The organism is Geodermatophilus sp. SYSU D00710 (assembly GCF_054050195.1).
Genome location: NZ_JBJGYX010000031.1, coordinates 1 through 53,577, shown reverse-complemented (window position 1 = coordinate 53,577; position 53,577 = coordinate 1). Strand labels below are relative to the sequence as shown.

Genomic DNA, 53,577 nt, shown 5'->3' with positions numbered 1-53,577 from the left:
CGCCCCCCCCGCGGCCCGCCGCCGCCCCCCCCCCCCCCCCCCCCCCCCCCCCCCCCCCCCCCCCCCCCCCCCCCCCCCCCCGCCCCCCCCCCCCCGCTGGTGGCGCTGGTGGAGGCCACGCCCGGGCCGCTGCGCGGGTGGACCACGTACGACGTCCCCCGCGTGGAGCACTGGCACCGGGGGCGCACGGTGCTGGTCGGGGACGCCGCGCACGCGACGTCGCCGGCGGCCGGGCAGGGCTCGTCGCTGGCGGTCGAGGACGCCGTCGTGCTCGCCCGCTGCCTGCGCGACCTGCCGGTCGACGAGGCGCTGCGGACCTTCGTCGGCCTGCGCCGGGCGCGCGCGGAGCGGGTCGTCGCGCAGGGCTTCGCCACCAGCAGCGCCAAGTCGCCCCCGGCCGTGGGCCGTCTCGTCCGCGACCTGGTGATGCCGCTGGTGCTGCGCCACCGCGACCCGACGGCCTGGATGCGGGCCCACTCGGTCGACTGGGACGCACCCGCCGTGCCCGCGCCGGTCCCGGCGGGCTGACGTCCGCGGCGGCGCGTGTGGCGGCGGCCCCGGGCGGGCACCGGGGAGCCGTCGGCACGGCCCGCCGGACGGGCGGGTCGGAGAGACGAGGAGGCGGTCGTGGGCGGCACCGATCCGGGCGAACAGCCGGGGACCCAGCCGGGCACCGAGGACGAGGGCTCGCACGCCAGCGTGGGCCAGGACCCCGCGCGGGAGGGCGGCGGCCGCACCGGCGGGGAGACGTCGGTCGACGAGGCGATGGGCCAGGAGGCCGAGCCGCAGGGCTGAGGGGAGCCCGGCCGGGTCAGCGCCCGGCGGGCGGCGCCGACCGCGGGATGGCCAGGGCCGCGACCAGCCCCGCCGCCACCACCGCCGTGCTGACCGCGAAGGCCACCTGGTAGGAGGCGACGTCGGTGAGCCAGCCCGCCACCAGCGGGCCCGCGACCGCGCCGAGGTCGGCCGACATCTGGAACACCGCCACGACCCGGCCGCCGCGGGCCGGGCTCACGTCGCCGACCAGGGCCGCCGGCACGCTGGCCAGCAGCGAGGCGGCCAGCCCGTACGTGGCCATCGACAGCAGGAACGCCCCGGTCGCGGGCGGCAGCACCAGGACCGCCATCGCCGCGGTCCCGACCGCCGCGCCCAGCACCAGGCTCGGCCGGCGGCCCCAGGTGTCGGCCAGCCGGCCCGAGCGCAGCAGACCCAGCGCCTGCGCCGCCGACCCGGCCAGCAGCCCGGCCCCGGCCCAGGCCGCGGTCCGCCCGAGCTCCTCGGTCACGTAGAGGGGGACCAGCGAGTTGCGGACGCCGAAGAGCACCCAGCCGATGCCCAGGTTCGCCACCAGCGCCGCGACGTAGGCCCGGGAGCGCAGCGCGGCCCGCAGCGGCAGCGGCCGGTCGGACAGGTCGGGCGCCGCGGCCGCCACGCCGACGCCGTCGTCGTCGGGGGACCGCAGCAGCACCATCGCCACCGCGCCGGCCACCAGCAGGAACCCGGCGTAGAGGAGGAACGGCAGCCGCGGGGACAGGGTGGTGAGCAGGCCGCCGGCCGCGGGCCCGGCGATGCCGCCGAGGATGAACCCGCCCTGGTAGGTGGCCGCCGCGCGGCCCCGGTGCGTCGGCGGCGACACCCGCAGCAGCAGCGCCAGCGCGGCCACGGTGAACATGGCGCTGCCGATGCCGCCCGCGGCGCGCAGCGTCAGGAAGACGGGGAACGACGTCGCCAGCCCGGCCAGGCCGGTGGTCAGCGCGACCAGCACCAGCCCGGCGGCGAGGACCAGCCGTTCCCCGAGCCGCTCGACCAGCGAGCCCCCGCCGAAGGCGGAGACGAAGCGGAAGAAGGCGAACGCGCTCACGGCCAGGCCGACGGCGGTCGTCCCCACGCCGAAGGAGCGGGCGAACAGGGGGATGGCCGGCGCGACGATGCCGAAGCCCAGCGCGACGACGAAGGCGACGACGGCCAGGACGCCGACCTCGCGGGGGAGCTCGCCCGCCCCCCGTCGCCGCACGCGCCCGATGCTGTCAGGTCGCCCGGCGTGCCTGCCCGCCGGACCCCGGGTACCGGGGGACTGTGCCCACCCGCCGCCAGGTGCTGGGGGCCGCCGGCGCCGGGCTGCTGGCCGGGTGCGGCGTGCGGTCGCCCACCGCGACGCCGGAGGCCGGGGACCCGGCCGTCCTGACCGCCCGCCCGACCGCCCGGCCCACCGGGCCGCCGCCGCTCCCGGGCACCCGCCCGCTCGGGCTGGAGGAGACCCGCGACCCCCTGCTGCACGTCCCGGCGGCCGGGGTCCCCGGGCCCGCCCCGCTGGTCGTCGTCCTGCACGGGGCGGGCGGCGACGCCGAGGCAGGGCTCGGGCTGCTGCGCGGGCCGGCCGACGAGCGGGGGCTGCTGCTCCTCGCGCCGGCCTCCCGCGGCGCGACCTGGGACGCCGTCTCCCGGGGCTACGGGCCCGACGTGGCCGTGCTCGACCGGGCGCTGGCCGCCGTCCTCGGGACCGTCCCGGTCGATCCCGGGCGGATCGCCGTCGCCGGGTTCTCCGACGGCGGGTCCTACGCGCTGGGCCTCGGGCTGGCCAACGGCCGGCTGTTCCGGCGGGTGCTGGCGTTCTCGCCGGGGTTCGTGCCCCCGGGGCCGCGCACCGGCCGGCCGGCGGTGTTCGTGTCCCATGGGACCGCCGACGACGTGCTGCCCATCGACCGCACCGGCCGGGAGGTCGTCCCCGCCCTCCGCGACGACGGGTACGACGTCACCTACCGGGAGTTCGACGGTGGCCACGGCGTCCCGCCCGAGGTCGCCGAGGAGGCCGTCGCGGGGCTGGTGTGACCCCGGGGTGCGTGCAGCGCCCGCGGCTGGTTGGCTCCCGGCCCGTGACCACGACCGGCGGGACCACGACCGGCGGGGCCACGACCGGCGGGGACGCGACCGGCGGGGACACCGGCGCGGACCCGGCGCCGCCCGGCAAGCCGCTGCCCGACGTCGTCGCGCCGGACCTCGACGTCCTGTTCTGCGGGATCAACCCGTCGCTGACGTCGGCCGCCCGCGGGCACCACTTCGCGCGGCCGGGCAACCGGTTCTGGCCGGCGCTGCACCTGGCCGGGCTCACCCCCCGGCGGCTGGCGCCGGAGGAGGACCGGGAGCTGCTGCGCTACGGGCTCGGGGTGACCAACCTGGTCGACCGGCCCACCCGGACGGCGGCCGAGCTCACGCCCGCGGAGCTGGGGGCGGGTGCGGCGGCGCTGGGCGACCTGGTGGCGCGGTACCGCCCGCGCGTCGTGGCGGTGCTGGGCATCACGGCCTGGCGGCTGGCCACCGGCCGGCCCCGCGACGGGTGGGGCCGCCAGGACGCCGCGATCGCCGGCGCGCAGACGTGGGTGCTGCCCAACCCCAGCGGGCTCAACGCCCACTTCCAGCTGGCCGACCTGGCCCGCCTGTACGCGGGCCTGCGGCCGTGACTCAGCCGGCGGCCGCCGCGGTGCGGGCCTGCTCCGCCAGCCGGCCGACCAGGGCCACCGCGCCACCGAGGTCGAGACCGGCACCCTCGGCCTGCGCGGCGACCAGCTCGTCGGCCGGCAGCGCCGCCCGGGTGGCCGCCACGTAGCGCTGCCCGTCCACCGGGTCCATCCGCAGCGGGTCGTAACCGACCAGCCGGGCGTTGGCCTGCACCGCGCCGAGCAGCACCCCGGCGGCACGCGGCTCCCCGGCCGCGGTGGCCGTGCCGACGGCGGCCAGCAGCCCGGCGAGGGTGCCGGTGAGGTCGCCCTCGCGGTGGGTGAGGTCGAGCATCTGCCACAGGTCCGCCAGCGCCTCGGCCGGCCGGCCCACGTCGGTGAGCACCTTGGCGCGGATCCACAGCACCGACGAGTGCGCCCACGAGTGGCCCAGGTCGACCGCGAGCCGCTCGGCGCGGGCGAGGTGGTCCAGCGCGCCGTCGACGTCGCCGGCGACCCGGGAGAACTGGCCGAGCGTCATCGCGATCTCGACCTGCACCCACTCGATGCCCGACGCCTGCGCCAGCTCCAGGCCGCGGGCGATGTCGTGCGGCGTCTGCCCCTCGGGGTCGGGCTGGCCGGTCAGCGCCCGCACGAAGCCGCGCAGGACCAGCGCGAGGGCGAGCACGCCGTCGGACTCGTCGGTGGCCGCGGTGACGATCTCGTTGGTCCGCGCCCAGATCGAGGGGACGTCGCCGGAGAGGTAGGCGAGCAGTGCGTCGCCGAGCAGGGCGCCGCTGCGCACCCGCGGCGGCGCGTCCAGCGTCGCCTCCAGCGCCGCGGCCAGCCAGCGGCGGCCCTCGGCGACGTGCCCGCGGCGGTACCACCACCACGACAGCGCCGAGCCGATCCGCAGCGCGAGCTCGCCCTGGCCGGTGGCCAGCGCGTGCCCGAGCGCGGCGCGCAGCGCGGGCTGCTCGGTGTCGAGCCGGCGCGCGCTGGCGGTCCACTCCGGACGGCGCAGCGTGGGCTCGAGCCGCTCGCCGAGCTCGACGGCGAAGCCGGTCAGCCGGTCGCGCAGCCGCCGCGACTGCGCCTCGTCGAGGCCCTGCTCGGCGTACTGCCGCAGCGTCTCGAGCATCCGGTAGCGGCCGGCGCCGTGGTCGAGCTCGACCAGGGACTTGGCCACCAGCACGCGCAGCAGTTCGAGCGCGCCGCCGTCGACCTCCGGCCCGGCGACGGCCTCCACCAGGTCGGGGCCGAAGGTGCCCGGCAGCACCGCCACGGCGCGGTAGACCGCCAGCTCCGGCGGCGAGAGCAGGTCCACGCTCCACTGCACCGTCGCCGCCAGCGTGCGCTGGTGCGGCACCGCGGTCCGCCAGCCGCCCGAGAGCAGGGCGAACCGGTCGTCGACCCGGCCGGCCACCTCCGCCAGCGGCAGCGTGGTCAGGCACGCGGCGGCCAGCTCGACGGCCAGCGGCAGCCCGTCGAGGGCCGCCACCAGCTCGCGGACCTGCGCCAGGTCCTCCTCCGACGGGTCGGCCAGGTGCGGGGCGACCAGCCGGGCGCGGTCGAGGAACAGCCGCTCGGCGTCGCTGCCGGGGGCGCCGGCCGGCATCGGCCCGCAGGGCAGCACCGCCTCGCCGGGCAGGCCCAGCGGCTCGCGCGAGGTGGCCAGCACGCGCAGCTCCGGGCAGCGCGGCAGCAGCTCGGCGCAGACGGTCGCGGCCGCCTCGACCACGTGCTCGCAGTTGTCCAGGACCAGCAGCAGCGGCCGGTCCTGCACGGCGGTGGCGACGGCGCCCAGCGGGTCGCCGCCGGCGAGGGTGACGCCCAGGACGGTGGCCACCTGCGCGGCGACCAGGTCGGGGTCGGTGACGCCGGCCAGCTCGACCAGCGCGGCCGGCGGGGCGTCGGCCGGCCGCCGCCGGGCGGCCTCCAGCGCCAGCCGGGTCTTGCCGCTGCCGCCGGGGCCGACCAGCGTGACCAGCCGCTGCCCGGCCAGCGCCGCGGCCACCTGGGCCAGCTCGCGCTCGCGGCCGACGAACGCGGTCAGCGGCACCGGCAGCGGGCCCAGCGGCCGGACCGCGGGCCGCTCGGGGGCGGGCGGCGCCGGGGCCGCGGCGGGCGCGGCCGGCGTGGGGCGGGTCCGGCCGGCGCCGGCCAGGGCGGGGTCCTGGCGCAGGATCTGGCCGTGCAGGGTCTGCAGCGCCCGGCCGGGGTCGACGCCGAGGCCGTCGGCGAGCAGCCGCCGGCCCTCCTCGTAGACCTCCAGCGCCTCGGCCTGCCGGCCGCACCGGTACAGCGCCAGCATCAGCGAGGCGCGCAGGCCCTCGCGCAGCGGCTCGGCCCGCAGCAGCTCCCGGACGTCGTCGACGATCTCGGCGTGCCGGCCCAGGCGCAGGTCCAGCTCGGCGGCGAGCTCGCGGGCGGCCAGCCGCAGCTGCTCGAGCCGCTCGGACTCCTCGACGGCGAAGGTGGCCGACACGTCGGCGTAGGCGGGACCGCGCCACAGCGCCAGGCCCTCGGTGACCGCCTCCCGCGCCTGCTGCACCTCGTCGCGCGCGGCCCGGTCGCGGGCGGTGCGCAGCAGCTGCACGAACCGGACGGCGTCGACGTCCTCCGGGGCGACCTCGAGCCGGTAGCCGGGCTCCCGGGTGACCAGCAGCGTCCAGCGGCCGCCGGTGACGTCGGGCTCGAGCTCGCGGCGCAGCCGGGACACGATCGACTGCAGCGTCGCCGACACCGCCGCGGGGGGCTGGCCGCTCCACACGCGGTCGACGAGCAGGTCGACCGGCACGGTGCGGCCCGGGTCGACCAGCAGCGCGGCGAGGACCGCGCGGTGCTTGGGGGACTGGGGGGCGAGGAGGGAGCCGTCGCGCCGGACCTCCACGGGTCCCAGCACGCGGAACGAGGTGCCGGTCATCGCGCGGGAGCCTAGGATCCGGAACCCCGCCGTGGTGCTGTAGCCACTCCATCGAGTCGGTTCCGTGACCTGCTGACCTGGCGCCCAAGCGCCCGGCAAGGGGACAGCAAGGACGGCGGACGACCCTCCTGGGGCACCGTCGCCCCGCACCCTGGAGACCTCCCGTGACGTCCGGAACCGTCCTGCCCGCCGTCCTCCCGCCCGACCTGTCGGCCGCCCTGCGGTCCCGGCTCACGCCCGGGGCCGGGCTGAGCGAGGGGTCGGTGGTGCAGGTGGCCGAGGCCGCCGACGTCGTCGCGGCCGTGCGGCTGGCCGGCCGGCACGGCGTCGCGCTCGCCGTCGAGGGCCCGGGGCGCGGCACCGCCCCGGCGCGCCGGCTGGTGGTCGACCCCGCGGGCCTGGCGGAGGTGACCGTGTCGCCCGCCGGGTGGGCGCGGGTGGGTGCCGGCGTGCGCTGGCGCGACCTGGCGGGGGAGGCGGGCCGGCGAGGCCTGACCCCGCTGACCGGCGCGTCGGCGGCCGAGCGGGTGGCCGACACGGTGACCGGGGGCGGCGTCGGGCCGCTGGCGCGCACCTACGGCCTGGCCTGCGACCGGGTCCGCGCGGTGGAGCTGGTCACCGGCGACGGCGCGCTGCGGCGGGTCACCCCCACCGAGGAGCCCGAGCTGTTCTGGGGCGTGCGCGGCGGCGGCGCGGCGCTGGGCGTGGTGACCGCCGTCGAGCTGGACCTGCTGGCCGCCGGCCCGCGCTACGGCGGGCAGCTGCGCTGGGCCGCGTCCGACGCCGCGCGGGTGTTCGACGCCTGGCGCGCGTGGACGGCGACGCTGCCGTCGCAGGCGGGCACCTCGCTGCTGCTGACCCACCCGCGGCACGGCGAGTGCGGGGTGACGGTCCGGTTCGCGTGGGCCGGGGACACCGAGGACGGCGTCGAGGTGCTCGACGGGCTGCTGCGCCCGCTGGCGGCCACCGTCCGCCCCCTGGACTCCGAGATCGCGCCGCGCGGGCCGGCCGGGCTGGCCACGCGGGACCAGGAGCCGGGCACCGGCTCCTCGCTGCTGCCCACCCGGATCTCCGACAGGGCGGCCGCGGCGCTGCTGCGGGCCGTCCGCGGTGCCCGGCCGCGCACGGTGGAGGTGCGGCTGCTCGGCGGGGCGCTGGGCTGGGTGCCCGAGCGGCCCAGCGCCGTCTGCCACCGCGACGCCCGGCTGGCGGTCCGGCTCGTCGGGGGCACCGGCGCCGAGGACCGGGCGGCCACCCGGGCCTGCGCCGAGGAGCTGGCGGCCGCGTTCGGTGCCGACCTCGCCGGCCGGCCGCCGGCCCACGGCTTCGCCGCGGTGCCCGACGTGCTGGCCCGCACGCCCACCGGGCCGGTCCGCGAGCGGCTGGCCGCGCTGGCGGCCGGCGCCGACCCGCACCGCATCCTCGAGGGCGCCGTCCCGGGGGACCGGCGCGGCGCCTGAGCCCCGGCCGGGCGGGCGCGCCGACCCCGTCCCGCGGTGCCCGACCTCACCCCGCAGCGCGGGGCCGGGCACCGCGCGGTGCGGCCGGGGTGCCGGCCGGTCAGCCGGCGTGCACGGCGTCGGGGGCCGGCTCGGTCTGGAAGTCGGCCTGCCACAGGTCGGGGCCGAAGACCTCGTACTGGACGTCCCGCGCGGCCACGCCCCGGTCGAGCAGCGCGCTGCGCACGGCCCGCATGAACGGCAGCGGACCGCACAGGTAGTAGACGGCGTCGGGCGGGAGGTCGACCGCGTCGAGGTCCATGACCCCGGCGTGGACCCCGTCGACCGGCAGCGTCCCGGTCGCCCCGCGCTCGTACCAGGTGTGGATCCGCGCGCCGGACAGCTGCCGGATGTCACTGAGCACCTGCTCGCGCAGGGCGAAGGACTCCTCGTCGACGTCGGCGTGCAGCAGCGTGATGGGCAGGTGGGAGCCCGCGGCGGTCAGGTGGGAGAGCATCCCGGCCATCGGCGTGATGCCGATGCCGGCGCTGGCGAACACCACCGGGCGGCCGGAGTCGTCGAGGACGACGTCGCCGAACGGCAGCGACATCGTCAGCCGGTCGCCGACCCCGACCCGGTCGCAGAGGTGGTTGGACACCTCGCCGTCGGGCTTGCCGCCGCCGCGGACCCGCTTGACCGAGAACTGGCGGTGCTCGCCGTCGTCGGCCCGGGTCAGGCTGTACTGCCGCGGCTGGCGGACCCCGTCGGGCATCGGCACCTGCACCGTCACGTACTGGCCCGGCAGCGAGGTCTTGACCAGCCGGTCGTCGACCCGCCGGACCCGGAAGGTGACGACCTCGGGGGTCTCCTGGACCTTCTCGGCCACCTCCCACTCGCGCCACACCGTCTCCGGGCGCACGCCGCGGGCGCTGTAGAGGCCGCGCTCCTGGTTGATCAGCGCGTAGGCCATCAGCCAGTAGACCTCGTCCCACGCGGCGGCGACCTCGGGGGTGACCGCGTCGCCGAGGACGTCGGCGATGGCCCAGAACAGGTGCTCGTGCACGACGTCGTACTGCGCCGGCGTGACGCCCAGCGAGGCGTGTTTGTGCGCGATCCGCGACAGCAGGCGCTCGGGCACCTGCTCGGGCGTCTGCACCAGCGTGCTCGCGAAGACCGCGACCGACCCGGCGAGGGCGACCTGCTGCTCACCGGTGACCTGGTTGCCGCGGTTGAAGACCCCGTCGAACAGTTCCGGGTGGGCGCCGAACAGGTGCCCGTAGAACCGCTCGGCGATCTCGCCGATGTGGTCGGCGACCACCGGCAGCGTCGCCTCGATGACGGGTCGTGATCGGTCGGACAGCATCGGTCCTCCTCGGACGGTCGACGGACGCGGCCACCGACCCTGCCAGCAGGAACTGCGGTCGGCGACTGCGGCCGTACCGGTACGGCCCTGGCCGGTAGTCGTGATCGTCGTTACAGTGCCCCGGACGGCGGTCCGGCCACCCGGTCGGCCGACGGGACCGGCGCACGGGGGGCTTGCGTGGACATTCCTGCGATGCGCGCCAACTTCGCCAAGGCGGCCGCGGCGGGGGACGAGGCGCCGCTGTGGTTCTACGCGCACCTGTTCCTCACCCATCCCGAGACCCGGCAGCTGTTCCCGGTCTCGATGGCGCACCAGCGCGACCGGCTGTTCGCCGCGCTCGGTGAGGTGGTGGCCCGGGTCGACGACCTCGACGCCCTGGTGCCGATCCTGCAGCAGCTCGGGCGCGACCACCGCAAGTTCGGCACCGTGGCCGAGCACTACCCCGCCGTGGGCGCGAGCCTGCTCGCCACCCTCGAGCACTTCGACGACGAGTGGAACGAGGCGCTGGCCGCGGACTGGACGGCGGCCTACGAGCTGGTCGCCTCGGTGATGGTGCAGGCCGCCGACGAGATGTCCGACCAGCCGCCCTGGTGGGACGCCGAGGTCGTCGCGCACGAGCGGCGCACCGTCGACACCGCCGTCCTGCGGCTGCGCTCGAAGGTCCCGCTGCCCTACCGCCCGGGGGAGTCGATCTCGCTGGAGACCGAGCTGCGGCCCCGGCTGTGGCGCTACTACTCCCCGGCCACCGCCTTCCGGCCCGACGGCGAGCTGGAGATCCACGCGCGGGCCCAGCCGGGCGGGCCGGTCAGCACCGCGCTGGTCCGGCAGGTCCACGTCGGCGACGTGCTGCGCCTCGGGCCCCCGGTCGACCACATGCGCTTCGACCCCGACTCCGACCGCGACCTGCTGCTGGTGGCGGGCGGGACGGGCCTGGCGCCGCTCAAGGCGATCGTCGACCACGTGGCCCGCAACGGCCCGCCGCGGCGGGTGGACCTCTTCGTCGGCGTCCGCCTCGAGGAGGACCTCTACGACCGCGCGGACCTGACGCGGCTGACGCAGGACAACCCCTGGCTCACCGTCACCGTCGCCGTCTCCGAGGACGGGCACTCGCAGTTCGCCCACGGCGACGTCGGTGAGGTGGTGGCCCGCTCGGGGCCGTGGGGGAGCAGGGAGGCCTACGTCGCCGGTCCGCCGGCGATGGTCGACGACACCGTCGAGAGGCTGCGGCAGCAGGGGGTGCCCGAGGAGCGCATCCGCACCGAGGTGTTCGCCCCCAGCCGCCCGGGACCCGATGTGCACGGAGAGGTGACGACATGAGCACGACCACCGAGCCCGCCGGCTGGAGCGGCAGGCGGCTGAGCCCGGCGGACGTCCGCGACGTGCGGTTCGGCCGGTCCTCGGTCTTCCGCCCGGGCTACGACGACGTCGAGGTCGATCGCTTCCTCGAGCGCGTGGGCGAGGAGCTGGCCCGGCTGCACGCGGAGAAGGCGGAGCTGCGCGACCGGGTGCACGACCTGCAGGCCCGCCTCGACCACGACCCGCGGCCCGAGGCCCCCTCCTCGCAGGCCGTGGGCATCCTCGCGGCCGCCCAGCAGACCGCCGACCAGTACGTCGCCGAGGCCGAGGCGATCAGCCGGGTGATGACCGCCGAGGCGCGCGAGCACTACGAGGAGCAGGTGCGCGAGGCGCGCGAGAAGGTCGGCGCGATGATCCAGGCGGCGCACGAGACCGCCTCCCGGATCGCGGCCGCGCAGGGTGCCGCGGCGCCCGTGGGGGACGCGGTCGGCGTCGACACCCGGACCGAGGAGGAGCTGCAGGAGCAGGTGCGGTACCTGCAGGCCTTCGGGCAGGCGTGCCGCGCGCAGCTGCGCGCCTACCTGGAGGCGCTGCTCGCCGACGTCGAGCGCGAGTGGGGCGCCGCGCACCCCGAGGGCGTGCCGGGAGCGCTCCGCGCCCAGGCCGAGCCGCTCCGGGCCGGCCGGGCCGCGACACCGGCCGCGCCCGTCGCGGTGCCCCAGCGCGCGGCGTCCGACCCGGCGCCGGCCGCGGCGATCGCGGCGCCCGAGGCGAAGGCCGGCCCGGAGGCGTCCGGCCAGGCCGGGCCGAGGACGGTGGAGGCGGCCGCGGTGCTGCTCAGCGACGAGTCGCTGCGCGCGGAGGAGACCACCCGCCGGCAGTGACCGGCGGTGGCCTCCCGCTGGCCCCGCGCCACGGTGCCCGACCTCACCCTGCAGCGGGAGGTCGGGCACCGCGCGCGGATGCCTGCGCCGGTCCCGGTCGGGCACCGCGCGCGTCAGCCCGGCCGGCGCAGCCGGGCCGCGACGACGTCCGCGGGCAGCACCGCCTGACCGGTCGTCCCGCGGCCGAGCAGCGTGCCGTCGGCGCCGGTCGCGGTGAGCGCGCAGGTCAGCCGGTTGCCGCGCACGTCGACGCAGCTCGCGGTGACCCGGACCCGGTCGCCCGGCCACGCCGGGGCCAGGTGCTCGACCGCCACCGCGGTCCCGATGCCGGCCTCGCCGGGCTCGAGGTGGGCCAGCAGCAGCTTGCGCCCGGCCTCCTCGAAGTGCTTGGCCATCGCGTAGGTGGCGTAGACCGGGTGCACCGGGCCCAGCTCGTCGAAGTCGACGGTCATCGCCTCGGTGACGACGACGTCGAGGACGGCGGCCTCGCCGGCGGGGATCGGGGTCACGCGTCGAAGTCGACGGTGACCGCGTCCGACAGCGGGAGCGTCTGGCAGGTCAGCACGTAGCCGGCCTCGACCTCGGCCGCCTCCAGCGCGTAGTTGCGCCGCATCTCCACCTCGCCGTCGGTGACCCGCGCGCGGCAGGTGCCGCAGACGCCGCCCTTGCAGGCGAAGGGCAGGTCGGAGCGGACCCGCTGGGCGGAGTCGAGCACGGGCACGTCGCGAGGGAGGGCGAGGGTGGTCGAGCGGCCGTCGAGGACCACGGTGACCTGGCTGCTGGGCCCCTCGACGAGCTGGTCGTCGCCGCGCACCGGCTGCGGCGGGACGTCGTCGACGTAGAACAGCTCCTGGTGCACCCGCTCGGGCGGGACGCCCAGCTCGGCGAGCAGCTCCCGGGCGTCGGTGACCATCCCGTGCGGGCCGCACAGCCACCAGTGGTCGACGTGCCCGGCGTCGACGAAGGTCCCGACCAGCGTGCGCAGCCGCTCGCCGTCGAGCCGGCCGGTGGTCAGCTCGGCGTCGCGCGGCTCGCGGGAGAGGACGTGCACCAGCTGCAGCCGGGTGCCGTAGCGGTCCTTCAGGTCGGCCAGCTCGTCGGCGAACATCACCGTGTTGGTGCGCCGGTTGCCGTAGAAGACGGTGACGGTCGACTCGCCGTCGCGGAGCACGGTGCTCGCCAGGCTCAGCGCCGGGGTGACGCCCGAGCCCGCGACGACGAACACGTGGTCGGCCGGGGTGGACAGGTCGGCGGTGAACGTCCCCGACGGCGGCAGCACCTCGATCTCGTCGCCCGGTCGCACCTCGTGCACCAGGTAGGAGGAGAAGAAGCCGCCGGGGACCTCGCGGACGCCCACCCGGGGCGGGGCGCCGACGGGCGCGCAGATCGAGTAGGACCGCCGCTCGTCGCGGTCGCCGTCGACCCGGCGGAGGGTGAGCGCCTGGCCGGGCCGGAAGGCGTAGTCCTCGGCCAGCTCCTCGGGCACGTCGAAGGTGACCGCGACGGCGTCGTCGGTGAGCTGCTCGACGCGGGCGACCCGCAGCGGGTGGAACTGCGGCCGGCGGCGGGTCGGTGCGCTCAACTCAGATCTCCTTGACGTGCTCGAACGGTTCGCGGCAGCTGCGGCAGCGGCGCAGCGCCTTGCAGGCCGTGGACCCGAACTCGCTGAGCTCCTCGGTGTCGGGGGAGCCGCACAGCGGGCAGGCCGCCGTGCGCCGGGTCGGGCCGAGCTGCAGCGGGACCGGGCCGGCGGGGCGGACCGGCGCCCGGCCGGGCGGCGCGATGCCGGCCGCGGCGAGCTTGCGGCGGCCCTCCTCGCTGATCCAGTCGGTGCTCCACGCGGGGGAGAGGACGGTGCGCACCTCGACGTCGTCGTACCCGGCCGAGTGCAGCGCGTGCAGGAGGTCGGCGCGCATGACGCCCATCGCCGGGCAGCCGCTGTAGGTGGGGGTGATGTCGACGACGACGGTGCCGTCGTGCACGCGGACGTCGCGCAGCACCCCGAGGTCGGCGAGGGTGAGCGTGGGCAGCTCCGGGTCGGTGACGGTCTCGGCGACCGCCCGCGGGTCGGTGGTGGCAGGGCCGGTCATCGCCGTCACCAGGTGGCCGCCGGGTGCCGGCGGGCCAGGCCCTGCAGCGTCTCCAGCAGTGCGGCCAGCTCCGGGCCGTGCTCGCCGGCCCGGCCGCGCGGCGGGACGTCGGCAGGCCACGGCGGCGTGCGCAGGGTGGCCCGGTCGAGCACCGCGGTGAGCACCTCGCGCACCTCGTCGCGGACGTCGGCGGGGTCGACCGCGACCCCGGCGCCGGCCAGCCGCCGCTCGACGTCGGTGGCGGTGAACAGGTCGGCCAGCAGCGGCCACACCTCGTCGGCGCCGGCCTGCACCCGCCGGTGGGACTCCGGCGTCCCGTCGCCCAGGCGCAGCACCCAGCGGGCGGCGTGGTCGCGGTGGTAGCTGAGCTCGTGGACGCCCTTGGCGGCGATGGCGGCGAGCACCGGGTCGCGGGACTCCCGCAGCCGGGCGAACACCGCCAGCCGGACGGTGGCGGCCACCAGCAGCCGGACCATCGTCTGGCCGAAGTCGCCGTTCTCCGCCGTGGTCAGCGCCGTGCAGCGGAACTCGTCGGCGTCGCGGAAGTAGGCCAGTGCGTCCTCGTCGGGGATGCTCTCGGTGGCCTTCTCGCGGGAGCGGCCGAGCACGCCCACCGAGCCGGCGCGGGCCAGCAGCAGCCGGGCCTGGCCGAGCAGGTCGAGGGCGACGTTGGCGATCGCCATCTCCTCCTCGAGCTCGGGCGCGGCGGTCACCCACTGGGTGAGGCGCTGGGCGAGCACGAGGGCGTCGTCGCCGAGCATCAGGCAGTAGGCGCCGAGGTCGGCGTGGTCGACCCCGTCGGGGACGGTGGTGTCGACGCCGGCCAGCGGCTCGTCGAAGCCGGTGCCGAAGGCCCAGTGCCCCTCGCCCCCGTGGGCGTGGTCCAGCGCCTCGTACACGGTCTCCTCGTGCCCCATGTCAACCGTTCCTTCCGTGGTGGACGTGCCCAGCCGGTCGGCCCCCTCTCAGGGCCCCGCCGCCCGAGGTACGAGGGCGGTGGGGGGAGAGGGGGTCCTTCTCACATGTGGGGGACGTCCTCGGGGACCTCGTAGAACGTCGGGTGCCGGTAGACCTTGTCGCCGCTCGGGGCGAACATCGGGTCCTTCTCGTCGGGGCTCGAGGCGGTGATGTCGGCGGCCTTCACCACCCAGATGCTCACGCCCTCGTTGCGCCGGGTGTAGACGTCGCGGGCGGCGTGCACCGCCATCTCGTCGTCGGGGGCGTGCAGCGAGCCCACGTGCACGTGGTTGAGGCCCCGCTTGCCGCGCACGAACACCTCGTACAGCGGCCAGTCCCGCCGCGCGGTCGACGACTTCGGCTCGACGGGGACCTCGGGCCCGGTGGGGATCGCGCCGTGCCCGCCCTCGGCGGTGACGTCGGTGCTCACGCCGCGCCCTCCGCGTGCTCGGCGTGCTTGGCCGCGTAGGCGGCCGCGGCCTCGGTCACCCACGCGTTGTCGTCGCGGGCGGCCCGGCGGCGGGCGATGCGGACGGCGTTCATCGGCCCGCCACCGCTGACCACCCGCTTGAACTCCGCCCAGTCGATCGCGCCGAACCGGTGCCGGCCGGCCGCCTCGTCCCACACCAGGTCCGGGTCGGGCAGCGTCACGCCGAGGAACCGCGCCTGCGGCACGGTCATGTCCACGAAGCGCTGGCGCAGCTCGTCGTTGCTGTGCCGCTTGATGCCCCAGGCCATCGACTGCGCCGAGTTGGGGCTGTCGTCGTCGGGCGGGCCGAACATCATCAGCGAGGGCCACCACCACCGGTCGACGGCGTCCTGCACCATCGCCCGCTGCTCGGGGGTGCCGCGCATCATCGTCATCAGCAGCTCGTAGCCCTGCCGCTGGTGGAACGACTCCTCCTTGCAGACCCGGATCATCGCCCGGGCGTAGGGCCCGTAGGAGGAGCGGCACAGCGGCACCTGGTTGCAGATCGCCGCGCCGTCGACCAGCCAGCCGATGACGCCGACGTCGGCGTAGGTGAGCGTCGGGTAGTTGAAGATCGAGCTGTACTTCTGCTTCTGCTCGATGAGCTTGTCGGTGAGGTCGGCGCGGTCGGCGCCGAGGGTCTCGGCGGCCGAGTACAGGTACATCCCGTGCCCGGCCTCGTCCTGCACCTTGGCCAGCAGGATCGCCTTGCGCCGCAGGCTGGGCGCCGCGAGCAGCCAGTCGCCCTCGGGCTGCATCCCGATGATCTCCGAGTGTGCGTGCTGGGCGATCTGGCGGACCAGCGTCCTGCGGTACCCCTCGGGCATCCAGTCGCGCGGCTCGATCCGGTGCTCGGCGGCGATGGTCGCGTCGAACTGCTGCTGCAGCGCGGCCTCGTCGGGGCGGTCGGCAGCGGGCCGTTCCAGGGTGGGCGCGGACATCTCGCACTCCTCGTGGGCGACGTCGGGGGTCAATTACTGACCGGACGGTCGGTTTCAGTGTGCCCGACGCCGGGAGCCCGCACAAGCGCGGCCGGGGAGGACTTGACAGCGGGCGAGGGAGGGGAGTCCGATACCTGACCATCCGGTCGGTAATGGCGTACCCAGGCGGCCGCCGCCGGCCGTCCGGCGACGACGCCTGCCCACCTCCGGAGGCCTCCCGAGATGACGGTCCTGTCCAGTGAGACCCCACGGCGCCTCGGGGACGCCCCCGACCCCGCGACGCTCGACGCCGCCGAGCGGATGTCGGTCGACGAGCTGCGCGCGCTGCAGCTCGAGCGGCTGCGGTGGTCGCTGCGGCACGCCTACGACAACGTGCCCCACCACCGGGCCGCCTTCGACGCCGCGGGCGTGCACCCCGACGACTGCCGCGAGCTCGCCGACCTCGCCCGGTTCCCGACGACGAGCAAGGCCGACCTGCGGGACACCTACCCGTTCGGCATGTTCGCCGTCCCCCAGGAGCAGGTGCGCCGGATCCACGCCTCCTCGGGCACGACCGGCCGCCCGACCGTCGTCGGGTACACCGAGCGCGACATCGACACCTGGGCCACCGTGATGGCCCGCTCCATCCGCGCCGCCGGCGGCCGCCCCGGCGACCGGCTGCACAACGCCTACGGCTACGGCCTGTTCACCGGCGGGCTCGGCGCGCACTACGGCGCCGAGAAGCTCGGCTGCACGGTCATCCCGGTCTCCGGGGGCATGACGCCGCGCCAGGTCCAGCTGATCACCGACTTCGAGCCCCGCGTGATCATGGTGACCCCGAGCTACATGCTCACGCTGCTCGACGAGTTCGAGAAGCAGGGCCTCGACCCCCGGCGGTCCAGCCTCGAGATCGGCGTCTTCGGCGCCGAGCCCTGGACCGAGCAGATGCGCGTGGAGATGGAGGAGCGCGCCGGCATCCAGGCGGTCGACATCTACGGCCTGTCGGAGGTGATGGGCCCCGGCGTCGCGCAGGAGTGCGTGGAGACCAAGGACGGGCTGCACGTCTGGGAGGACCACTTCTACCCGGAGGTCATCGACCCGATCACCGGCGAGGTGCTGCCCGAGGGCGAGGTCGGCGAGCTGGTGTTCACCTCGCTGACCAAGGAGGCCATGCCGGTCGTGCGCTACCGCACCCGCGACCTGACCCGGCTGCTTCCCGGGACGGCCCGGCCGGGGATGCGGCGGATGGAGAAGGTCACCGGCCGCACCGACGACATGATCATCCTGCGCGGGGTGAACCTCTTCCCGACCCAGATCGAGGAGGTCGTGCTGCGCACGCCGGGGCTGGCCCCGCACTTCGCCCTCGAGCTGCTGACCCGCGGCCGGATGGACCACCTCGTCGTCCGGGTCGAGGCGCGTCCCGACTGCCCGCCCGAGCGGCGCGAGGAGGCCGCCCGCGAGGTCGCCACGGGCGTCAAGGACACCGTCGGCACCACCATCGAGGTGCTCGTCGTCGACCCGGAGACCCTGCCCCGGTCGATGGGCAAGCTGCAGCGGCTGACCGACCGGCGGGAGCGGGCGTGACGGAGCTCCGGGTCCGCCGGGGCCGGCCGGGGCACTCCCTCGACAGCCTGCTCGAGGTCGCCGTCGCCGTGTTCAACGAGCGCGGCTACGACGCCACGAGCATGGAGGAGCTCGCCGCCCGGCTGGGCATCACCAAGTCGGCGATCTACCACCACGTGCCCAGCAAGGTCGAGCTGCTGCGCATGGCGCTCGACCGGGCGCTGGACGCCCTGTTCGCCGTCACCCGGGAACCGGCGGCGGTCACCGGCCGCGCGATCGACCGGCTCGAGCACGTCGTCCGCGGGTCGGTGCGGGTGCTGGCCGCCGAGCTGCCCTTCGTCACCCTGCTGCTGCGGGTGCGCGGCAACTCCCCGGTCGAGGAGGCCGCGCTCGCCCGTCGGCGGGAGTTCGACCGCATCGTCACCGACCTGGTGCGCGCCGCCGAGGAGGAGGGCGACGTGCGCCCCGACGTCGACCCCGCCGTCACCAGCCGGCTGCTGTTCGGCACCGTCAACTCGCTCACCGAGTGGTTCCGCCCCGGCGGCAGCCTGTCGGCCGACGCCCTGGCCGACGCGCTCGTCGCCACCACCTTCGAGGGCCTGCGGGCCCGCTCGACCCCGGGAGACCTGCGATGACCGCCCCCCTGCTCGAGAGCTACGCCGCCGGCCGGTGGTACGCCGCGCCCGACGAGGGCACGCCGCTGCCCGACGCCGTGACCGGCGAGACCGTCGCCCGGATCAGCAGCACCGGCCTCGACGTCGCCGCGATGCTCGGCCACGCCCGCACGGTGGGCGGGCCGGCGCTGCGGGAGCTGACCTTCCACCAGCGCGCCGGGCTGCTCAAGCAGCTGGGCCTGCGGCTGATGGCCGACAAGGACGCCTTCTCCGCGCTGTCCCACCGCACCGGCGCCACCGACCGGGACAACGCCGTCGACGTCGACGGCGGCTTCGGCACGCTGCTGTCCTACGCGAGCAAGGGGCGCCGCGAGCTGCCCGACGACACCGTCGTGCTCGACGGCGCGGTCGAGCCCCTGGGCCGGCGGGGCACCTTCGCCGGCCAGCACCTGTACACCCCGCTGCGCGGCGTGGCGGTGCAGGTCAACGCGTTCAACTTCCCGGTGTGGGGCTTCCTGGAGAAGCTCGCGCCGGCGTTCCTCGCGGGCGTCCCGACCATCGTCAAGCCGGCCAGCCAGACGGCGTACCTGACCGAGGCCGTGGTCCGCGCGATCGTCGAGTCCGGGCTCCTGCCCGAGGGGTCGGTGCAGCTGCTGGCCGGCAGCCCCGCCGGGCTCCTCGACGGGCTCGCCGGGCAGGACCTCGTCTTCTTCACCGGCTCGGCGGCCACCGCCCGCAAGCTGCGCAGCCATCCCGCGGTCGTGGCCAACTCGGTGCGGTTCAACGCCGAGGCCGACTCGCTCAACTGCTCGGTGCTCGGACCCGACGCGACGCCGGACACCCCCGAGTTCGGCCTGTTCGTCGACCAGCTGGTCACCGAGATGACGGTCAAGGCCGGCCAGAAGTGCACCGCGATCCGCCGCGCCTTCGTGCCGCGGGAGCTGGTCGACGACGTGGTGGAGGCCACCCGCGAGCGGCTGGCGCAGGTCGTCGTCGGCGCGCCGGGCGCCGAGGGCGTGACCATGGGCGCGCTGGCCAGCCTCGACCAGCGCGAGGAGGTGCTGCGCGCGGTCAAGGCGCTGCGCGGCGTCGCCGAGCTCGTGGCCGGAGACCCCGAGCACGTCGACGTCGTCGGCGCCGACCGCGACCGCGGCGCGTTCCTGCCGCCGCTGCTGCTGCGCTGCGACGACCTGTCCGCCGCCGAGCCGCACGACGTCGAGGCGTTCGGCCCGGTCAGCACCGTGCTGCCCTACGACTCGGTGGCGCAGGCCGTGGAGCTGGCCGCCCGCGGGCAGGGCAGCCTGGTCGGCTCCCTGGTCACCCACGACCCGGCGGTGGCGCGGGAGTTCGTGCTCGGCGCCGCGCACGCCCACGGCCGGATCCTGGTCCTGGACCGTGACGACGCGGGGGAGAACACCGGCCACGGTTCCCCGCTGCCGGTCCTCGTGCACGGCGGTCCGGGCCGCGCCGGCGGCGGCGAGGAGCTCGGCGGCATCCGCGGCGTGCTGCACCACATGCAGCGCACCGCCGTGCAGGGCTCGCCGGACGTGCTGACCGCGGTCGGCGGCCGCTGGGTGACCGGCGCCCGTCGCACCGACGACGGCGTGCACCCGTTCCGCAAGTCCCTGGCCGAGCTGCGCATCGGCGACTCCGTGACCGCCGGCCCGCGCCCGGTGACGCTGGCCGACATCGAGCACTTCGCCGAGTTCACCGGCGACACCTTCTACGCGCACACGGACGAGGAGGCCGCCCGCGCCAACCCGCTCTTCGGCGGCCGGGTGGCGCACGGCTACCTGATCGTGTCCTGGGCGGCGGGGCTGTTCGTCGACCCCGACCCGGGCCCGGTGCTGGCCAACTACGGCGTCGACAACCTGCGCTTCCTCACGCCGGTCGAGCCGGGGGAGGAGCTGACCGTGACGCTCACGGCCAAGCAGATCACCCCGCGCGGCGGCGCCGACCACGGCGAGGTGCGCTGGGACGCCGTCGTCGTCAACGGCGAGGGCACGCCGGTGGCCACCTACGACGTCCTCACGATGGTCGCGAAGACCTGGCCGCCGGCGGCCGCCGGCAGCTGAGGCGTTCCGGGGTCAGGCGGCTGCCCAGCGGACGGGCAGCCGCTTGACCCCGCGCTGGAAGTTCGACCGCAGCAGCGCGGGCGGGCCGTCGAGCTCCACGGCGCGCGTCCGGCGCAGCAGCTCGGCGAACAGCGCGCGCATCTGCACCCGCGCCAGCTGCGCGCCGAGGCAGAAGTGCGGTCCGTGGCCGAAGGACAGGTGCGGGTTGGGGGCCCGGCGGACGTCGAAGGCGTCGGGGTCGGCGAACACCGCCGGGTCGCGGTTGGCCGCGGTGAAGGAGACGACGACCTTGTCGCCGGCCCGCACGCGGATGCCGGCGAGGTCGACGTCGGTGGTGGCGGTGCGGCGGAACACCATGACCGGCGTCCACCAGCGCAGCATCTCCTCGACCGCGCCGGGCAGCAGCGACGGGTCCGCGCGCACCGCGGCCAACTGCGCGGGGTGCTGCAGCAGCGCGATCAGTCCGCCGGGCAGGCCGTTGCGCAGCGTCTCGTTCCCGGCGACGGCGAACAGCCAGAACAGGTTCTCGAACTCCTCGGTGCTCACCTGCCCGCCCTCGTCGTCGACCTGCGCCAGCAGGATCGACATGACGTCGTCGCCCGGCGCCCGCCGCTTCTCCTCGGCCAGCAGCCCGGCGTAGGCGTAGAGGTCGGGCATGCCGGCGCGGGTGCGCGGGTCGGGCATCCGCCCGTCGGCGTCGGGGACCGGCCGCAGCGCGAGCGCCGCGCGGGCCATCGCCGTCCCGCCGGTGCCGTCGAAGGCGGCCGAGGTGGCGTAGTCGGGGTCCTGCCAGCCGATCACCCGGTTGGACCAGTCGAACATCAGCCACCGGTCCTCGGCGGGCACCCCGAGCACGTCGGCGAGGGTGAGCAGCGGGAGGTCGGCGGCGACGTCCTTCGCGAAGTCGCACCGGCCCTCGGCGCCGTCGACCATGCGGTCGACCAGGCCGGCCGCCGCGGCCCCGATCGCCTCGGTGAGCGCGGCGACCGCCCGCGGGGTGAACGACCGGGACAGCAGCCGCCGCAGCCGGGAGTGGTCGGGCGGGTCGGTGTTGAGCATCATCCGGCGCACCCACACCAGATCGGCGGCGTCGCGGACCTGGGTGGCGCCCAGCCACGAGGAGAAGGTCGCCGGGTCGCGCAGCACCCGCTCGACGTCGGCGTGCCGCAGCACCAGCCAGAAGCCCGGACCGGCCGGCTGGCCGTGCAGCGCGGGCTCCTCGACCCATGTCACCGGCGCCTGCTCGCGCAGCCGGCGCAGCAGCGCCAGGGGCGGGCCCTGCTCGTAGGTCGCCGGGTCGACGAGGGCGACGGTGTCCCCGGGCGCCGGCCCGCCGGCGGTCACGACGGGGTCGGTGCTCACGACCGGAGTCTCGTGGCGGTGCAGGGGCCGGACAAGGGCGGCGGGGGTGAGCGGCCGCGACGGGGAGCCTGGTCCGGGCGCCGGGGGCGCGGGAGGATGGCGCCCGCGCGGGGGCCGGCAGCGTGGGACGTGGTGGCCGTGCAGGAGTTCGACGAGCTGCAGCGGCGACTGGCGGCGGCGTGCGCGCTCAACGCGCCGGGCTCCTCCCGGCCGCACGTGCTGGTGGCGCTGCCCTCGTTCAGCATCGGCGAGTCGCTGCTGTCGCACTACGCCGACCGCATCCCGGCCCTGGAGCACCGGTACCTCGTCGCCGTGCTGGTGCTGCCGCGCGTCCCGGGCTGCGAGCTGGTCTTCGTCGGCAGCGCCGCGCCGCCGGTGGCGCTGCTGGACCACTACCTCGCCCTGATGCCCCCCACCGCCCGGGCGTCGGCGCGCCGCCGGTTGCAGCTCCTGGTCGTCCCCGACGCCTCGCACCGGTCGGTGGCCCGCAAGCTGCTCGACCGGCCCGACCTGCTCGACGGGCTGCGGCGGCACATCGGCGGCCGGCCGGCGTTCGTCGAGCCGTGGAACGTGACCGCCGACGAGGTCGCCGTCGCCCTGCGCCTGGGCGTGCCGGTCAACGGCACCGCACCCGAGCTCTGGCCGCTCGGGTTCAAGAGCGCCGGACGCCGGCTGCTCGCCGGGGCGGGCGTACCGGTGCCGGTGGGCTGCGAGGACGTGCGCACGGTGGAGGACGTGGACCGGGCGATCGAGGAGGTCCTGCGGCAGCGGCCGGACGCCGCGGGGGTGGTGCTGAAGCTCGACGACAGCGGCGCCGGCGACGGCAACGTGGTGCTGCGCTGCGAGGGCCTGCCCGGCACCGGGGGCGGCCTGCGCGACCGCGTTCGCCGGCTGCCGGCCTGGTTCCTCGCGGCGCTGCGCCTCGGCGGCGTCGTCGAGGAGCTGGTCAGCAGGGACGGGCTGGCCAGCCCCAGCGTCACGGGCGACATCTCGCCCGACGGCGGGGTGACCGTGCTGGCCACCCACGAGCAGCTGCTCGGCGGCCCGAGCGGGCAGGTCTACCTCGGGTGCCGCTTCCCGGCCGACCCGGCCTACGCCGCCGACCTCGGCCGGTACGGCCTGGCCGCCGGGCGGGCCCTGGCGCGCCGCGGCGCGCGCGGGCGGTACGGCGTCGACTTCGTCGCCACCCGCGGTCCGGACGGGTGGCGGCTGCAGGCCCTGGAGATCAACCTCCGCAAGGGCGGCACCACCCACCCGTACGCGGTGCTGCGCAACCTCGTCCCCGGTCGCTACGACGTGGCCGAGGCCCGCTGGACCGCCGACGACGGCGCCGTCCGGTGCTACGCGGCGACCGACAACCTGGTCGACCCCGACTGGACGGGCCTGCCGCCCGCGCGCGTGGTCGACGCGGTGACCCGAGCCGGGCTGACCTTCGACCGCCGGACCCGGTCCGGGGTGGTCCTGCACATGCTCTCGGGGCTGGCGATCGACGGCCGGTTCGGCCTGACCGCCCTCGCGCCCTCGACCGGCGCGGCGGACGAGCTGCTCGAGCGCACCCACGCCGCCGTCGACCGGGCGGCCCGCCGGCTGGTTCAGCCCAGGCCGTCGACGAACCGTTCGACGCAGGTCAGCAGCGCCACCGGCGTCTCGAACGGCGCGTAGTGGCCGGCGTTGGCCAGCACCTCGAGGGTCGCCTCGGGGTGGTGCCGCAGGAGGGTCTGCTCCATCACCGCGGCCGACAGCGCCGGGTCGTGCTCGCCGACGACGACCAGGACCGGCACCCGCCGGCCGCGCACCTCGTCGGCGAAGTCGGTCCCCGACCAGGCGTCGAGGTAGGCCCGGAAGGCGACCGGGTCGGAGGTGTCGAGCGAGGCCTGCACCATGCGGTCGAGCCAGGTGCGGCTGAGCCGGCCGCCGGTCGTGAGGTCGATGATCGCCCGGCGGTTGCCCGGCTCCTCCGCGGCGCCGCTGAACAGCGCCCAGGACTGCTCGTCGAACGGCACGCCCGAGGCCGGGACGGGGCTGACGCCGACCAGGCCGGTCACCCGGTCGCCGGCGTCGAGCGCGACCCGCTGCATCACGCTGCCGCCCATGGAGTGCCCCAGCACGGCGAAGTCGCTCCAGCCCAGCTCGTCGGCCGCGGCCACGGCGTCGTCGGCCATCTCGGCGATCGTGTACTCGCCGGGCTCGCCGCGCCGGGCGCCGTAGCCGCGGAAGTCGGGGAAGGCGAACGTGTAGCGGTCGCCGTCGACCAGGTCGGCGAACGGCCCCCAGCCCGTCGCGGAGCCGAACCAGCCGTGCAGGGCCAGGACGCGTCGGGGGCCGGAACCGATCACCACGGGGTCGATGCTCATGGCGGGAGTCTCGGGTCGGCCCCGGAGCCGGACAAGGCGACGCCCCGGGCGATGACGCCGCGATCCCCCGGGGTCAGGGCGCGGGGGCCTGCTCGACCCGGCCGGTGACCTCGCCGAGCGAGATCCGGCCGCCGCCGGTGCCCGGCGCGGTGGCGGTGAGGGTGACGACGTCGCCGTCCTCGAGGAAGGTCCGGGTGGAGCCGTCGGCGAGGGTCAGCGGCTCCTTCCCGCCCCAGGAGAGCTCGATGAACGAGCCGCGCTGGTCCGGCGCCGGGCCGGAGACGGTGCCCGAGGCGAACAGGTCGCCGGTGCGCAGGCACGCGCCGTTGACGGTCGTGTGCGCCAGCTGCTGGGCGGCGGTCCAGTACATGAGGTCGAACGGAGGGCAGGACACGAGCTCCCCGTTGAGGCGTACCTCGATGGCGATGTCGAGGCCCCACGGGTCGGCGCCGGTGTCGTCGAGGTAGGGCAGCAGCGGGACGTCGCGGGGCGGCGGCGTGACGCGGGCGGCATCGAGCGCGGCCAGCGGCACGACCCAGGGGGAGACCGAGGTGAGGAAGCTCTTGCCGAGGAACGGGCCCAGCGGCACGTACTCCCACGCCTGGACGTCGCGGGCGGACCAGTCGTTGACCAGGCAGACGCCGAACACGTGCTCGGCGAAGTCCGCGAGCGGCACCGGGGTGCCCAGGTCGGACCCGACGCCGACGACGAAGCCGACCTCGGCCTCGATGTCGAGCCGCTGGGACGGGCCGAAGGTGGGGGCGTCGTCGGCAGGCGCCTTGCGCTGCCCGCTCGGCCGCACCACGGGCGTCCCCGAGACCGCCACCGTGCCGGAGCGGCCGTGGTAGCCGATCGGCAGGTGCTGCCAGTTCGGGGTCAACGGCGGGGAGTCGGGACGGAACATCCGCCCGAGGTTCTCCGCGTGGTGCCTCGAGCTGTAGAAGTCGACGTAGTCGGCGACCTCGACCGGCAGGTGCAGGGTCACCGCCGACCGCGGCACCAGGTGCGGCTCCACCCGGTCGCGGTGGCGCTCGTCGGTGACCCACTCGGTGAGCTGCGCCCGCAGGTCGGCCCAGGCCCGCGGGCCGCGGGCCATGAAGGCGTTGAGCGAGCCGGTGGCGTGCCCGTCGTCGCCGGTGACGGCGGCGAGGTCGAGCACGGCGTCGCCGATCGCGACGCCGGTGCGCGGCGCGGTACCGGGGGTGGAGAAGACGCCGTAGGGCAGGTTGTCGACGCCGAAGCCGGTGCCGGCAGGGAGGTCGAGCCAGCTCATGCAGGGGTCCTGTCGAGGGTCGGGAGCAGGCCCAGGCGCACGAGGTCGTCGACCGGCTCCAGCACGCTGCACGTGCCGAAGGAGGTGAACACGGCGCGGGCGCGGGCGGCGCGGTCGGCCGGCCAGGCCCGCACGGCCGCGGCCACGTCGGCGGCGTCGGTGCGGGCCAGCTCCGCCGCGGCCGCCTCGGGCGGCGAGCCGGAGGCCAGCGCGTCCGCGGCGAGCAGCACGTTCAGGAAGCCGTGGTGGGCGAAGCCGGTGGCCGGGTCGGTGTGCGCCACGGCGGAGTGCAGGCCGGCGGTGCACTTGACCGCGATGCCCCGGGCGACGCAGGCGGCCAGCGTCCCGGCCAGCTCGGCCGCGGACGGGAACAGGTCGGCCCGCAGTCCGCCGGTGCGCAGCTTGGCCCGGTACCGGGTGCCGGCGAGCACGTCGAGCACGGCGTCGCGGGCACCGGTGCGCGGCACCTCGACCGCGGCGGGCACCCCGGGCGGCAGGGCGCCGTCGAGCACCCGCACCGCCTCGGCCGCGGCCCCGGCGTCGGCGACGACCGGCACCTCGACGGCCGCCGGCCGCAGCCGCGGGTCGGCGCCGGCCCGGGCCGCGGCAGCGGGCAGGTCGCCGGCCGCGACGATCAGCGAGACGCCCAGCGGGTCGCCGTCCCCGAGGTGCGCGGCCAGCTCGCCGAGCCGGGCGGCGGGGACGACGAAGGGCCCGACCAGGTCGCCCAGCCGCGCCCGCAGCTCCCGGTGGGCGGGCACCGCCGCGGCCATCGGCGCGTCGCCGGGCGGGAAGAGCGCGGCGTCGTCGAAGAGCCCGGCGAACAACTCCCTCACGCCGAGGGACCCCGGCCCGACCAGGTCCAGGCGTACTTCCCGTCGTCGGCGGCCAGGCCGGCCTCGCCGAGGTCGAGCGGGCGGAAGGTGTCGACCATGACGGCGGTCTCGTCGAAGTACTCCACGCCCAGCGACCGCTCGACGGCGCCCGGCTGCGGGCCGTGGCTGTGCCCGCCGGGGTGCACCGAGATCGACCCCTTGCCGATGCCCGAGCCCTTGCGGGCCTCGTAGTCGCCGTCGACGTAGAACATGATCTCGTCGGAGTCGACGTTGGAGTGGTAGTAGGGCACCGGCACCGCGAGCGGGTGGTAGTCGACCTTCCGCGGCACGAAGTTGCAGATGACGAAGTTGCCGCCCTCGAACACCTGGTGCACCGGCGGCGGCTGGTGCACGCGGCCGGTGATCGGCTCGAAGTCGGCGATGTTGAAGGCGTAGGGGTAGAGGTGCCCGTCCCAGCCGACGACGTCGAAGGGGTGCTCCGGGACGACGTGGACCGTGCCGGCCAGCCCGCCGGGGCCGGGACCGCGGTGCTTGACGTGGACCTCGACGTCGGTGCCCTCGGCGAGCAGCGGCTCGGCCGGGCCGCGCAGGTCGCGCTCGCAGTACGGGGCGTGCTCGAGGAACTGCCCGTACCGCGACAGGTAGCGCCTGGGCGGGGCGATGTGGCTGTTGGCCTCGATCGCGTAGGTGCGCAGCGGCTCGCTGCCGGTGGGGATCCAGCGGTGGGTGGTGGTGCGCGGGATGACCACGTAGTCGCCCTGGCCGACCTCCAGCGCGCCGAAGGTCGTCTCGACGGTGGCGGCGCCGCGCTCGACGTAGACGCACTCGTCGCCGGTGGCGTTGCGGTAGTACGGGCTGGTCAGCGACGAGACGGCGTAGGAGATGCGGACGTCGGCGTTGCCCAGCACCAGCCGCCGCCCGGTGACCGGGTCGGTGGCCTTGTGCTCCTCGCCGGGGAACAGGTCGTGCAGCCTCAGGTGCCGCGGCACCAGCGGCGCGTTCGGCCTGAGCGTCTGGTCGGGCAGCTCCCAGGGGCGGGCGTCGACGATCGCCGACGGCACGCCGCGGTGGTAGAGCAGCGAGGAGTCCGAGGAGAAGCCCTCCTCGCCGACCAGCTCCTCGGAGTAGAGGCCGCCGTCGGGACGGCGGAACTGCGTGTGCCGCTTGGGCGGGACCTCGCCCACCTGCCGGTAGAACGCCATCGGGTGCCTCCCTGTTCAGGCCGGGACGGTAGCGGGGAGCGGACGGGCGAGCGCGCGGGCCACCGCGGGGGCGACGTCGGCGGCGCGGGTCAGCACGGCGGCGACGTGCGCGTCCGGGCGCAGCACCCAGGCCTCCCCGGGCCGGGCGCCCAGAGCCTCGCCGAGCAGACCGGCGGTGTCCAGGTCGCGCATCCGGTGGACGGCCACCGGCAGGCCGCCGAGGTCGGGCAGCTCGGGGGCGGGCGCGTCGTCGCCGAGCAGGACGGTGACGCCCTCGCGGGCCAGCTGCCGCAACCGGACGACGTCGGGCCGGCCGGACACGGTCACCGGCCAGTCGGGGACGAGGACGCCGGGGGCCGGCACCGGGACGTCGCCGCGGGCCGGCCGGCCGGGGAACGGCCGCGCCGGGTCGGGGGTGGTGAGTGGGGAGTCGACGTACCAGAAGGGCTCGGCGAGCCGGCCGGAGTCGACCTGGGCGCGGGCCGCGGGGTCACCGGCGGCCCGCTCGAGGACGTCGAGCCGGTGGCGGGCCTCCTCGGCGGTGCGCGGGACGAGGAAGCGCATGGTCGCGGTGGTGACGTCGATGTTCTCCTGCGCCGCCGCGTGCCGTTCGGCGTGGTAGCTCTCCAGCAGCTCCTCGGGCGCCCAGCCGCGGCGGACGAAGGCGACCTTCCAGGCGGCGTTCTCGGCGTCGAGGACGCCGGAGTTCAGCCCGCGGGCGCCGAACGGGCTGACCAGGTGCGCGGCGTCGCCGGCGACCAGCACCCGGCCGACCCGCATCCGGTCGACCAGCCGCGAGTGGAAGCGGTAGACCGACTTCCACACGACCTCGTAGGGCCGCTCGCCGACGACCTGGCGGATGCGCCGGTCCAGCCCGCCGGAGGTCTCCTCGGCGGCCAGGTCGAAGTCCGGCGGCACCTGCCAGTCGATGCGGAAGGTGGAGTCCGGGCACGGGTGGATGAGGACCTGCCGGCCGGGGTTCCACGCCGGGTCGAAGTAGAACCGCCGCTCGGTCTGCCACCCGGGCAGGTCGGTGCGGATGTCGCAGATGAGGAAGGAGTCGTCGAAGGACTCGCCGGGGAAGGTCAGCCCGAGCATCGAGCGGATCGCGTCGCTGCGCGGGCCGGGGCAGGCGACGGCGTGCGAGCCGGCCAGCCGCACCTCGCCGCCGGGGGTCTCGCAGGTGACGGTGACGCCGGCGTCGTCCTGCTCGATGCCGGTCACCCGGTGCCCCCAGCGGACGTCGACCAGCGGCGAGGCGGCGATCCGCTCGTCGAGCAGCGCCTCGGTCTCGCACTGGGAGACGTTGACGAACGGAGGGAAGGGCGAGCGGCCGCGGTCGGCGAAGGTGAAGCTGAACAGCTCGGCGTCGCGGTGGAAGGTCCGCGCGGTGGTCCAGGTGACCCCGCGGCGGGCGACCGCGGCGCCGACGCCGACGGAGTCCCACACGTCGAGGACGTCGCGCTGCTGGCAGATCGCCTTGGAGCCGACCGGGTCGCGTTCGGCCCGGGCGTCGAGGACGACGGCCGGCAGGCCCCACCGGGCCAGCAGCAGGGCGGCGGTCTGCCCGACCGGGCCCGCACCCAGGACCAGCACCGGCACGTCCGGCGGGGTGGTCATCGCCGTCAGCCCTGCAGCTGGTCCCAGACGGCGCGGTCGCGCTCGGCGGTCCAGACGACGGGGCGCTCGATGCCCGAGAACTCGTCCCACAGCCGGGAGACGTCGAAGGGCAGGCAGTGCTCGAAGATCGGCCACCGCCCGTACGTCGGGGCCAACGCGGCGTGGGTGGCCTCGAAGGCCTGCTGGAGGGTGCCGCCGGCGCGGTGGACGTCGCCGACGGTGCGCTGCATGGTCAGCAGGAAGTCGCGGGTCTGCTCGATCGCGGCGCCGACCTCCTCGCGGCCGCGGGCGATCCGCCCGCGCCCGCCGACCAGCTGCCGCGCCCCGAGGGCCGCGACCCGGTCGAGGGTGCCGGCGGCCCAGTCGAAGTGGAACGCGTCGCCGGTGTAGAGCGCGGCCTGCGACTCCACGAGGTCGCCGGCGAAGAGGACCCCCTGCTTCGGCAGCCAGGCCACGATGTCGCCCTCGGTGTGGCCGCGGCCGAGGAACTCGAGCACCAGCTCGCCGCGGTCGCCGCCGAGCTCGATGGTCAGCCGGTCGCGGAAGGTCATCGTGGGCCAGGTCAGACCGGGGATCGACTCGGGCTCCTCGAACAGCCGCGGCATCCGGCCGTACTCGCTCTCCCAGTCCTGCTGCCCGCGCTCGGCGATCAGGTGCCTGGTCTGCTCGGAGCTGACGACGACCTGCGCGTCGAACGCGCTGGCGCCCAGCACCCGGACGGCGTGGTAGTGGCTGAGCACCAGGTAGCGGACCGGCTTGTCGGTGTGCTCGCGGAGCCTGGCCAGCCAGCGGCGGGCGGCGACCGGGGTGGCCAGGGCCTCGAAGCAGACGAGGAAGTCCTCGCCCTCGATCGCCCCCACGTTCGGGTCGCCCTCGGCGGTGAGCGCGTAGACGCCGTCGGCGAGCACCTCGAGGGTCTGCTCCTTGACGCCGAGGTCCGCGGAGGAGGCGAAGGGCTTGGCGGCCATGGGGTCTCCCGGACTGTTCGATAAACGGACGGACCGTTCACGTTGTGGTCCGACCGTAGATCGCCGCCGTCGCCGGCACAAGGACGGGCGGCTCAGCGCAGCGCGGCAGCGACCTCCGCGGCAGCGGCGGCCACGCGGCGGCCCACCCGGTCGACGTCGGCGCCGTCGTCGACGTAGACGACGGCGATCGCGGCGCGCGCCCCGCCGTCGGGGCCGAGGACCGGTGCCGCGACCGACCAGAGGCCCGGGACGACCTCGCCGTGCGAGGCGGCCCAGCCCACGCGCCGCGCCTCGACGAGCGCGGCGCGGTCGTCCGGCGCGGGCGGCTGCGGCACGAGCAGCGCCAGCCCGGGGGCGCCGCGGCCGACGGGGTGCCGGGTGCCGGGCCGGTAGGCCACGTGGGCGGCGGTGTCGTGCGGCTCCACGCTGACCACGGTCACCGCCTCGTCGCCGGCGCGGACGACGAGGAACGCCGTCATGCCCAGCTCGGCGGCCAGCGCGTCCAGCCGGGGGAGCGCCGCGGTCTGCAGGTCGGCGCGCACCCCGCGGGCGAGCGCGGCCATGCCGAGGCCGAGGCGGTAGTGGCCCGCGGCGTCGCGCTCGACGAGCTGGTGGTCCTCCAGCGTGCGCAGCAGGCGGTAGGCGATGGAACGGTGCAGCCCCACGGCCGCGGCGACCTCGGCGACCGGCCGGGGCGAGCCCGCGGTCGCCAGGTGCTCGAGGATGCGCAGCCCGCGGTCGAGCGTCTGGGACTGGGGCGCGCTCGCGCCGTCGTCGGCCGCCATCCCCGGGTGCCTCCTCCGTCGGGTCCGGTCCAGCCTACGGGGGCCGCGCGGGGCCGCGGGGCGGGGGCGGGGGGGGCGGCGGCGGGGGGGGGGCGCGCGGGGGGCGGGGGCGGCGACGGGGACGGTCCCCCGGTGGGGTCAGCCCCGGTCGGGGCGCGGGCGGTAGGGCATCCCGGGGTTGAAGACCTCGAGGGTGTAGGCGTCCAGGCGGCGCAGCCACGTGCGGGTGCGGCCGGTGGACGCGGTGGTCCGGCGGGCGGGGGTCATGGCGTCTCCAGGGGATCTCGAACGGGGACGTCGTCGTCCGGCCAGGCCCCACGGTCCTCGCGGGGCGTTGCCGTGCGGTGTCGCCACGCCCACGGGCGGGTGAACCGGGACCGTGTCGTCGGCCACGTCCGCGAGGCGGGCGCAACTCCGGTGACAGGGCCCCGCCGCGGTGCTGCAATGGGCCGCGCACGGGGGAGGCAACCGAGTACGGAGGTCCCCGGTGGACCCTGCCACCACGGCCGTGCGCCCCGCGGCCGACCGTCGTCGCGAGCTCCTGCCGGCCATGCGGGGGTTGCTGCTCGTCTTCAGCGTGCTCACCGCGCTCGGCTTCGGCGCGCTGTTCGTCCTGTCGAGCCGCACCGCCGAGAGCTTCGCGTGGACCATCCAGCCGCCGGCGACCGCCGCCTTCCTCGGCGCGGGCTACGCCGCCGGCTTCACCCTCGTCGTCCTGTCGCTGCGCGACCCGGTCTGGGCGCACACGCGGGTGCCGGTGCTCACCGTGCTGGTGTTCACCCTGCTCACGCTGGTCGCCACGCTGGTGCACGCCGACCGCATGCACTTCGCGGCCGAGTTCGCCGACGCCCCGGCCCTGGCGCGCGGCGCGGCCTGGTTCTGGACCGCCGTCTACGTGCTCATCCCGGTGGGCATCCTCGTCGTCCTGGCCTTCCAGGAGCGGGCGCCGGGCACCGACCCGCCCCGGCGGTTCCCGGTCCCGGTGGTGCTGCGGGCGGCGCTGGCCGTCGAGTCGGTGGTGCTCCTGGCCGTCGGCGCCGCGATCTCGGTGTCGCCGACGACGTCGGAGACGCTGTGGCCCTGGACGCTGACCCCGCTCACCGCGCGGGTGGTGGGTGCCTGGCTGATCGCGTTCGGCATCGCCACGGCGCTGGCCGCGCTGGCCGGCGACCTGGAGCGGCTGCGCACCGCGACGATCGCCTACACCGTCTTCGGGGCCCTCGAGCTGCTCGTCGTGCTGCTGCACCGGGAGCACGTGGCCTGGGACCGCCCGGCCGCCTGGCTCTACGTCGCCTTCGCCGTCGCGATCGTGCTCACCGGGGCGGCCGGCTGGCGGCTGGCGCCGGTGCCCGACCGCGCCGCGCACGCCGCCCGCCACCGGTCCTGAGCCGGGCACGTCCCCGCGGGGACGTGTCCGGCCCCGCCGGTCAGGACGCCGGCCGCTCGAGCGCCGCGAGCATGGCCGGGGTGTCGAGGTAGGCCTCGAACCGTCGCACCCGCCCGTCGGCGACGGTCCACACGTGCACCTCCGGGACGTCGAAGGTGGCACCGGTCGCCCGCACCGTGCCGCGGGTGCGGCCGACCTGCACCACCCGGCCCGCGCCGTCGGCGAACAGCCGCTCGGTCACCGGGGCGGAGTCCAGGTGCGCGGTGAGCGTGCCGAGGAAGGTCGCCAGTCCCTCGGGACCGCTGTGCGTGCCGCCCCAGGGCAGCGCGGGGGACTGGGTGATGACGCCGTCGGCGGCGAACAGCGCGGCGATGCGGGCGAGGTCGCGGCGCGCGAACGCGGCGTACGCCTCCGCCACGACGTCGGTGTCGGCCTGCGGGTCGGTGGTCGTGGTCTGCACGGCTGGGTCTCCGTCCTCTCGGGTGTCGGTGCAGCGAGCCTGGCCGGGCGCGCCGGGCGTGCGCGTGGACGTCCCTGCCGTCCGGTCGTCGGTTCCTGCTCAGCGGCCGCGGGCCGCGGCCCGCAGCGCCCCGGGGGCGGCGCCGAGCTCCCGGCGGGTGTGCCGGGTGAGGTGGCTCTGGTCGGCGAACCCGCAGCGGACGGCGACCTGGGCGAGCGGGAGGTCGGAGCGGGTGAGCAGCTCGTGGGCGCGCTCCACCCGGCGCCGCACCACGTACCGGTGCGGGCTGGTGCCGGTGGCCGCGCGGAACTGCCGGCTGAAGTGGAACTCGCTCACGTGCGCGCGGGCGGCGAGGTCGGCGACGCCGATCGGCCCGGCCAGGTGTTCCTCGACGTGCCGCAGCACGCGGTCGAGCTGGGCCGGCGACAGCCCGCCGGGGCGCGGCGCGGCCGGGGGCGCGGTGGTGTGGTCGCGGGCCAGCGCCGCGACCAGCGCCTGCGCCAGCGTCCCGAGGGCCAGCCGGCCGACGTCGGTGCGGTCGTCGAGGCCGGCCGACAGCAGCCCCGCGAGGGCGGCGACCGCCGGCGACCGGGCGCCGACCACCGGCAGCGGCTCGGCGGCCCGCCGCACCCCGCCCTCGGCGAGCAGCTCGCCCAGCAGCTCCGGCGTCACCGCGACGACGAGCGCGGCGACCTGCTGCGGCGTCCCGTCCCGGCTGCGGACGGCGAACGGCGCGCCCGCGGGGACCACCGCGACGTCGCCGGGCAGGCCGGGCGTGCGGTGCTCGGTCCCGGCGAGGGTCTCCACCAGCCGGTAGGGGCGGCCGACGTTGACCAGCACCCGGTGCTCGGGAGCCGGCGGGCGGGCGCGCTCGCCGACCGGCCCGCGCACCGACGACACGGTCAGGCCGGGGCGCAGCTGCAGCGGTGCGGTCACCGGGACCTCCTCGCGGCGGGGGTGCCGCCGATCGTGGCGGCTCCGCTCCGCGACGTCGACGGGTCCGTCAGCGGGGACCCGGCACGGCGGGGGAGGAGCGCAGTGCCACGGGCCGGCCGGACCGCTCGGCACACTCGAGCGTGCCGGCCAGCAGCTCCCGGCCCGGGGGCGACAGCGCGGTGACCGAGCGGGCGTCGACGACGTCGACCCGCACCGGCTCGCGGCCGTAGCAGCGCCAGAACGCCTCCGCCGCCGCCGCGTCGACCTCCCCGGCCAGGACCAGCACCCGCCCGCCGGAGGTGTTCAGCAGGCGCACCACGCCCCGGCGGGTGACGGCGGAGGCGGGCACGCCGCCAGTCTGCGCGCCCGGCGTCCCGGGCGCTGTCGCACCGGTCGGCGAGACTGCGCGGGTGGACCGGGTGCTGCTGCGCCGCGACGGCGCGGCGGTGACGGCCACCGCGTGCGCCGAGGACGGCACGCCGGGCGCGGTCACCGTCCTGTCCGCCGGCGAGCTGCCCGGCTGGGTCGCCGCGCGGGAGCGGGCGGCCCCGGTGCGCTGGGTGTGGGACGACACCACCCGCTGGTACCCGGCGCTGCTCGACGCCGGCGTGCGGGTGGAGCGGTGCACCGACCTGCGGCTGTGCGCCGCCGTCCTGCGCGGGTCGCCCTTCGCCGCTCCCGGCCCGGCGGAGGACCCGGGCTGGGCGGCGCTGGAACCGGTGACCGCGGACGACCCGGCGCTGTTCGACCTCGCCGACCCCGCCGACCGGCTCGACCCGGTCGCCGAGCACCGGCGCCAGCAGGCCGCCGTCGCGGCGTCGGCGCACCGGGGCCAGCTCGGGCTGCTGCTGGCCGCGGAGTCCTCCGGGGCGCTGGCGGCCGCGGAGATGACCTGGGCCGGGCTGCCCTGGCGCGCCGACGAGCACGGCCAGCTGCTCACCGCGCTGCTCGGCGACCGGCCACCGCCCGGGATGCGCCCGCCGGTGCTGGAGCGGCTGGCCGGCGAGGTGCGCGCGGTCCTGCGCGCGCCCGACCTCAACCCCGACTCGCCCGCCGCGCTGCTGCGCGCGCTGCAGACCGCCGGGCTGCCGGTCGAGGACACCCGGTCGTGGACGCTGGAGCGGTTGGAGCACCCGGTGGTGCCGCCGCTGCTGGAGTACAAGCGGCTGGCCCGGCTGCTGGCGGCCAACGGCTGGAGCTGGCTGGACGCCTGGGTGCGCGAGGGCCGGTTCCGGCCGGTGTTCCTCCCCGGCGGCGTGGTCACCGGGCGCTGGGCCTCCTCCGGCGGTGGCGCGCTGTCGGTGCCCGTGCAGGTGCGGCCGGCGGCGGTCGCCGACGAGGGGTGGCGGCTGGTCGTCGCCGACGTCGCCCAGCTCGAGCCGCGGGTGCTCGCCGGCATGAGCCGCGACGGCGCGCTGGCCGAGGCGGCGCGGGCGGCCGACCTCTACGCCGGGATGGTCGCCGCCGGGGTGGTGGGCACGCGGGCGGAGGCGAAGGTCGGCGTGCTGGGCGCGCTCTACGGCGGCACCCGCGGCGAGAGCGGGCGGGTGATGCCGCGCCTGGCCCGCCGCTACCCGCGGGCCATCGGCCTGGTCGAGGACGCCGCGCGGGCCGGCGAGCGGGGCGCGGTGGTGCACACCCTGCTCGGCCGCGGCTCCCCGGCCCCCGGCGGCGCGTGGGCGCAGCGGGACGCCGACCTCGGCGAGGCACCCGAGCCCGGCGGCCGCGACACCGACCGCGCCCGCCGCTCCTGGGGCCGGTTCACCCGCAACTTCGTCGTCCAGGGCACCGGCGCGGAGTGGGCGCTGTGCTGGCTCGCCGACCTGCGCAACCGGCTGTGGTCGCTGGGCGAGGACCGGCTCGACCGGCGCCGGCACCTGGTGTTCTTCCTCCACGACGAGGTCGTCGTCCACACCCCGGCGCACCTGGCCGACGCGGTCGGCGAGCAGGTGCGGGCGGCCGCGGGCACGGCCGGGCGGCTGCTGTTCGGCGACTTCCCGGTCGACTTCCCCCTCGACGTCGCCGTCGTCCGGTCCTGGGCCGACGCCGGATGACCTCCCCGCGGCCGGTGCGGGGGCCCACCGTCGTCCCGTGCTCCGCCGAGCCGCCCTGGCGGCCGCGGTCGCGGTCCTCGGGGCGTGAACCTCGTCCACCGGGACCTCCGGGGAGGAGGCCGCGGCGACGGTGGCGTCCGGCCTGGAGCAGCGGATCGCCCGCAGCGAGGCGCTCGTCGACGAGGTGCTGGCCGACGACGAGCCCGGGTGCTCCCTGGCGGTCGGCGTCGACGGGGAGGTGGTGTGGGCGGCCGCCCGGGGCGTCGCCGACGTGCGCACGGGGCGCCCGCTCACCCCGGAGACCAGGTTCGACGTCGCGTCGGTGAGCAAGCAGTTCACCGCCACGGCCCTGCTCCTGCTCGCGCAGGCCGGCGTCCTGACCCTCGGCGACCCGGTGTCCCGGTGGCTGCCGGGCCTGCCCGCCTGGGCGCAGGAGGTGACGCTCGACCAGCTCGTGCACCACACCAGCGGCATCCCCGACTACGTCGCCGACCTCGAGGCCGCCGGGTCCGCGGCCACCGACGTGGCCACGCAGGAGCAGGCGGTGCAGGCGATCGCCGCTCATCCGGAGCTGCCGGAGGCGGACGGCTTCACCTACTCGAACTCGAACCACGTGCTGCCGGCCGAGGTCGTGCGGGCGGCGACCGGGCAGCCGCTCGGGGACTTCCTCCGCATCCGGGTCTTCGAGCCCCTCGGCCTCGCCGTGGAGCTCGATCCCACGGTCGCCGATCCCGACTCGCCCGACGACTCCTCCGCGCGCGGCCACCTCAGGGACTCGGCCACGGCACCGTGGCAGGTCGCCGGCTCGCGGGTCGAGGACCTCGGCCCCGGGTCGGTCGTGACGACGCCGTCAGAGCTGGTGCGCTGGGCCGACGAGTACCGCGCGCCCCGGCTCGGGGGCGAGGCGCTGCTCGCCGCCCGGCTGGCCGACCCGGCGCCGGTCAACGGCACCGTCGACTACGGCGCGGGCATCGGGCTCGCCCGGGGCGGCGCGCTCGAGCACGCTGGCGACTGGGCCGGCTCCCTCAGCACCATGCGGGTCTCGGCCGACCGGCACACGGCGGTGGCGGTCAGTTGCAACGGCGACGAGCCGGGCGTGGCCGACATCGAGCGCATCCGGCGGGTCCTGCCCGGCGTGTGGGCGGTCTGAGTCCACGCCGCCGCGGGGGATGCGGACGGCGCCGATCCGGTGGATGCTGTGACGCGGGTCACAGCGGATTCGCGGACGGGGGCGGTGCGATGAGCGTCCTCCGCCGGGCCGCCACGGCCCGGCGCGCCCTGCGCGCGACGGCCCGCCTCGCGGTCGCCGGCGCGCAGGTGGCCGCCGCCCCGGCCCTGCTCACCACCGGGCTGCTCGTCGGCTCGTCGCGGGCCGCGGTCAAGACCGCCGCCGGGCTGACCTCCCGGGTGGCCGGCCGGCCGGTCGACCTCGCCCAGGCGGCCGCCTCCGGCGTGCGGGCGGTCGGCACGCTGGTGACCGGTGCCGACCCGCTGCCCACCGGCCGGCTGCGCGAGCTGGCCGAGGTCGCCTCGGGCATGTTCGAGCCGGTGGGCGGGCGGCACACGCCGCGCGTCTGGGCCGACCGGGGGCTGGTGCAGGTCGAGGTCCCCGCCCCGCCCCCGGACGCCCCGCCCGACGCCCGCCGCGCGATGCGCCGGCAGCTCGAGCGCCTCGAGGGCGTGCAGTGGGCGACGGTCAACGACGTCCTGGGCCGGGTGCTGGTCGCCGTCGACGAGCGGCGGGTCGACGTGGAGGACGTCGTCGAGAGCGTCCGGGCGGTGCAGACCGCCGGGCGCCGGAGCGGGGTCCTCCACGAGCCGGCCGACCACCCCGCCGACCTCGAGCCGCTGCTGGCCGCGGCGGCCGCCGCGGCGGTGGACGCGCTGGGCGTCGCGGCCGCGCTCACGGGCCGGGCGCTGCCCGTCCCCGCCCTCAGCCGGCACGCCACGCTGGCGGTCACGCTGCTCGACTCGCAGGACTGGTTCACCGACCTCCTCGTCCGGCGGGTCGGCCGGTTCGGCGCCCGGCTGGTCCTCGAGGGGCTCTCGGCGGTGCTGCACTCGGCCACCCAGAGCCCCACGGTGCCCGCGATCAACGCCGTCGCCTCCGCCCAGCAGGTGCTGGAGGTGCGCGCCCGGCGCCAGGTGTGGCAACGGCGCGAGGACGAGCTGTGCCGTCCCGAGCCGGACGCGGCCGACCCCGACCCCGGCCCCGCCGACGCCGGGAAGCGGCCGGTGCCGCTGGCCCCGGGCCTCGTCGGCCGCTACCAGTCCCGGCTGGGGCCGACGACGACCGCCGCCGTGCTCACCGTGCTGGCCCTCACCGGCCGGCCGGGCCGGTCGGCCGACCTGGTCAAGGCGCTCTCGCCGAAGGCCGCGCTGCAGGGCCGGGAGTGCTTCGCCGCCACGCTGGACCTGCTGATGTGCCGCGCCGGCGTCCTGCCGCTGGACGGCATGGCCTACCGCCGCCTCGACCGTGTCGGCGTCGTGGTCGTCGACGGCGGCACGCTGTGCACCGGCCCGCCGGTCGTCCTCGAGGCGACCGCCGAGGCGGAGGGGTGGGACGACGCCGCCGTCTGGACCGCCGCCGCCCGGCTGCTCGCCACCGGCGGGGGCGGGGACGGGGCGGGCCGGCGCGGGACCCGGCTCGGTGACCCGCGGGAGGCCCCGGACGCCCCCGGCGCGTCGCTGCGGACCCTCTACGACGGGCGCCGCCGGGTCGGCTCCGTGCTGGTCGCCCCCGAGCTCGACCCGCACGCCGAGGCGCTGCTGACCACCGCGGCCGCGACCGGGTGCCGCCTGGTGCTCACCCCCCACGCCGGAGCGCGCGAGGTCGCCGGGCTCGCCGACGAGGTGGCCCCGGCGGACGAGTCGCTGCTGCACGTGGTCCGCCGCCTGCAGGCCGACGGGCCCGGCGTGCTGCTCGTCGCCGCCGCCGACACCGCCGCCCTGCTCGCCGCCGACGTCGCCGTGGCCCCCGTCCGGCCCGGCCGGTCGCCCGCCTGGGGCGCGGACCTGGTCACCGGGTCCGGCCTGGCCGACGCCTGCCGGGTGGTGCGGGCGGTGACCGACGCGCGGGCGGTGGCCCGGCGGGCGGTGCAGAGCGCGGTGACCGGCAACGTCCTGGGGAGCCTGCTGGCCGCCGTCGGCTCGGCCCGCGGCGGGCAGAGGCGGGCGACGACGCCGGGCAAGACCGCGACCGTGTGGACCATGCTCGACGGCACGGTGACGGGGGTCCGCGCCGCGCGCCGCCCGCCGCCCGCGCCGTCGGTGCACACGCCGTGGCACGCCCTCGACCCCGACGACGTCCTGCGCCGGCTCGCCGAGCTGCCCCGGGCCGACGACGCGCCGCCCGGGCCGCTGGCGCGGGCGTGGCGGCGGGGGACCGGCGTGGCGGTCGTCCGGGTGCCGGTCCGGTTCGGGCGCACGGTCGCCGCCGAGCTCGCCGACCCGCTCACCCCCGTCCTCGGCGCCGGCGCCGGGGCCACGGCCGTGCTCGGCGAGACCGCGGACGCGTTCCTGGTCGGCGGGGTCACCGTCGGCAACGCCCTGCTCGGGGCCGCCCAGCGGATGCGCGCCGAGACGGCCCTGGAGTCGCTGCTGCTGGAGCAGGACGCCTGCGTGCGGCGGGAGACCGACGGCGGCTCCGAGGAGGTGCCCGCGGGCGCGCTGCGGGTCGGGGACGTGCTCCTCGTGGGCTCCGGCGACGTCGTCACCGCCGACGCGCGGCTGCTCGCCGTCGAGGACCTCGAGGTCGACGAGTCCAGCCTGACCGGTGAGTCGCTGGCGGTGGCCAAGGCCGTGGCCGCGACGCCGGGCGCCGAGGTGGCCGACCGGCGCTGCATGCTCTTCGACGGGACGACCGTGGTCGCCGGCAGCGGCCGCGCCGTCGTCGTCGCCGTCGGGCCGGCCACCCAGGCCGGGCGGGCCGCGCGGGCGGCCGGGGGGACGGCGCCGCCGGCGGGCGTGCAGGCCCGCCTGGCCGAGCTCACCCGGTCGGTGCTCCCGCTGACCCTGGCCGGCGGCGGCGCGGTGACCGCGCTCGGCGTGCTGTGGCGGCGGCCGCTGCGCGAGGCGGTCAGCGCGGGGGTCGCCGTCGCGGTCGCCGCGGTCCCGGAGGGCCTCCCGCTGGTCGCCACGGTGGCGCAGCAGGCCGCGGCCCGGCGGCTGTCCCGGCGCGGCGCCGTGGTCCGCAGCGCCCGCGTCCTCGAGGCCCTGGGGCGGGTGGACACCGTCTGCTTCGACAAGACCGGCACCCTCACCGAGAACCGGCTGCAGGTGGTGCGGCTGCTGCCGCTGGCCGACGGCGGGGACGGCGAGGACGGCCTGCTCCGCCTCGCCGCGGCCGGGGTCGGCACCGGCGACACCGACGCGCACGAGACCGACCGCGCCGTCGTGGCCGCCGCCGACGACCGCGGCGTGGCCTGCGACGGGGAGCCGGAGGCCTCGGTGCCCTTCGCCACCGGGCGCGGCTTCTCCGCCGCGCTGCGCTCGGGCCGGCTGGTGGTCAAGGGCGCGCCCGAGGTCGTGCTCCGGCTGTGCACCGACGCCGGCGACGCCGCCGACCGGGTGCAGGAGCTGGCCTGCGACGGGCTGCGGGTGCTCGCCGTCGCCGACCGGGCGGTCGAGGGGCAGCCGGAGGACCTCGAGGCGGCGGCGACCGGGCTCACCCTGCGCGGCCTGGTGGGGCTGGCCGACACGGTGCGCGACTCGTCGGCGGCGGCGGTCGAGCAGCTGGGCGCGGCGGGCATCCGGGTGCTGGTGGCCACCGGCGACCACCCCGAGACCGCGGCCGCGATCGCGGCGCAGGCCGGCGTGCCCGACGCCGACCGGGTGGTCACCGGCGCGCAGCTGGCCCGGGCCTCGGAGGGGGAGCGGGCCCGCCTGGTGCGGGAGTCGGCGGTGTTCGCCCGGCTCACCCCCGAGCACAAGGTGACGCTGGTGGCCGCGCTGCGCCGCGCCGGGGCAACGCTGGCGATGACCGGCGACGGGGTCAACGACGCCGCCGCGATCCGCCTGGCCGACGTCGGGGTCGGCGTGGCCGGCGCCGAGTCGCCCGCCGCGCGCAGCGCCGCCGACCTGGTGATCACCGACCTGGACCTGACCCGGCTGGTCGACGCGGTCGCCGAGGGGCGGGCGCTGTGGTCCCGCGTCCGCGACGCCGTCGCCATCCTCGTCGGGGGCAACGCCGGCGAGGTCACCTTCACCGTGCTCGGCACCGCGCTGGGCGGGCGCGCGCCGATCGGCACCCGCCAGCTGCTGCTGGTCAACCTGCTCACCGACATGTTCCCGGCACTGGCCGTCGCGGTCGCCCAGCCGCGGGCGGCCGCCGCGGGCGCGGACGACGGGCCGCTGGCCGCCCACCCGCTGGCGCCGGTGCTGCGCGCCGGGCCCTACCGCGGCTTCACCGAGGCGGTGCGGCGCCAGGTCGCCGTCCGCGGCGCGGCCACCGCGGCGGGCGCGGTGGGCGCGTGGGCCACCGGCTGGCCGCTGCTGCTGCGCCGGCGCGCGAGCACCATGGGCCTGGCCGCGCTGATCGCCACCCAGCTGGGCCAGACCGCCTGGGCCGGCCGCCGCAGCCCGCTGGTGCTGGCCACCGCGGCCGGGTCGCTGGCGGTGCTCGCCCTGGTCGTGCAGACCCCGGGGGTCAGCCGGTTCTTCGGCTGCACGCCACTGGACCCGCTGGCCTGGCTGGTCGTCCTCGGGTGGGCCGCCGCCGGCACCGCCGGCGCGGAGGTCGTCCCGGCACTGGCGCGCCGGTGGTCCGGTCAGGCGGGGACGCGGTCGGCCGACCGGGCCGAACGGGTGATGGCCCACCCGACGAGGGCCGCCACCGGGAACATCAGCACGCCGTAGACGGCGGCCGGGACCGCGAGCTCCACGCTGCCGAGCACGCTGATCGCGACGGCGATGGCCAGCGTGCTGTTGTGCACCCCGATCTCGAACGCGCAGGCCACCGCCTGCCGGTGCCCGACGCCGACCGCCCGGGGGACGGCGAACCCGATCAGCAGGCTCAGCAGGCAGAAGGCCAGCGCGACCAGCCCGACCTCGCGCAGGTAGCCGGCCACGTTCTCCCGCTCGGCGACGACGGTGCCGACGATGACCAGGGCGAGCACGATCGCCGAGAGGACGCGCACCGGCTTGTCCATCCGGTCGGCGAAGGCCGGCGACCAGCGCCGCACCAGCATGCCGAGCGCCACCGGCACCAGCACGATCGCGAAGACCTGCACCGTCTTGCCGAACTGCAGGCCGATCTCCCCGGCGCCGGGCGGGTCGAACACCGCGACCGCCAGGTTGGTGACCAGGGGCAGGGTGACCACCGCGAGCAGCGAGTTGACCGCGGTCAGCGACACGTTGAGGGCGACGTCGCCGCGGAACAGGTGGCTGAACAGGTTCGCCGTCGTCCCGCCCGGGGAGGCGGCCAGCAGCACCATGCCCACCGCCAGCACCGGCTCGAGCCCCGCGAGCACCACCAGGCCGAAGCACAGGGCCGGGAGCACGAGCAGCTGCAGCGCCAGCGCGACCACCGCGGCCCGCGGCCGGCGGGTGACGCGGACGAAGTCGTCGACGGTCAGCGACAGGCCCAGGCCGAGCATGACGACGGCCAGGGCCGCGGGCAGGGCGACGGTGGCGAGAGCCGAGTCCACGGGCGACCTCCGGGTGCCTCCGCGGCGCCGGTGCCGCGGCTTCCCGGGGATCCTCGCCGACCGGCTGCCGGACGGCGAGGGCTGTCCCACCTGGGGGTTGAGGACGGCGCCCGGTGGGAACCACAGGGGAGCGGCGCGTGAGACCACCGGCACGCCGCACGAGCCCCCGGACGGGGGCCGCGTGGATCGGGGGACGGAGCCCTGGGGGACACAACCCCTCGGGGGCGGCACGGGACGGAGCCAGGGACGTGACCTCGCTGGAGACGGGCCGGCAGGCGCTGGGGGACCGCTACGAGCTCCAGGAGCTGATCGCCCGCGGTGGCATGGGCCAGGTGTGGCGGGGGCGCGACCGGCTGCTCCTCCGGCCGGTCGCGGTCAAGGTCCTGCGCAGCGAGTACGCCGACGACCCGGTGTTCCTCGAGCGCTTCCGCTGCGAGGCCCGGCACGCCGCGGCGCTGAGCCACCCCAACATCGCCGCCGTCCTCGACTACGGCGAGTCCGACGACGAGGCGACCGGCGAGCACCTGGCCTACCTGGTCATGGAGCTCGTCGACGGCGCGCCGCTGTCGGACCGGCTCTCGGCCGACGGGCCGCTGGAACCCGAGGCCGCGCTGTCGGTGCTGCAGCAGACGGCCGCGGGTCTGGCCGAGGCCCACCGCGCGGGCCTGGTGCACCGCGACGTCAAGCCGGCCAACATCCTGGTCCGGCCCGACGGCCGGGTGAAGCTCACCGACTTCGGCATCGCGTGGTCGGCGGAGAGCGTGCCGCTGACCGGTACCGGGCAGGTGATCGGCACCGCCCGCTACATGTCGCCGGAGCAGGCCGCCGGCGACCGGGTCAGCCCGGCCAGCGACGTCTACGCCCTCGGCCTGGTCGGCTACGAGTCGCTCACCGGGCACGCGCCGTTCGACGGCACCAACCCGGTCACCGTGGCGCTCAAGCAGGTGCGCGAGGCCCCCGAGCCGCTGCCCGAGGACGTCCCGCCCGGCGTCCGCTCCCTCATCGACGCCGCCCTGGTCAAGGACCCCGGTGAGCGGCTGCCCGACGCGGACGCGTTCCTGACCGCCGTCGAGGAGACGATCGAGCAGACCGCCCGGCCGCGTCCTGGGGCGCCGTCGCCGTCCCGGGCGGTCGCCGCGGCCCCGCCGGCCGCGCTGGTCGAGACGGCCGCGGTCACGGTGCCCTCCCCGGAGCCGGTGTCCCCGGACGACCCGCCACCCGGGGAGACCGCGCAGGTGTCCGGTGCCTCGCGGTCGCCGCGCCGGCGCCCGGCGGTGCTGGTGCCGGTGCTGGCGGTGCTGCTCGCGGGCCTGCTCGCGGTCCTCCTCCGGCCGGGTGGCTCCGGCGGCGGGCAGCCTCCCGCGCAGGCCGCGGAGACCGGCGCCGGCACCGGCGAGAGCGCCGCGACGGCCGGCTCGGTGGTCCTGGCCGCCAACGACCACGTCGGGCGCCCTGCTGACGACGTCGCCGCGGACCTCACCGCGCTGGGTCTCACCGTGCAGCGGCAGGACGAGGTGACGACCGCCGTCGAGCCGGGCACGGTCTCGGGCCTCGACCCGGTCGGTGTCCCGCTGCAGCCCGGCGCCCCCGTGACGCTGCGCGTCGCGGTCACCCCGGCAGCACCGGCACCGGCGCCCGAGGGCGGTGCGTCCGCGGGCGGTGAGGGTCCCGAGGCGGCGCTGTCGGTGCCGTCCGGGTCCGGCCCGGCCGCGCCCGCCCCGGCCGAGCCCGCGCCCGCGGAACCGGGACCGTCGGACGCCGCCGTGTCCCCGGACCCGGCGTCCCCCGAGCCCGCGCCGTCCGAGCCCGCGCCCTCCGACGCGGCACCCTCCGACGCGGCCCCCTCGGACGCGGTGCCCTCGGAGCCCGCCCCGTCCGAGCCGGTGCCCTCGGACAGCGCCCCGACCGAGCCGGCCCCGACCGACCCCACCGGGCCCGCGCCGACCGAGCCGGCGCCCTCGGACAGCTCCCCGACCGAGCCGGCCCCGACCGACCCCACCGGGCCGGCCCCGAGCGAGCCGTCGGGGTCCGCCCCGACGGCTCGCTCGGAGCCCGCGCCGTCGGGGTCGTCGGGGGCGACGTCCCCGGGGTCGGCGACGTCGTCGGCACCCGACGGGGGCAGCGCGGCCCCCGACACGGGTGCGGCCGGCTGACCGCGGGCGGTTAGGGTCCTCCGCCATGCCGACCAGGTCACCGGGGGACGCTCCGGCGGGGACGATCGAGACGCTGGGCCTGCCCACCCGGGCGGTCACCGCGCTGACCCGCGCAGGCATCACCGACGTCGCCGCGCTCGCCGCCCTCAGCCGCCGCGAGCTCGCCGCCGTGCCCGGGCTGGGCGCGGGCCTGGTGACGGCGATCCGCCGCGTCGTGCCCGAGCCGCCCACGCCGCTGCCCCGATCGGGGACGGCGGCGCGCGACGGGCAGCTGTCGCTGCCGGCCGAGGAGGACGGGGCGCCCGACGCGCCGGAGATCCCCTCCTTCGCCTCGCTGCGGGACCCCCGCCGGCGCAGCGGCCTCGACCTGCTGGTGCCCGGGGCCCCCGCGCCGGAGCAGGGGACGGCGCCCGGTCCACAGCCCGAGGCGGAGGCGACCCCGCCCACGTCCGCCCCGCGCCGCGCCGCCCGCCCGGCGCCCGCACCCCGGCCGGCCGAGTACGCCGACCTGCTGCGGCTCGGGATGCGGGCGGCCCGCGCCGCGGTGACCGTGCCCGGCCGCCTCGCGCTGTGGTCGGTGCGCACCCAGGTCGACTGGCTGCGGCGGCTGCTCGGCACCTGACGGCCCGACACGCCGCCGCGACACGCGACGCTCGTCACGCTCCGCCGCCGCGGGATTGTCACGGTGCGGTAACGACGGTTACCGTGGCCGCTGTCCGACCGGCCGTCAGTCCCCGTCCGGGGAGTCCGGACGGATGCCGCCGAGTCGCCCTCCCGGGCGAGCCGGGGACCCACCGCACCACTGGGGTGAATCCCGCCCGCCGGACACCGTCCGGCCGCGGGTAGGGCTGCTTCCCGCCCGAACCCGTCAGCTGACCCGGTAGGCGGCCCACGGGAGAAACGGAGAGCCCGCCGGATGGCGCGCTTCTGCAGCACGACCGCACCACCCCGCCGGCTCCGCCGCACCCGGGTGCGCTCCCGCATCTGACCGCGCCCGGCCGTCCCGACGCCGCCCCGCGCCCACCCGAGCCCCGCTTGGGTGGTGCCCGCCGGTGCGCCCGCGTCGCCGCGACGGCCGGTGCCGCCCGCTGCCCCGCACCCCTCCACGGCGCCGCCGCCGGCCGCGCCGTGCCCGCACCCCTGGAGCACCTCCCCCCGATGGACGCCCCCACCGCCGAGATCCCGCGGCCCGCCGCCGGCGCCACCCGCCGGTCCCGCCGCCGCGCCCCCGTCCGCCGCCCCGCGCTGCTGCTCGGCGTCGCCGCCGCCGGCGCGCTGGTGGCCAACGTGCTGGTCGGCCCCGACCCGGCCGCCGAGGCGCAGGCCGGGACGTCGGAGACCGTGACCGTCGCCCAGGCGCTGGGCCTGCCCGCGCAGACCGGCCCCGCGACCGAGCCCCCGCAGGTGCAGCCGCAGGACCTGCAGGTGCTCGAGGAGCTGGCGGCCAGCCGCGGCAGCCGCGAGGCCGCCGAGACCGCCGCCGCGCAGGCGCAGGCCGGTGCCGACCAGGCCGTGCGCGACGCGCAGGCGGCCGAGGCCGCGCGGCTCGCCGCCGAGGCGCAGGCCGCCGCGGAGGCGCAGGCCGCCGCCGAGCAGGCCGCCGCCGAGGCGGCCGCGGCCGCGGAGGCCCAGGCCGCCGCGGAGGCCGCGGAGGCGCAGGCGGCGGCGGAGGAGGCCGAGGAGGAGTCCGGCGGGTCGGAGGCGGCGTCCTCCCCGGCCGCCTCGTCGTCGGTCTCGTCCTCGTCGTCGGGGACCACGGCCTCCCGCGTCGCCCGGATCACCAACACCTCGGGCCCGGTGCGCTCGGTGGTGCAGGCCGCCGCCGACGCCGTGGTCAGCAACGTCCCCGGCGCCGCGTCGATCACCCTCGGCGGCACCCGCGCGAGCGCGGCCGACCCGGGCGGGCACCCCTCCGGCCTGGCGCTGGACTACATGGTGCTGACCGACGCCGCCCTCGGCGACGCGATCGTGCAGTACCACGTCGAGCACTGGGACGAGCTCGGCGTCGACTACCTCATCTGGGAGCAGCGGATGCTCTCCTCGCCGGGTGGCTCGTGGTCGACCATGGCCGACCGGGGCGGCGTCACGGCCAACCACTACGACCACGTGCACGTCAACTACGTGGGCTGAGCCGCGACCTCCCGCGCCGCGGGCGCCAGCCAGCGCACCGGGTCCTCGAGCACCGCGTCGAGCGCGCGCAGCGCCGCGCCGGTCGCCCCCGCGGCCGGCACGGCGCCTCCCGCGGCCACGAGCGGCCGGCGCCACCGGGCCGAGAGCACCCGCCGGGCCAGGTGCTCCTCCAGCCCCGGGCGCAGCAGGTCGGTCAGCTCGGCGAGGTGACCGCCGAGCACCACCGTGGGGATGTCGAGCACGTTGACCACCCCGGCCAGCGCGACGCCCAGCGCCCACGCCGCGCCGTCGAGCGCGCGGCGGGCGCCGGGGTCGCCGGCCTCGGCGCGGGCCCGCAGCTCCGCGGGGCCGGCGTCGGCGGGCACCCCGGCGGCGGCCAGCAGCGCCAGCCGGCCGGCGTAGCGCTCCAGGCACCCGGTCGACCCGCACGGGCAGTCCGGCCCGGCCGGGTCGACGCAGACGTGGCCGATCTCGCCGGCCCAGCCCGAGCTGCCGGTCATCACCCGGCCGCCGAGCACCGCGGCCCCGCCGATGCCGATCTGCCCCGACAGGTAGACGAAGTCCCGGTGCGGCCCCGGCCGGCCCGGGGCGCTCTGCGCGACGCAGCGCGCGGCGAGGTCGGCCTCGTTGCCGAGCACCGGGACCAGCCCGTCGGGGAGCAGGCCGGCGAGCGCGTCGGCGGGCCGCACCCGCGACCAGCCGAGGTTCGGCGCCCGCAGCAGCAGGCCCCGCCCGGCGTCGACCAGGCCGGGCAGCGCCAGCCCGGCGCCCACCACCCGCACACCGGCGGGCAGCGACCCGAGCACCTCGGCGCCCAGCCGGCCGAGCCGGTCCAGCGTGGCGACCGGGTCGCTGTCGCGCAGGTCCTCCTCGTGCAGCCGCTCGGCGACCGTCCGCCCGCGCAGGTCGACCACCCGGACCGCGACCAGCCCGGCGTCGACCTGCATGCCCAGCCCCGCCGGCCCCGACCCCGGTGCGAGCGGGGTGGCCGGCCGGCCGCGGCGCGACGCCGGCCCGCGCTCGACCTCGTCGAGCAGGCCGCCGGCGACCAGGTCGTCGACCAGCCGGGACGCCGTGCCGCGCGTGGTGCCCAGTGCCGCCGCGACGCCGGCCCGCGACAGCTCGCCGGGGTCGGCGCACACCGCGCGCAGGACCAGCGCGAGGTTGGTCGCCCGCAGCGTCGACTGCCGGGCACCGGTGAGGACGCGGCCGTCGGACACGGGTTGAGGTTAGCCGGGTGGATCGTTTATGTTCTACCGCAGCACAAAAGCGGTGGCCCGCGTCACCCGGACGAGCGCCCCGGTGCCCGGCGGAAGGATCCCCATGCCCCTGCAGCCCACCCGTGAGGACAGGTTCACCTTCGGTCTGTGGACGGTCGGCTGGCCGGCCCGCGACCCCTTCGGCGACGCGACCCGGCCGGCGATCGACCCGGTCGAGTCCGTCGAGAAGCTCGCCGAGCTGGGCGCCTACGGCGTCACCTTCCACGACGACGACGTGATCCCGTTCGGCAGCGACGACGACCAGCGCACCAAGACCATCGAGCGCTTCAAGCAGGCGCTGGCCGACACCGGCCTGGTCGTGCCCATGGTCACCACCAACCTGTTCACCCACCCGGTGTTCAAGGAGGGCGCGCTCACCGCCAACGACCGCGGCGTCCGCCGGTACGCGCTGCGCAAGGTCATGCGCAACATGGACCTCGCCGCCGAGCTCGGCGCCTCCACCTACGTGCTGTGGGGCGGCCGCGAGGGCACCGAGGTCGACAGCGCCAAGGACCTCAAGGCCGCGCTCGACCGCTACCGCGAGGGCATCGACACCCTGGCCCAGTACTCCGAGGACCGCGGCTACGGCCTGCGCTTCGCCCTGGAGCCCAAGCCCAACGAGCCGCGCGGCGACATCTTCCTGCCGACCATCGGCCACGCCATCGCCTTCATCCACGGCCTCGAGCACGCCGACCTGGTGGGCGTGAACCCCGAGGTCGGACACGAGCAGATGGCCGGCCTCAACTACACCCACGGCATCGCCCAGGCGCTGTGGCAGGACAAGCTCTTCCACATCGACCTCAACGGCCAGAAGGGCCCGCGCTACGACCAGGACTTCGTGTTCGGCCACGGAGACCTGCTCTCCGCCTTCGCCACCGTCGACCTGCTGGAGAACGGCTTCCCCTCCGGGGGTCCCCGGTACGAGGGCCCGCGCCACTTCGACTACAAGCCGCTGCGCACCGAGGACCTGAAGGGCGTCTGGGAGTCGGCCGAGGCGAACATGCGCACCTACCTGCTGCTCAAGGAGCGGGCCGCCGCGTTCCGTGCCGACCCGGAGGTGCAGGAGGCACTCGCCGACGCCGCCGTCCCGGAGCTGGCCCAGCCGACCCTCGGCGACGGCGAGTCCCACGAGCAGCTGCTGGCCGACCGCTCGGCGTTCGAGGACTTCGACGCCGAGACCGCCGGCGCCCGCCGCGGCGGCCAGGTGCGGCTGTCCCAGCTGGCCCTCGAGCACCTGCTCGGCGCCCGCTGATGCCTCTGGTCGCGGGGGTCGACACCTCGACCCAGGCCTGCAAGGTCGTCGTCCGGGACGCGGCGTCCGGTGCCCTCGTGCGCGAGGGCCGGGCGCCGCACCCGGAGGGCACCGAGGTGGCCCCCGCGGCCTGGGCGGCCGCCCTGGATCAGGCGGTGGCGCAGGCCGGCGGGCTCGACGACGTCGCCGCCGTGGCCGTCGGGGGGCAGCAGCACGGCATGGTCTGCCTCGACGAGGACGGCCGGGTCGTGCGCGACGCCCTGCTCTGGAACGACACCCGCTCCGCCGGCGCGGCCGCCGACCTCACCCGGGAGCTCGGCGGCCCGCGGGCGTGGGCCGACGCCGTCGGCCTGGTGCCGGTGGCGTCGTTCACCGTCACCAAGCTGCGCTGGCTGGCCGAGCACGAGCCGGAGAACGCGCAGCGCACCGCCGCGGTGTGCCTGCCGCACGACTGGCTGACCTGGGTCCTGGCCGGGACGCCCGGCCTGGGCGCCCTGGTCACCGACCGCGGCGACGCCAGCGGCACCGGCTACTGGTCGGCGGCCACCGGCGAGTACCGCCCCGACCTGCTCGAGCGGGCCCTCGGCCGCACGCCGGCCGTCCCGCGGGTGCTCGGCCCGGCCGAGGCCGCGGGCACCTCGGCCACCGGCGCGGTGCTCGGGCCGGGCACCGGGGACAACGCCGCGGCGGCGCTCGGGCTGGCCGCCGAGCCCGGCGACGTCGTCTGCTCGATCGGCACCTCCGGGGTGGTGTCGATCGTGTCCGACACACCGGCCGCCGACGCCACCGGCGCGGTCGCCGGGTTCGCCGACGCCACCGGCCGGTACCTGCCGCTGGTGGCCACGCTCAACGCCGCCCGCGTCCTCGACGCCACCGCCCGGCTGCTGGGCGTCGACCACGACGAGCTGTCCCGGCTGGCGCTGTCGGCACCCGCGGGGGCCGGCGGGCTGGCGCTGGTCCCGTACCTGGAGGGCGAGCGGACGCCGGACCGGCCGGACTCCACCGGCGCGCTGCACGGGCTCACCCTCGCGACGTCGACCCCGGCGCACCTCGCGCGCGCCGCGGTCGAGGGGCTGCTGTGCGGGCTGGCCGACGGCCTGGACGCCGTCCGCGCGACCGGCGCGCAGGTGCGGCGGGTGCTGCTGGTCGGCGGCGGCGCCCGGTCGGCCGCGGTGCGGGCGATCGCCCCGGCCGTGCTCGGCGTGCCGGTGCTGGTGCCGCCGCCGGGGGAGTACGTGGCCGACGGCGCCGCCCGGCAGGCCGCCTGGGTGCTGTCCGGGGAGGCCGAGCCGCCGGCGTGGGAGCGGCCGGGCACCGAGCTGCACGAGGCCGACCCGACCCCGGCGGTGCGGGAGCGCTACGCCGAGGTCCGCGGCCTCACCGCCCGCCGCGTCTGACCGCGGCCGGGGGCCCGGCCGGACCCGCCCGTTCCGCTGCCGCGCGCCTGGGGGAGGCTGGGTCCCCGTGACGACGAGGACGCCGGCAGTGCGGGCGGGCTGCCGGTGACCGACGCGTTCCTCCCGGAGGGCCTCACCGGGCCGCTGCTCGCCCTCGTCCTGCTCGCCGCGCTGACGGCCGGCTGGGTGGACGCCGTCGTCGGCGGCGGCGGGCTGATCCAGCTGCCGGCGCTGCTGCTCGTCCCGGGCCTGTCCCCGGTGCAGGCGCTGGCCACCAACAAACTGGCGTCGGTGTTCGGCACCACCACCAGCGCGGTCACCTACCAGCGGCGGGTGCACCCCGACCTGCGCACGGCGCTGCCGATGGCCGCGGTCGCCCTGGTGGGCTCGTTCTGCGGGGCGTCTGTGGCGGCGCTGCTGCCGGCGGAGGTGTTCAAGCCGGTCATCGTGGTCGCGCTGGTGGGCATCGCGCTGTTCACCGCGCTCCGCCCGTCGCTCGGGGAGGTGACGGCGCTGCGGCACACCGGCCGCCGGCACCACGGCACGGCGCTGGCGGTCGGGGCGGTCATCGGCTTCTACGACGGCGTCCTGGGGCCGGGCACGGGCTCGTTCCTCGTCTTCGCGCTGGTGTCGCTGCTCGGCTACGACTTCCTCAACGCCAGCGCCAAGGCCAAGATCGTCAACGTCGCCACCAACCTCGGGGCGCTGGCGTTCTTCGTGCCGCACGGGTCGGTGGTCTGGGGCCTGGGCCTCGCGCTCGGTGCGGCCAACACGCTGGGCGGCTACGTCGGCTCGCGGACGGCGACCAGCCGGGGCACCGGGTTCATCCGGGTCGTCTTCCTCGTGGTGGTGAGCGCGCTCATCGTGCGGCTGGGCTGGGACGTCTGGACGGAGAACGTGCGCGGCTGAGGCCGATGGGCCCTGGCGCAGGTGAGGCGGGCGCGCGAGCCTGGGGCGCCGGTCGCGGTGTCCGGCGCAGGAGGGGGACCCGGGCCGAGGGGCTGGCGGCAGCCGATGGGGCAGGTCGAGGAGCGGGCGCAGGAGTCGGGCGAGGAGGTCCGCCCCGGCACCCGGCGCCTGCTGGTCGCCTTCCTCGTGCTCACCCTGCTCGCCGTCAACCAGCTGTTCGTCCTCGCCGACGTGGCCGACCGCTACTGGGCCTGGACGATCCGCACCGAGCCGACCGCCGCCTTCCTCGGCGCGGCCTACGGCGCCGGCGCGGTGCTGTCGGCGCTGTCGCTGCGGGAGGACCGCTGGAGCCGGATCCGGATCCCGGTGCTCACGGTCACCGTCTTCACCGTCGTCACGTGCGTCGCGACGCTGGTCCACACCCACCGCCTGCACCTGCTCAGCGGGGGGCCGGTGGCCCGCGTGGCGGCCTGGACCTGGCTGGCCGTCTACCTGATCGTCCCGGCGCTGTGCCTGGCGGTGGTGCTCGCCCAGGAGGTCCGCCGCACGGGACGGCCGGCGGTGCTGCGGCCGGTGCCGGGCTGGCTGGCCGGGCTGCTGGCCGTCGAGGGGGTGCTGCTGCTCGCGGCCGGCGGGGTCCTCTTCGCCGGCGGGCTGTTCGTGCACCACCACGTCGAGACCGTCACGTCGTTCTGGCCGTGGGAGATCACCCCGCTCAGCTCCCAGGTGATCGGTGCCTGGCTGCTCGCCCTCGGTGTCGCCGCGGCGCTGGTTCTCCGTGACCGGGACCTCGGCCGGCTGTTCGTCGCGGGCCTCACCTACACCGTCTTCGGGTCGCTCGAGCTCGTGGCGCTGGTCTGGTACCTGCCCGAGATGGACACCGGCGACGGGTGGGTGTGGGCCTACGGCCTGTTCCTCGTCGCCGTCGTCGTCACCGGCGCCGTCGGTGCCCGCGCCGCCCGGGCCGCCCGGCGCGGCGGCACCGGTCCGGCGCCGGCGACGGCCGGCTGACCGGGGCGTCGCCGCGCTGTGGTGCCGGGCACGAGCGGCGGGCACCATCGACGCACCGACGACCGTCCCCGACCCAGGCCGTCCCGGAGGTCCCCGTGAGCGCCCCCGTCCCCGAGTCCGTCTTCACCTACGGAGCGCCGCAGCTCAAGTTCGGCAGCGGCGCGTCGGAGGAGATCGGCTTCGACCTCAGCCGGCTGGGCGTGCGCCGCGTGCTGGTGGTGACCGACCCCGGGGTGGCGGCCACCGGGCTGCCGCAGCGGGTGGCCGACCAGATGGGCCGCTACGGCATCGAGGCGCGGGTGTACGACGGCGTGCACGTCGAGCCCACCGACGTCAGCCTCACCGCGGCGGCGGAGGAGGCGCGCGCGTCGGGGCCGTGGGACGCGTTCGTGGCCGTGGGCGGCGGGTCGGCCATCGACACCGCCAAGGCCGTCGACCTGCTCACCACCAACCCCGGCGAGCTCCTGGACTACGTCAACGTGCCGGTGGGGAGGGGCAAGGCGCCGACCGAGCCGCTCAAGCCGCTGGTCGCCGTCCCGACCACGACCGGCACCGGGTCGGAGAGCACCACCATCTGCGTGATGGACGTGCTCGCGCAGCGGGTGAAGACCGGCATCAGCCACGCCCGGCTGCGCCCGACCCTCGCCGTCGTCGACCCGGACCTGACCCTCACCCAGCCGCCGGGGGTGACCGCGGCGTCGGGCATGGACATCCTCTGCCACGCGCTGGAGAGCTACACGGCGCGCTGGTACACCACCTACGACCGCAAGACCGCCGAGCAGCGGGTGCCCTACTGCGGCTCCAACCCGATCTCGGACATGTGGTCGGAGAAGGCGCTGTCGCTGCTGGCCGGGTCCTTCCGCCGGGCGGTCCGCCACGGCGACGACCGACAGGCGCGGGGGGACATGGCGATGGCCGCGACCTTCGCCGGGATGGGGTTCGGCAACGCCGGGGTGCACGTCCCGCACGCCAACGCCTACCCGATCGCCGGACAGGTGAAGGACTTCCACCCGAAGGACTACCCGGCCGGCGAGCCGATGGTGCCGCATGGCATGTCGGTGGCGCTCACCGCGCCGGAGGCCTTCCGGTTCACCTTCGCGGCCGCGCCGGAGCGGCACGTGCGCGCCGCGCAGCTCCTCGCGCCCAACGCCGGGGAGCCCGACGACCCCGCCGAGTTCCTGCCGACCGTGCTCACCGACCTGATGCGTGACATCGACATGCCCAACGGCATCGCCGCGGTCGGCTTCGACGACGGCGACGTGCCCGACCTGGTCGCGGGGACGATGAAGCAGCAGCGGCTGCTGGCCACCTGTCCCCGGGAGGTCACCGAGGACGACGTCGCGGGGATCTTCCGCCGCTCGATGACGCTGTGGTGACTTCGCCGCCCGGCTGAGCGCGGCCGACCCCGACCCCGCGCCCCGACCCCGCGCCCGACCCCGCGCCGTGGGGGCCCCCCCCCCCCCCGCCCCGCCGGGGGGGGCCCCCCCGGGGCGCCCCCGGGGGGCGCGCGGGGGGGGGGGGGGCCCCCCCCGGGGCCCGCGGGCGGCGAGCC

At 77.3% G+C, this 53,577-nt stretch carries 45 protein-coding genes, 1 pseudogene and 1 riboswitch; of the genes and pseudogenes, 23 read left to right on the top strand and 23 right to left on the bottom strand.

Features of this window, described 5'->3' with window-relative positions; translation table 11 throughout:
* The first annotated feature begins 108 nt into the window (after nt 1-108).
* Together ACI78U_RS15145 and ACI78U_RS15140 are read left to right on the top strand one after the other, a co-directional pair.
* Nucleotides 109-528, top strand: a complete 420-nt coding sequence (locus tag ACI78U_RS15145) for an FAD-dependent monooxygenase (protein ID WP_456876158.1) — start codon at nt 109-111, stop codon at nt 526-528.
* Between the two features lie 99 nt (nt 529-627).
* Nucleotides 628-795 carry a hypothetical protein gene (locus ACI78U_RS15140; RefSeq protein ID WP_456876157.1) on the top strand — a complete coding sequence of 56 codons (168 nt, stop codon included), beginning with the start codon at nt 628-630 and terminating at the stop codon, nt 793-795.
* A gap of 16 nt (nt 796-811) precedes the next feature.
* Here the strand turns inward: ACI78U_RS15140 and ACI78U_RS15135 are convergent, their stop codons facing one another.
* Complete coding sequence (locus ACI78U_RS15135) at nt 812-2,014, bottom strand: MFS transporter (protein WP_456876156.1); 1,203 nt, start codon at nt 2,012-2,014, stop codon at nt 812-814.
* A 62-nt stretch (nt 2,015-2,076) separates the two neighbouring features.
* Here ACI78U_RS15135 and ACI78U_RS15130 point away from each other — a divergent pair, with 62 nt between their 5' ends.
* Both ACI78U_RS15130 and mug read left to right on the top strand, forming a co-directional pair.
* A complete protein-coding gene (locus ACI78U_RS15130; RefSeq protein WP_456876155.1) occupies nt 2,077-2,829 on the top strand; it encodes an alpha/beta hydrolase in 753 nt (250 codons plus the stop codon).
* Between the two features lie 44 nt (nt 2,830-2,873).
* Nucleotides 2,874-3,458 (top strand): G/U mismatch-specific DNA glycosylase, encoded by a 585-nt coding sequence (gene mug, locus ACI78U_RS15125; protein WP_456876154.1) that lies wholly within the window; start codon nt 2,874-2,876, stop codon nt 3,456-3,458.
* 1 nt (nt 3,459) lies between these two features.
* Here mug and ACI78U_RS15120 read toward each other — a convergent pair whose 3' ends face one another.
* Nucleotides 3,460-6,360 carry a BTAD domain-containing putative transcriptional regulator gene (locus tag ACI78U_RS15120; protein WP_456876153.1) on the bottom strand — a complete coding sequence of 967 codons (2,901 nt, stop codon included), beginning with the start codon at nt 6,358-6,360 and terminating at the stop codon, nt 3,460-3,462.
* A 164-nt stretch (nt 6,361-6,524) separates the two neighbouring features.
* Here ACI78U_RS15120 and ACI78U_RS15115 point away from each other — a divergent pair, with 164 nt between their 5' ends.
* On the top strand, nt 6,525-7,820 hold the full coding sequence (locus ACI78U_RS15115) for an FAD-binding oxidoreductase (protein WP_456876152.1): 1,296 nt from the start codon (nt 6,525-6,527) through the stop codon (nt 7,818-7,820).
* Nucleotides 7,821-7,920: 100 nt separating this feature from the next.
* On the opposite strand, the gene ACI78U_RS15110 is transcribed toward ACI78U_RS15115, so the two are convergent.
* Complete coding sequence (locus ACI78U_RS15110) at nt 7,921-9,162, bottom strand: globin domain-containing protein (RefSeq protein ID WP_456876151.1); 1,242 nt, start codon at nt 9,160-9,162, stop codon at nt 7,921-7,923.
* A 192-nt stretch (nt 9,163-9,354) separates the two neighbouring features.
* On the opposite strand from ACI78U_RS15110, the gene ACI78U_RS15105 reads away from it, so the two are divergent.
* Nucleotides 9,355-10,479 (top strand): globin domain-containing protein, encoded by a 1,125-nt coding sequence (locus tag ACI78U_RS15105; protein WP_456876150.1) that lies wholly within the window; start codon nt 9,355-9,357, stop codon nt 10,477-10,479.
* Nucleotides 10,476-11,342, top strand: coding sequence for a DivIVA domain-containing protein (locus tag ACI78U_RS15100; RefSeq protein ID WP_456876149.1), 867 nt, complete (start codon nt 10,476-10,478; stop codon nt 11,340-11,342). The genes ACI78U_RS15105 and ACI78U_RS15100 overlap by 4 nt, the downstream gene beginning before the upstream one ends.
* A 113-nt stretch (nt 11,343-11,455) precedes the next feature.
* On the opposite strand, the pseudogene ACI78U_RS15095 reads toward ACI78U_RS15100, so the two are convergent.
* From ACI78U_RS15095 to paaA, 6 genes and pseudogenes are all read right to left on the bottom strand, one after another.
* Nucleotides 11,456-11,827: pseudogene (locus ACI78U_RS15095) on the bottom strand (thioesterase family protein); the annotation flags it as partial.
* A 20-nt stretch (nt 11,828-11,847) separates the two neighbouring features.
* The gene (paaE, locus tag ACI78U_RS15090) at nt 11,848-12,924 is read right to left on the bottom strand and encodes a 1,2-phenylacetyl-CoA epoxidase subunit PaaE (RefSeq protein WP_456876148.1); all 1,077 of its coding nucleotides are present in this window, start codon (nt 12,922-12,924) and stop codon (nt 11,848-11,850) included.
* A 1-nt stretch (nt 12,925) separates the two neighbouring features.
* The gene (gene paaD, locus ACI78U_RS15085) at nt 12,926-13,432 is read right to left on the bottom strand and encodes a 1,2-phenylacetyl-CoA epoxidase subunit PaaD (protein WP_456876147.1); all 507 of its coding nucleotides are present in this window, start codon (nt 13,430-13,432) and stop codon (nt 12,926-12,928) included.
* Between the two features lie 5 nt (nt 13,433-13,437).
* Complete coding sequence (gene paaC, locus ACI78U_RS15080) at nt 13,438-14,349, bottom strand: 1,2-phenylacetyl-CoA epoxidase subunit PaaC (protein ID WP_456876146.1); 912 nt, start codon at nt 14,347-14,349, stop codon at nt 13,438-13,440.
* Nucleotides 14,350-14,450: 101 nt separating this feature from the next.
* Nucleotides 14,451-14,819 (bottom strand): 1,2-phenylacetyl-CoA epoxidase subunit PaaB, encoded by a 369-nt coding sequence (paaB, locus tag ACI78U_RS15075; protein WP_456876145.1) that lies wholly within the window; start codon nt 14,817-14,819, stop codon nt 14,451-14,453.
* Nucleotides 14,816-15,799 (bottom strand): 1,2-phenylacetyl-CoA epoxidase subunit PaaA, encoded by a 984-nt coding sequence (gene paaA, locus ACI78U_RS15070; RefSeq protein WP_456876144.1) that lies wholly within the window; start codon nt 15,797-15,799, stop codon nt 14,816-14,818. Before paaA ends, paaB begins: the two co-directional genes overlap by 4 nt.
* A gap of 222 nt (nt 15,800-16,021) precedes the next feature.
* Between paaA and paaK the strand changes: the two genes are divergently transcribed.
* The 3 genes from paaK to paaZ are packed head-to-tail and all read left to right on the top strand — an operon-like array spanning nt 16,022 to nt 20,030.
* A complete protein-coding gene (gene paaK, locus ACI78U_RS15065; RefSeq protein WP_456876143.1) occupies nt 16,022-17,362 on the top strand; it encodes a phenylacetate--CoA ligase PaaK in 1,341 nt (446 codons plus the stop codon).
* Nucleotides 17,359-17,976, top strand: coding sequence for a TetR/AcrR family transcriptional regulator (locus ACI78U_RS15060; RefSeq protein WP_456876142.1), 618 nt, complete (start codon nt 17,359-17,361; stop codon nt 17,974-17,976). Before paaK ends, ACI78U_RS15060 begins: the two co-directional genes overlap by 4 nt.
* Nucleotides 17,973-20,030, top strand: coding sequence for a phenylacetic acid degradation bifunctional protein PaaZ (paaZ, locus tag ACI78U_RS15055; RefSeq protein ID WP_456876141.1), 2,058 nt, complete (start codon nt 17,973-17,975; stop codon nt 20,028-20,030). The genes ACI78U_RS15060 and paaZ overlap by 4 nt, the downstream gene beginning before the upstream one ends.
* 12 nt (nt 20,031-20,042) lie before the next feature.
* On the opposite strand, the gene ACI78U_RS15050 is transcribed toward paaZ, so the two are convergent.
* Nucleotides 20,043-21,392, bottom strand: coding sequence for a cytochrome P450 (locus tag ACI78U_RS15050; protein ID WP_456876140.1), 1,350 nt, complete (start codon nt 21,390-21,392; stop codon nt 20,043-20,045).
* 132 nt (nt 21,393-21,524) lie between these two features.
* On the opposite strand from ACI78U_RS15050, the gene ACI78U_RS15045 reads away from it, so the two are divergent.
* Nucleotides 21,525-23,054 carry a peptide ligase PGM1-related protein gene (locus tag ACI78U_RS15045; RefSeq protein ID WP_456876139.1) on the top strand — a complete coding sequence of 510 codons (1,530 nt, stop codon included), beginning with the start codon at nt 21,525-21,527 and terminating at the stop codon, nt 23,052-23,054.
* Here ACI78U_RS15045 and ACI78U_RS15040 read toward each other — a convergent pair.
* The 8 genes from ACI78U_RS15040 to ACI78U_RS15005 form a co-directional block, all read right to left on the bottom strand.
* Nucleotides 22,985-23,746: an alpha/beta fold hydrolase gene (locus ACI78U_RS15040; protein ID WP_456876138.1), complete on the bottom strand. Its 762-nt coding sequence runs from the start codon at nt 23,744-23,746 to the stop codon at nt 22,985-22,987. The two genes, ACI78U_RS15045 and ACI78U_RS15040, sit on opposite strands and share 70 nt — an antisense overlap.
* A gap of 73 nt (nt 23,747-23,819) precedes the next feature.
* Nucleotides 23,820-25,019, bottom strand: coding sequence for a fumarylacetoacetase (fahA, locus tag ACI78U_RS15035; RefSeq protein WP_456876137.1), 1,200 nt, complete (start codon nt 25,017-25,019; stop codon nt 23,820-23,822).
* Nucleotides 25,016-25,855: a hypothetical protein gene (locus tag ACI78U_RS15030; RefSeq protein ID WP_456876136.1), complete on the bottom strand. Its 840-nt coding sequence runs from the start codon at nt 25,853-25,855 to the stop codon at nt 25,016-25,018. The genes fahA and ACI78U_RS15030 overlap by 4 nt, the downstream gene beginning before the upstream one ends.
* The gene (locus ACI78U_RS15025) at nt 25,852-27,057 is read right to left on the bottom strand and encodes a cupin domain-containing protein (RefSeq protein ID WP_456876135.1); all 1,206 of its coding nucleotides are present in this window, start codon (nt 27,055-27,057) and stop codon (nt 25,852-25,854) included. The genes ACI78U_RS15030 and ACI78U_RS15025 overlap by 4 nt, the downstream gene beginning before the upstream one ends.
* A gap of 15 nt (nt 27,058-27,072) precedes the next feature.
* Nucleotides 27,073-28,677 (bottom strand): FAD-dependent monooxygenase, encoded by a 1,605-nt coding sequence (locus tag ACI78U_RS15020; protein WP_456876134.1) that lies wholly within the window; start codon nt 28,675-28,677, stop codon nt 27,073-27,075.
* A 5-nt stretch (nt 28,678-28,682) separates the two neighbouring features.
* Entirely contained in the window at nt 28,683-29,645 is a 963-nt protein-coding gene (locus ACI78U_RS15015; protein WP_456876133.1) for an MBL fold metallo-hydrolase, read from the bottom strand.
* A gap of 92 nt (nt 29,646-29,737) precedes the next feature.
* Nucleotides 29,738-30,430: an IclR family transcriptional regulator gene (locus ACI78U_RS15010; RefSeq protein ID WP_456876132.1), complete on the bottom strand. Its 693-nt coding sequence runs from the start codon at nt 30,428-30,430 to the stop codon at nt 29,738-29,740.
* A 138-nt stretch (nt 30,431-30,568) separates the two neighbouring features.
* Nucleotides 30,569-30,697, bottom strand: a complete 129-nt coding sequence (locus ACI78U_RS15005) for a hypothetical protein (protein WP_456876131.1) — start codon at nt 30,695-30,697, stop codon at nt 30,569-30,571.
* A gap of 220 nt (nt 30,698-30,917) precedes the next feature.
* Here ACI78U_RS15005 and ACI78U_RS15000 point away from each other — a divergent pair, with 220 nt between their 5' ends.
* A complete protein-coding gene (locus ACI78U_RS15000) occupies nt 30,918-31,817 on the top strand; it encodes a hypothetical protein (protein ID WP_456876130.1) in 900 nt (299 codons plus the stop codon).
* Nucleotides 31,818-31,857: 40 nt separating this feature from the next.
* Here ACI78U_RS15000 and ACI78U_RS14995 read toward each other — a convergent pair whose 3' ends face one another.
* The 3 genes from ACI78U_RS14995 to ACI78U_RS14985 form a co-directional block, all read right to left on the bottom strand.
* Nucleotides 31,858-32,277 (bottom strand): nuclear transport factor 2 family protein, encoded by a 420-nt coding sequence (locus tag ACI78U_RS14995; RefSeq protein ID WP_456876129.1) that lies wholly within the window; start codon nt 32,275-32,277, stop codon nt 31,858-31,860.
* 99 nt (nt 32,278-32,376) lie between these two features.
* Nucleotides 32,377-33,213: a helix-turn-helix domain-containing protein gene (locus ACI78U_RS14990; RefSeq protein WP_456876128.1), complete on the bottom strand. Its 837-nt coding sequence runs from the start codon at nt 33,211-33,213 to the stop codon at nt 32,377-32,379.
* Between the two features lie 67 nt (nt 33,214-33,280).
* On the bottom strand, nt 33,281-33,562 hold the full coding sequence (locus ACI78U_RS14985) for a hypothetical protein (protein ID WP_456876127.1): 282 nt from the start codon (nt 33,560-33,562) through the stop codon (nt 33,281-33,283).
* Between the two features lie 61 nt (nt 33,563-33,623).
* Here ACI78U_RS14985 and ACI78U_RS14980 point away from each other — a divergent pair, with 61 nt between their 5' ends.
* The 3 genes from ACI78U_RS14980 (at nt 33,624) to ACI78U_RS14970 (ending at nt 41,123) form a co-directional block, all read left to right on the top strand.
* Complete coding sequence (locus tag ACI78U_RS14980; protein WP_456876126.1) at nt 33,624-35,267, top strand: bifunctional 3'-5' exonuclease/DNA polymerase; 1,644 nt, start codon at nt 33,624-33,626, stop codon at nt 35,265-35,267.
* A gap of 130 nt (nt 35,268-35,397) precedes the next feature.
* Nucleotides 35,398-36,417 (top strand): serine hydrolase domain-containing protein, encoded by a 1,020-nt coding sequence (locus ACI78U_RS14975; RefSeq protein ID WP_456876125.1) that lies wholly within the window; start codon nt 35,398-35,400, stop codon nt 36,415-36,417.
* Between the two features lie 89 nt (nt 36,418-36,506).
* Nucleotides 36,507-41,123 carry an HAD-IC family P-type ATPase gene (locus ACI78U_RS14970; protein ID WP_456876124.1) on the top strand — a complete coding sequence of 1,539 codons (4,617 nt, stop codon included), beginning with the start codon at nt 36,507-36,509 and terminating at the stop codon, nt 41,121-41,123.
* Here the strand turns inward: ACI78U_RS14970 and ACI78U_RS14965 are convergent.
* Nucleotides 41,036-41,914, bottom strand: coding sequence for a bile acid:sodium symporter family protein (locus tag ACI78U_RS14965; RefSeq protein ID WP_456876123.1), 879 nt, complete (start codon nt 41,912-41,914; stop codon nt 41,036-41,038). The two genes, ACI78U_RS14970 and ACI78U_RS14965, sit on opposite strands and share 88 nt — an antisense overlap.
* A gap of 248 nt (nt 41,915-42,162) precedes the next feature.
* Here ACI78U_RS14965 and ACI78U_RS14960 point away from each other — a divergent pair, with 248 nt between their 5' ends.
* The 3 genes from ACI78U_RS14960 to ACI78U_RS14950 all read left to right on the top strand — a co-directional run bounded on the left by ACI78U_RS14960 (nt 42,163) and on the right by ACI78U_RS14950 (nt 46,197).
* A complete protein-coding gene (locus ACI78U_RS14960; RefSeq protein ID WP_456876122.1) occupies nt 42,163-44,067 on the top strand; it encodes a protein kinase domain-containing protein in 1,905 nt (634 codons plus the stop codon).
* 25 nt (nt 44,068-44,092) lie between these two features.
* Nucleotides 44,093-44,689 carry a DNA-directed RNA polymerase subunit alpha C-terminal domain-containing protein gene (locus ACI78U_RS14955; protein WP_456876121.1) on the top strand — a complete coding sequence of 199 codons (597 nt, stop codon included), beginning with the start codon at nt 44,093-44,095 and terminating at the stop codon, nt 44,687-44,689.
* A 127-nt stretch (nt 44,690-44,816) separates the two neighbouring features.
* Nucleotides 44,817-44,970, top strand: a riboswitch (cyclic di-AMP (ydaO/yuaA leader).
* A gap of 255 nt (nt 44,971-45,225) precedes the next feature.
* The gene (locus ACI78U_RS14950) at nt 45,226-46,197 is read left to right on the top strand and encodes a hypothetical protein (protein ID WP_456876120.1); all 972 of its coding nucleotides are present in this window, start codon (nt 45,226-45,228) and stop codon (nt 46,195-46,197) included.
* Here the strand turns inward: ACI78U_RS14950 and ACI78U_RS14945 are convergent.
* Complete coding sequence (locus ACI78U_RS14945) at nt 46,185-47,417, bottom strand: ROK family transcriptional regulator (protein ID WP_456876119.1); 1,233 nt, start codon at nt 47,415-47,417, stop codon at nt 46,185-46,187. The genes ACI78U_RS14950 and ACI78U_RS14945 overlap by 13 nt on opposite strands.
* Nucleotides 47,418-47,520: 103 nt before the next feature.
* On the opposite strand from ACI78U_RS14945, the gene xylA reads away from it, so the two are divergent.
* The 5 genes from xylA (at nt 47,521) to ACI78U_RS14920 (ending at nt 53,401) form a co-directional block, all read left to right on the top strand.
* Nucleotides 47,521-48,708, top strand: a complete 1,188-nt coding sequence (gene xylA / locus ACI78U_RS14940) for a xylose isomerase (RefSeq protein ID WP_456876118.1) — start codon at nt 47,521-47,523, stop codon at nt 48,706-48,708.
* Entirely contained in the window at nt 48,708-50,105 is a 1,398-nt protein-coding gene (gene xylB, locus ACI78U_RS14935) for a xylulokinase (protein ID WP_456876117.1), read from the top strand. The genes xylA and xylB overlap by 1 nt, the downstream gene beginning before the upstream one ends.
* Nucleotides 50,106-50,210: 105 nt before the next feature.
* Complete coding sequence (locus ACI78U_RS14930) at nt 50,211-51,014, top strand: sulfite exporter TauE/SafE family protein (RefSeq protein WP_456876116.1); 804 nt, start codon at nt 50,211-50,213, stop codon at nt 51,012-51,014.
* Nucleotides 51,015-51,119: 105 nt separating this feature from the next.
* On the top strand, nt 51,120-52,025 hold the full coding sequence (locus ACI78U_RS14925; protein ID WP_456876115.1) for a hypothetical protein: 906 nt from the start codon (nt 51,120-51,122) through the stop codon (nt 52,023-52,025).
* 95 nt (nt 52,026-52,120) lie between these two features.
* Nucleotides 52,121-53,401 (top strand): hydroxyacid-oxoacid transhydrogenase, encoded by a 1,281-nt coding sequence (locus ACI78U_RS14920; RefSeq protein WP_456876114.1) that lies wholly within the window; start codon nt 52,121-52,123, stop codon nt 53,399-53,401.
* The last annotated feature ends 176 nt before the right edge of the window (nt 53,402-53,577 follow it).

Bases quoted from the DNA above. Each gene is read 5' to 3' on its own strand.
- ACI78U_RS14950 (WP_456876120.1), top strand. From the start codon at position 45,226: ATGGACGCCCCCACCGCCGAGATCCCGCGGCCCGCCGCCGGCGCCACC.
- paaA (WP_456876144.1), bottom strand. From the start codon at position 15,799: ATGTCCGCGCCCACCCTGGAACGGCCCGCTGCCGACCGCCCCGACGAG.
- ACI78U_RS15110 (WP_456876151.1), bottom strand. From the start codon at position 9,162: ATGCTGTCCGACCGATCACGACCCGTCATCGAGGCGACGCTGCCGGTG.
- ACI78U_RS15010 (WP_456876132.1), bottom strand. From the start codon at position 30,430: ATGGCGGCCGACGACGGCGCGAGCGCGCCCCAGTCCCAGACGCTCGAC.
- ACI78U_RS14970 (WP_456876124.1), top strand. From the start codon at position 36,507: ATGAGCGTCCTCCGCCGGGCCGCCACGGCCCGGCGCGCCCTGCGCGCG.
- ACI78U_RS14925 (WP_456876115.1), top strand. From the start codon at position 51,120: ATGGGGCAGGTCGAGGAGCGGGCGCAGGAGTCGGGCGAGGAGGTCCGC.
- paaK (WP_456876143.1), top strand. From the start codon at position 16,022: ATGACGGTCCTGTCCAGTGAGACCCCACGGCGCCTCGGGGACGCCCCC.
- paaC (WP_456876146.1), bottom strand. From the start codon at position 14,349: ATGGGGCACGAGGAGACCGTGTACGAGGCGCTGGACCACGCCCACGGG.
- ACI78U_RS15105 (WP_456876150.1), top strand. From the start codon at position 9,355: ATGCGCGCCAACTTCGCCAAGGCGGCCGCGGCGGGGGACGAGGCGCCG.
- ACI78U_RS15025 (WP_456876135.1), bottom strand. From the start codon at position 27,057: ATGGCGTTCTACCGGCAGGTGGGCGAGGTCCCGCCCAAGCGGCACACG.
- ACI78U_RS15005 (WP_456876131.1), bottom strand. From the start codon at position 30,697: ATGACCCCCGCCCGCCGGACCACCGCGTCCACCGGCCGCACCCGCACG.
- ACI78U_RS15120 (WP_456876153.1), bottom strand. From the start codon at position 6,360: ATGACCGGCACCTCGTTCCGCGTGCTGGGACCCGTGGAGGTCCGGCGC.
- ACI78U_RS15100 (WP_456876149.1), top strand. From the start codon at position 10,476: ATGAGCACGACCACCGAGCCCGCCGGCTGGAGCGGCAGGCGGCTGAGC.
- ACI78U_RS15040 (WP_456876138.1), bottom strand. From the start codon at position 23,746: ATGAGCATCGACCCCGTGGTGATCGGTTCCGGCCCCCGACGCGTCCTG.
- xylA (WP_456876118.1), top strand. From the start codon at position 47,521: ATGCCCCTGCAGCCCACCCGTGAGGACAGGTTCACCTTCGGTCTGTGG.
- ACI78U_RS15020 (WP_456876134.1), bottom strand. From the start codon at position 28,677: ATGACCACCCCGCCGGACGTGCCGGTGCTGGTCCTGGGTGCGGGCCCG.
- xylB (WP_456876117.1), top strand. From the start codon at position 48,708: ATGCCTCTGGTCGCGGGGGTCGACACCTCGACCCAGGCCTGCAAGGTC.
- paaZ (WP_456876141.1), top strand. From the start codon at position 17,973: ATGACCGCCCCCCTGCTCGAGAGCTACGCCGCCGGCCGGTGGTACGCC.
- ACI78U_RS15015 (WP_456876133.1), bottom strand. From the start codon at position 29,645: ATGGCCGCCAAGCCCTTCGCCTCCTCCGCGGACCTCGGCGTCAAGGAG.
- fahA (WP_456876137.1), bottom strand. From the start codon at position 25,019: ATGAGCTGGCTCGACCTCCCTGCCGGCACCGGCTTCGGCGTCGACAAC.
- ACI78U_RS14955 (WP_456876121.1), top strand. From the start codon at position 44,093: ATGCCGACCAGGTCACCGGGGGACGCTCCGGCGGGGACGATCGAGACG.
- paaD (WP_456876147.1), bottom strand. From the start codon at position 13,432: ATGACCGGCCCTGCCACCACCGACCCGCGGGCGGTCGCCGAGACCGTC.